Raw genomic sequence first — 57,671 nt, forward strand, 5'->3', positions numbered from 1 at the left:
GTGGATAATAAAGTGGTAAGTAGTAAAGCTAATTTAGACGACCAGGCACAATACAGTTGTTTTGTGGCTATGGTGGAAACCTTAAATAACCGTTTACAGGAAGACAAATTAGACATTTCTGATATTGGACTAGTTATTATCGATGAAGCTCATTACAATTCCTTTACAAAACTGTTTAAATACTTCGAGAAGTCCTTTATTTTAGGAGTTACAGCAACTCCTTTAAGCTCTAATATTAAACTTCCAATGAAGGATAATTACGATGAGCTTATTGTTGGAGAAACCATCGAGTCTTTAATAAAGAATGAGTTCTTATCTCAAGCGGAAATTTATTCTTACAATGTAGGTTTAACCTCTTTAATTGTTGGTGCTAACGGAGATTATACCGTAAAGTCTTCTGAAGATTTATATACCAATAACGACATGCTCACTAAGCTAATGCAGGCTTATGAAGAACGTTCAAAAGGAAAAAAGACACTTATTTTTAATAATGGTATTAACACTTCTTTACACGTATATGATACGTTTCGTGCTGCAGGTTATCCAGTAGCTCATTTAGATAATACCAATACTAAAAAAGAAAGAAAGAAAATATTAAAATGGTTTAGAGATACTCCAGATGCTATTCTTACCTCGGTAAGTATTTTAACCACTGGGTTCGATGAGCCAACTGTAGAGTCTATTATTCTTAACAGAGCTACAAAATCTTTAACCTTATACTACCAAATGATAGGGCGTGGGTCGCGTATATTAAAGAATAAATCGACTTTTAATGTTATCGATTTAGGAAACAATCTACACAGATTTGGACCATGGGGAGCAGATTTAGATTGGCAACGTATTTTTAAATCGCCTAATTATTATTTAGATAATATTTTAAGCGATGAGGAGCTAGAGGATAACTTTAGATACGAAATGCCGGACGAATTAAGAGCTGAGTTTGGAAACTCCGATGTGGTTTATTTTAATATAAAAGAAACCTATATAGATGCAGTGAGAAAAGGGGAGTCTTCTAAAGTTGTTTTGGAACGATCCATAGAACATCATGCAAAAATTTGTATAGAAAACAGTGAAGATTTGTACGATGCTTTAGACCTTGCTAAAAAGTTAGGAGATGATATAGACTATAGAATTCACCGTTATACTAAATGTATTAGCAAAAGCACTTATAATTTTGTGGAATGGTTAAAAGACGACTACAGAAAAAAGCTTAGAGCTTATTTAAGATCTAATTTTGACGAAGTTTTTGAAGAAATTCACGGGAGACCAGCAGAGAGTTAATTCTCAAATTTTAAAATAAATAGAATATAACTTACTTACAGAAGAGCCTTCTTTTATCCGGATTAATCGCTCTATGATTAACTGGTTTTTATTGTCGGAGAATCTTAATTTAAAAGTGATAAATATCACAGCACATTTTAGAAATAAATAATATCTTTAAACTAATAAATTTAATTTAGATGAATAAGATATTATTACCAACAGATTTTTCTGCAAACTCTTGGGATGCCATATGTTATGCTTTAAAACTGTTTAAAGATAAAGAGTGCATATTTTATTTAATGCATTCTTTGGAACCCTTAGTTTCTGCCCCATCTACGGCTGTTACTTCCAGAAGAGCTCAAGAAGCGATCTCTAATTCAAGACGTACTGAGTCGGAAACAGAAATGGATAAGGTTTTATCCCATATTCAAGAACTTCCAACAAATAAAAAGCATAGCTTTAAAACCCTATTGGTTCACGATTATTTTTTAAGTGCGGTACAAGGAACTGCTAAAAAATTAGAAATAGATATAGTGATAGTTGGTACAAAAGGCGCCGGGGCTATTAAAGAAGTAACTATTGGAAGTAATACAGCTAATTTAATTAACAAATTAACTTGTCCAATAATTGCTGTTCCCCAAGATACCTTAAGTAACGATATGAGAGAAATTGGTTTTGCAACAGACCTTTCTATCGATTATTACGGAGACGAACTCGATTTATTAAAGGACATTGCAATTAGTAATAAGTCTAAAATTTCTGTAGTACATGTTATTGGTAAAAATGAAAATATGACTCCAGAATTGCTTGAAAATAAGTTGGCATTAGAAATGACCTTAAAACCAATACCTATGGATTTCTATCTTATTACAGATGTTTCTGTAGACGTAGGAACCCGCATTTTTAGTGAAAGTAGAAAATTAGGAATGCTTTGTATTATTAATAAGAAACGTAGTTTTTTTGAAAAGATGTTTAGTAGAAACAATAGCAAGTCTATTAGTAGCAACCTGAATGTGCCTTTAATTATTTTTAATCATAAAAGTTCTAATTAAAGAAATAATTGAATTAGAAAGGCTGTTATCCAAAAGAAAACCGATTTAGACATAATAAAAAAGACGTTATCTGGCTGATAACGTCTTTTTTTGGACTAATTAGTATATAATATTGAGGGTATATTATTCGTTTGAAGCCATTAAGGCAAAAAACTTGTTAATGTTTGGTAGAATAATAATTCTAGTACGTCTGTTTTTAGATCTGTTCTCTTTCGTATCGTTATCAACTAAAGGTTGATAAAAGCTTCTTCCAGATGCAATTAATTTTTCTGGAGCTACATTAAAATCACTTTGTAATTTTTTAACAACAGATGTTGCACGTAATACACTTAAATCCCAGTTGTCTTTTACAGCTGCATTTGGTACCATTAATTGACTGTCTGTATGACCTTCAACCATAACGTCTAGGCTTTCTTCCGAATTGATAACATCTGCAATTTTCTGTAAAATATTGTTTGCTTTATTACTCACTCTATAACTTCCAGAGTTGAATAACATTTTATCCGAAATTGAAATCATAACTACTGTTTCGTTAATATCAATAGCAATGTCTTCGTCTTCATTCATATTAGATGTATCCATAGATTTACGTAGATTATAACCTACAGCTAAATTCATAGAATCTTTTAAAGTTTTAGCCTGAGCTAAATCTTCTGGATTTACATGTTCTAATGTAGCTTCCATTTGTTTTCTTGTATCGTTAGAGATAATCATATCTTCTCCAACAGTTACAAATTTAGCGTCATTTTCTTCGGTTAAAGTGCTAATTTTAGTGTTGTAAGTATCTATTCTAGATTGAATTTCATCGAATTTAGCTTCTAAATCCTCTTTTTCAACTTGAGTTTTTTGAAGTTGACTTCTAATTTCTCCATTCTCTTGTTCCAAAGCAACATATTTCTTTTTAGAAACACATGCGGACATTAAAATACCTGTTAGTATAAAAATTGAAATTTTTCTCATAATCTAAGTTATCGTTTTTTTTGGTTTGTTATATATGTACGAATACAGAAGGGTCGTGGACGTTTCAACTTTGATTTTATACTTTTTTTAACAGTTTTTAAGAGCGGAAAAATGGATTGTTTTTGATGTTAAATTTTCTTAAAAATTTGATTTTTAGCGCTCTGTGTTTTAATTTTAAGTAAAACAAAAAAGATGAAACGTTCTCTATTATTTACTTTATTATTAATAATTACGACAAACTTATTGGCCCAAGATCCTTATTTACAAAAGTCGGATAACTCCTTAAAAGATGAAGTTTCGACAATAACCAATGCTTATAATAAAGAGATAGCACTAGATGGTAAGCAATTGGGACTTTTTGAAATTAAAGTAGAAGAGTTTTTAATTCGAAGAAAAAAGATTGAATCTCTGCTGGAAGGCAAAGAGAAACTAAAGACTTTATATAAGCTACAAGAAGAGGAGACTTTGGAAATGCAAGATATATTAACACATAATCAGCTCCAGGTTTACAAGGAAGTAAAACCACGAATTCAGCCCATTGAAAGACTTGAGCCCTCAACAGATTTGCCAACTTCTAAAGAATAAAACATATTTTAAACAGTCAAATCAGGTGTTTAAATAGAGCTATGGTGTTTTTATAAGAACAAATTAACTTTCTCGAAATAAAATTAGCTTATTTATATTTTAACGTTAAGATTTTCCCGTCTCGATAAACAGTAACTGTAAACTGAGGATTATCGCCCATACTATTAGCAAACTCTGCCAGTTTATTTAAGTTAGAATCGCTTAAATCAATTGTAATATCATTAAAGCCTAAAATAATATCCCCACCTAAAATTAATTTCTGATTGGCAATCATTGCTTCAGTATCTCCACCTTTAATACCCATTTCCCCAAAAATAGAACTATCAACCACACGTTGCACCAAAAGAGCATTGGCTTGTGGCACATTTAAAAGTTCACACTCTTTAGTTGAAAGTGTATGCATATCTGCACCCAGCCATGGCATTTTATCATTCAATAATAATTTGGCAGCTAGGTTAGAAGTACTTGCGTATCCAATACCATCAAAACCGCCAGAACGTGTAGCAATACTGCTAACTACACCCACAACTTCTCCTTTTAGATTAAACATGGGGCCCCCGGAATTCCCTTGATTTATAGCGGCATCGGTTTGAATAAACTCCCGATTAACAAAGGGGTTTTTACCTTCAAATTGTTTTCTAATTCCACTGACATAACCAGCAGAAAGAGAAGCTCCTTGTCCGTAAGGTGCACCAATTATAAAAATTTGTTCTCCAATTTCTAAAGCATCAGAATCTCCAAGCTTTACCGTAACAGGATTGATACGAGGTCTAAAAAGTTTAATTAATGCAATATCCGCACTTTTATAAGAACTTACCACCGATGCTGGAATAATATCTCCATCGGGAAATAAAACACTTATTTTTTCGGGAACTGTTACTACATGCGCAGCCGTTAGAATTAATCTATCTGAAATCATAAAACCAGAGCCCAAACCTTCTTTTTCAACGAAACTAGCTTTAGATTCTTCAGAAGTAACAATATCTTTTTCGGAAGTAATAATAATTACAACAGCAGGACTAACTTCTTTGTAGATTTCTGAAAGATCTTGTGCGTGAACAAATAAGCTTGAAAATGTAAACAGTAATAAATAAACGTGTTTCATAAGAAATGATTGGTTTTAAGCTAGCAAATTTACTTATTTTTTTAGTGATTTTGACTGATTACCACCAAACAACAAAACATTTTTTTAGTTCGCCATTAGGAAGCTTTATCCAAATTAGAGGTGCCGTTTTATTTTCTAAAATGGGAGTTATACTTTCTAAAAACAAAGTATATGTAAGCCAAGTCACTTGTGTATGTGGCTCCTGTAACCAATTGGCTTTACTGGGAATAAGGAATTTAGACGTTTTAAATTGAGAAATCTCGCCCTGTTTTAAATAAAATCCAACCACAGAGGCCGAATTAATAAGTTTCAAATCGGGAATTGTTTTGTTAAAAGGCAGAAATAACTGAGCTTTAAATAAGACCTGTTGTTTTATTTCTTCAATATTGATATTGTGTTTCTCTAAGTATTTAGAAGTTTCTGGATGATAGAGTAGTGGTAACTGCTTGTTTTTCAGTTTGTCCAGTTTCTGAATTAAGCTGTCTTTTCTATTAGGTCCAATCCAATGCTCTAAGGAGTTTGAACCAACAGATTCATCATACACATAAAATTTATAGATAATTTCTAAATGTACAGGTTGACTATTTATAAGTATCAAACCATCCATTTCTCCTATAGTGTGTTTTTCTTTCTGAATCTGGAGGTTTTCAAAAACAATTTTAATCTGAGGCAGCTGTTTTAATTGAAAAAACACAAATTGCTCCACGCGTTTTCCTAAACGGATATTTTTAGGAAGCGTTTCGTTAAAACTAATGGACCATTTAGAAGATAGTTCTAATTGTTGTAAATTATAAACATCTTGATTACGCCATAAATTTTGAGTATTGACATATCCCTGGTATTGTAAATTCAAATCTTTGAGGTCCATAACTGCAAATTACAAATTCGATATTTTAACAAATCATTTAAATATAAGATTATTTTAATAGTTATTTTTAAAACCTATTAAACCAATTTGTTAAACACTATGAAACACTTTACACTACTATTTTTTAGCTTCAATCTGTTTTTTCTGTCCTGTTCTACAGACCCGAAGAAAGCAGAAGCAATTCCAGAGTCTGAATTTAAAATAGACTACGAAAAATTTACTTTAGATAACGGCCTAGATGTTATTTTGCATCAAGATAAAAGCGACCCTGTTGTTTCGGTTGCAATTCAATACGGGGTAGGATCTAACAGAGAAAAGACGGGACGTACTGGTTTTGCTCATCTTTTCGAACATATGTTATTCCAAGAATCAGAGAACGTACCTCAAGATCAATTTTTTAAAAATATTCAGGATGTTGGAGGTACTTTAAACGGTTTTACTCAGAAGGACAGAACAGTCTATTTTGAAATTGTTCCTAACAATGCTTTAGAAAAAGTATTATGGATGGAGAGCGACCGTATGGGGTTTTTAATAAATACGGTAACAGAAGCTGCTTTTTATAACCAACAAGAAGTGGTTCAAAATGAAAAAAGGCAACGTGTAGATAATAATCCTTACGGACATACCAGTTGGGTTATTGATAAAAACTTATATCCAGAAGGTCACCCGTACAGTTGGCAAGTTATTGGCGAGTTGGAAGATTTACAAAACGCTACAGTAGAAGATGTTAAAGAGTTTTATGATAGGTTTTACGGACCAAATAATGCGACTTTAGTGGTTGCGGGCGATTTTGAAAGCGCAGAAGCCAAAGCACTTATTGAAAAATACTTTGGAGAGATCAAAAGACGCCAAGAGGTAGAGAAAATGAAACCTATGCTGGTAACCTTGGCAGAAACGAAGCGTTTGTATCACGAAGATAACTTTGCAAAAGCCCCACAATTAAATATGGTATGGCCAACTGTAGAGAACTATACAGAAGATGCTTATGCTTTGGATTTCTTTGCAGAACTATTCTCTAAAGGAAAGAAAGCACCACTTTATAAAGTATTAACGGAACAAAAACAATTAAGTTCTAGATTATACGCATACAATGGTTCTAGTGAAATAGCAGGCGCTTTTAGAATTAATGTAACAGCAAATGATGGTGTTGATTTGGACCAGGTTGAAGCAGGTATTAACGAAGCATTTGCCATGTTTGAAAGGGATGGTGTTACCGATAAAGATGTGGAACGTATAAAGGCCGGGCTTGAAACTAAGTTTTATAATGGGATTAGTAGTGTTCTAGGAAAGTCGTTTCAATTAGCTAGTTATAATGTTTCTAAGGGAGATCCTGGGTTTATTGAGACAGATATAGAGAACATTAAGAAAGTAACTAAAGAAGATGTTATGCGCGTGTATAACACTTATATAAAAGATAAAAACTATGTGATGACTAGTTTTGTTCCTAAGGGAGAGATTGAGTTGATTGCAGAAAACTCGACGAAAGCACCTGTAGTTGAAGAGAAAATTACGGATAATATAGCTCAAGATATTACAGAAGCTAATAGTGAAGTACTAAAAACTCCTTCAAGTTTTGATCGTTCTATAGCTCCAGAAACAGGGGAGGCACCTTCCTTAAAGATTCCTGAGTCTTGGACGGCAGAGCTTAGCAATGGAATGGACGTATATGGGATTGAGCAGAATGAAATACCTACTGTAAACTTTAGTTTGGTTATGGAAGGCGGTCATTTATTAGACGACATCAATAAAAATGGGGTGGCTAATTTAATGACAGACATTATGATGGAAGGTACGGCGAACAAAACACCTGAGGATCTTGAAGAAGCCATTGAGTTGTTGGGATCCACTATTAATATGTATACAACCAAAGAATCTATTGTAATAAGTGGAAACACTTTGACAAGAAACTTTGGAAAGACCATGGATTTAGTAGAAGAGATTTTATTAGAACCACGTTTTGATGTGGAAGAGTTTGGACGTATTAAAACGAAGACTGTTAATGATATTAAGCGTTCTGCAGCCAACCCAGAAGTTGTAGCCAGCAATGTTTACAACCAATTATTATATGGGGAAAATCATATTTTTGCTTATCCAACCAGTGGAACTGTGGCATCTGTGAACGCTATTACAATGGACGATTTAAAGGCTTACTATAAGAAGAACTTTTCGCCATCTGTGAGTAAATTTCATGTGGTTGGGCAAATAGATCAAACCACGGTTATGAATCAGTTAAAGAGTTTAGAATCTAAATGGGCCGCTAAAGATGTAAACATTCCAGAATTCCCATTGGCCGATGCCCGTGATAAAGCTTCTTTATATTTTGTAGATATTCCGGATGCCAAACAGTCTGTTATTAAAATTGGTTATATTTCTATGCCAAAAACCGATCCCGATTTTTATCCAGCAGAAGTAATGAACTACAAATTAGGAGGTTCGTTTAGTGGGAATGTGAATCTTATTTTACGTGAAGAAAAAGGCTATACCTATGGAGCACGAACTGGTTTTAGTGGTTCTAAACTTCCAGGAACCTTTACGGCTTCATCTAGTGTTAGAACGAATACCACGGGAGAATCGGTTGCGATTTTTAAAGAAGAGATTGCCAAGTATAAAGACGGAATTACCCAAGAAGATTTAGATTTTACTAAAAACGCTTTAATAAAAAGTAATGCCCGTAGATTTGAAACACAAGGCTCTTTATTATGGATGTTACAAGAACGAAGCACTTATAATTTACCAGCTAATTTTATTGAAAATGAGGAAGGGATTGTAAAAGCGATGACATTAGAAACACACAAAGACTTGGCCAATAAATACCTAGACGAATCTAAAATGGCTTATGTGATTGTGGGAGATGCTGCTACACAATTTGCACAATTTAAAAAGATGGACTTTGACGAAGTCATCTTGTTAGATACTGATGGAAAGGAAGTTAAATTAAAAGATGTAAAAATGTAAAGACGTTTGGACGTTATATATTAAAATAAAGACTGCCTGAAAGGGCAGTCTTTTATATTTTTGCGTATATTGAATAAAGTAGCGGAAGGTTAATAAATATAGAGGTTTTTAAATAGTCTATTTTACATAATGTAAATTATAGTACACTTTTAATTATGGATTAGCCAGTGGCTGATTCATAATTAAAACGATGATTAACTATAAAAACATCCACCGGATGTTCTCATTTAAAAAGTATGTAAAATATCCCAAAAGTTCTGTTTTCGAAAGAAACCTTATTACTTGGGTCATTAAACTTTCGTGTTTTCATTAAGAGCATAATTTTAATATTCTCTACAATCCTTCAATATTTATTAAATACGCAATTCTCAACCAAACGTTCGATTGTTTTAACCAAAATTTTATGCGGTCGAGTTAAAATCGAGTCTCTGTTTTTTTTTGAACTCCTTCTGTTAAAACCTAAATATATTATTAACTAAATTCTCATCAGTTCTTGTTCCATAAGGATCAATAGCAATGTAATTAGGAATTTCGCTTACTATAAACTTAACTTTTGTGATTTCTTTATTGATTTGATTTGACTCATAATACAATACAGAGTTATCATCTTTCACTAACGATGGATGCACAGTAAAGGCTCCAATTTTAATAGGTTCGTTTATTCCTATTTGTACTATTTCGCCATTATCTATCGTTTCAAAACGCTTCGCTTTTACGGTTGCAGAAATCTCATAAGTACCATTTTCTAAGGCTACATAAGAACTCTTCATAATGCTTAAGTCATAAGTGATTACTTTTTTAAACCAGTCGTCAATTAAATGATGTTGCTCTTTTGGCGTGACGTTATAAACCAAATCCAAAAATTCAATAGTATTTACTTCCAAAGTAGTACTGTTACGATATGTATCGGTTAGTGCTTTTAAAACATGGTTTACTTTTTCTTCGCCGATAAGATCTCGTAATGCTAGCATAACGTTTAATGTTTTTCCATAAGAAATATAACCTTGACCAAGTACTTTATAAACTGGTGGTTCTAGCTCACTTGCAAAAGATCTTCCTGAAAAATAACGACTTCTAGCGTTCTCACTCAATTCATAAACAGCACGTTTGCCATACATTTTTTCCATGATAACGGCTTCAGTATATTTTGCAAAACCTTCTACAAAAATAGATCCACCTGCAACTGGTTTTGCAGATAACGTATGTCCCCAATATTGATGTGCCACTTCATGTATGGTCCTTTTAGCGACCAAATTGAAAGTTTCTTCGTTTCTAACATCTGCTAAATACATTCGGTCTTCAACCATACTTATCACTCCTGGATGTGCAAAGCCTCCAAATGACCAATGTGAAGGAATTTCTGCTATTCTAACATAATCAAAAGCATAGTCTCCAAAGTTTTCCTCACAATAATCTATGGTTTTTTTGGTGCTGTTTTCAATGTCTTCAATGTTAAATGAATGAGCTTCATCGAAATACTGCTCAATAGAGATTCCTTTGTAATCCACTTTTTTGGTTTTATAGTTTGCTGAAAAATAGGCAATCATTGGTAAGACTTTACTCTTGGTCTTGTAATGAAAGTAATTTCTATTATTTTCTGACCATTGTTTTACCAAGTTACCAGAACTCAATGCCGTTTGGTTGCTACTTGTAGAGACAATAGTTTCAAAGTTTATTTTTTCATTGTTAAAATCTTCAAGAGCAATATGTTCATCTGAAATGATTTCTTCTTCACGCTTTGGCAAATTTCTCTTTTTCCGCTCTACTTTGTCAGTAATTTCTAATCCAGAGCTATAGCCCAATATAGGTTCGAAATCTCTGTGTGTTATATAAGTACTATTATTTACAATGGTTTTGTCCTCTTCATAACCTTTAAGTTCGTGTTTCAATTTATAAGTATAGCGTACAGAATCATTGGGTTGTAACGGTTTTTTAAAGTGAAACAAATAGACACCATAATTACTATCGTGAGTCACTAAATCTGCGCTTTCAATAGCTATAGATTCTAACGGAAGACGTTCCGTTACAAAGACTTCATATAAGGGTTTGTCACTTCCGTTTTTCAATATATAATCTGCTTTTAGGGTATAACGTCTTTCTTCTGGGAAAATAGCAACTTCTGTTTTTCTTGACGTTGGAAATGGTCGTTCTATGCTTTCATATTTTTTGAACTTTTTTTCATACTGTTCTCTAAAATCTAAATTATCGGCTGTAGTTTTGTAATCTGAAACGATATTTGTATTGTAAAAAATCAAACATCCAAAGCCAATAAATACGACAATTAATAATGAAAAAGATACTTTTTGAATAGTTGTAAAACCATATTTAAACTGCTTGAGCTTCGTTGAAAAGTTAGTACCTACACCTCTATTCCATATTTTAAAAGAGATGAATACCAGCAACAATCCAAAGGACAACCAATACATAGCTAAATGATTGAAAAGGCTTACACCACCATAAAAACCATTCATGTTTGTATAGGATATTCTTGGCATAAACCCAAGGCTTGTTAATGGGTGTTCTAATCCTATTGTGCTGGATTTTAGGCTTACCAATACAATCAAGCCAAAAATTCCCATACCTACATACTTACTTTTTGCTAAACTGTTTATAAACAAACCTATCATACTAAATACAGCAAGTTGCAATCCGTAATGATAATATAAAGAGGCATAAAGGCTAAACTCAAAATTGCTATAGTTTAAAGATATTTGAAACAAGATGCACATGATAATTCCAGTAGTTATTAGAATGACTGGTAACAATAAAATGGCAAAGAACTTTGAGAGAAAGAAGACGCTATTCTTTGTTGGTACGGCATCAATAATTAAGTTGAAATTTAAGCTACGCTCTTTCCAGACAATTTCAGCACTATAAAAAATGATTAAAATAAGACTGAAAAGCGTTAACGGGTTTACAATTAAACTTATGAGTTGATTTGTAAATGGATATTGACTCACGCCATATTCTCCACCACTAATAACTGTGCTATATAATTCTGAAAACACAATAGCTAACCACATAATTAATACGACAATAAATGGCAAACTTTTAAACACACTTTTCAATTCTATCTTAAGCAAAGAGAAAAATGCAAGATACTGTGCTTTAAAATTATGTGTTGTCTGTAAAGGTTTATACGCTATTAATTGGGTATTTTGGATCGTCGATTTTTTGGTTTTATTTACTTTTTTAGTGATTTTTCTAAAAGAGAACAATCTGTAAGTACCAAATAAAATAGCCAAACCTACTACTATCCAAACCAATCTATTCCATAAAAACAATCCGGAAAAAGATAGTAATTGTGAGTTTTTTTGAAAAGGTGTCCAGTATTGTGTTTGTTCAAAAAAAGCAGCAATACCAAATGGATCTGCAACTGCAGCAATAGCCATACTTTCTGGTGATGCTGGAACGGCTTGTGCCAATAATGGCGAATTTAGAAAGAGTGCACTTACAAAATATAACATATAAACAAATACAGCACTTACATACGTTGCTGTACTATTTTTTGTTAAAGTGCAAACAGAAAATATGATGGCTGAACATATAAATAAGTTAGGCACTACAATATATAACCAAGGTTGTACATAAGTTAGCAATTGAAATTTACCCAAACGTTCTGTATCCAAAGCAGAAAAATAGTTTCCGAAGATATAGCCTAATATAAATGGTGTAAAAGCCAAGACACTAAAAATAAAGGCACCTATAAACCGGCTCCAGAAGTAATGTGCCTTTTGTATTGAAGAACTGTAAATGAGCGATTCCATATTGTATTGCTTATCTCTAAGCATCCCACTAATGGCAAAGAACATGATGATAAAAACACTTCCTAAAGTAAACAAACTTGTGTGGAAATACACTTGATATACAGAATTATAATTAACACCTGTTGGTGCAAACCCTTGTCTACCAACAAAAACACCCAAGCATAAAAATAGAACAGCGAACATTGGAAATGCACGTTGTTTAAATTGATAAAAAACTTCAAATTTTAATAATTTTGTAAACATAACTTATTGCATTTTTGGTGAATTATTAAAAAGTATAGTGAAATAAAAATCTTCCAAATTTGGTGTAATAGCTTCAAAACTATCTTCAGGTTTATAATCTGATAGCACTCTAATTTGTGTTTCACCTGCAACTAATTTTGTTGAGATAACATCGAATGTTTTTTTACACACTTCAATGTCTTTTTTAGGTACCATCTTTGTCCATATTTTACCTTCAATACTTGCCACTAAATCTTTCGGATTTCCTTCAGAAATAATTTCACCATTAGATAATATGGCCATTTTAGGGCATAAGTTTCTAACATCTTCAACAATGTGTGTGGATAAAATAACAATAACGTTCTCTCCTATTTCACTCAATAAATTTAAAAAGCGATTGCTTTCTTCTGGATCTAAACCTGCTGTTGGCTCATCAACAATAATTACTTGCGGATTTCCTAATAAGGCTTGTGCAATCCCAAAGCGTTGACGCATACCACCAGAAAATGTATAGACCGATTTTTTTCTGTGTTGGTACAAATTTACCTGTTGCAACAATGCTGTTACTTGCACTTTACGTTGCTTTGTATCTAATATTCCTTTTAAAACTGCTAAATGATTTAACAATTTTTCGCACGAAATCTTTGGATACACACCAAACTCTTGTGGTAAATAGCCTAAATGTTTTCTTATATTTTCTGGCTTTTTAATAATATCAGAACCATTAAAGGAAATACTTCCAGAAGAAGGCTCTTGTAAGGATGCAATGGTTCGCATTAAGGAAGACTTACCAGCTCCATTTGCTCCTAACAAACCAAACATACCATTGGTGATTTCTAAATTAATGTCGTTTAATGCCATGACACCATTAGGATAGGTCTTACTTAAATTATTGATTTGTAATGTATTCATAACTGTTGATTTTTAATTGATGTGCTGTTTTAGTTTTAATATGAAACAAACATAAATTGAAGAAAGTCTCCTTTATAATTAATATGATGAATGCTGTTTATATAAAGTCAGAAAGCATGAAAAGCAGTATCAATACTATTTCATGTTGAAAATAATAGTGTTCGTGCTGATTTTAGTAGTGTCTATCAACTTTCTTGTTAATACAGGATTACATACTTACTTTTGTTCTATGGTACAGTTATTAAATAAATACAAAGCATTTTTTATTGGAGTTCTATTAATGTTTCCCATATTTTATGTTTTAGATTATTTCGAGTTCATTCTTATTCCAAAAAACAATCCATTAGAAATCATTATGTATGCTGTTTTTTTTGGAATTTTAGCTGTATTACCTATTTATAATTACAGCTATTTTAAAACCAAAAAAAGAATTATATTAAACGTATTGGCATTAATGGCACTATTCTTTATGGCATTATTTATAGATTCTTTTATGAAAATGCCCGACAATCCAGTCACTTTTATTCTATTAATGGTGTTTTGGTTTGGTTTTGCCTATCTTTTAATTCCTGTATTTATTAAAAAATATTGGAAGTTAATTGTATTTATATATGGTCCTTTATTTTTATATTTTCTCTACTTAAGACTGTTTTCCGGTAATTTAGAGACCTACCTAGAAATCAAGGAAGACTTTCCTTTTTTTATATTCTTTTTACCAATTCCTATGTTATTTCTTATTTGGGTTTTTGAACAATGGAAATGGGTTCAAAACTTAAAAGCAGAAAAATCTAAAGCAGAATTGTCTTTATTACGAAGTCAGATAAACCCACATTTTTTCTTTAATACCTTGAATAATCTGTATGCATTAACCGTAAAACAATCTGAAAAAGCTCCAGAGGTCATTTTAAAGTTATCTGATATGATGCGATATACCATTTATGAAGGAGATAAGGAAATGGTAACCCTTGAAGATGAAATAAAGTACGTAAACAACTACATTGAATTACATAAAATACGCTATAAAAAGTCTGTAGATATTGCCTTTAACCATGATGTGGATACCAGTTTAACTATTGCACCTTTACTGTATATTATTCTTTTAGAAAATGCCTTTAAACATGGCATTGAAACTTTAACTGAAAATGCTTTTATACATATTAACTTAAAAGAAGAAACAGATTTTATTATTTTTTCAATAGAAAATAATTTCGATCCCAATGAAATAAGTTCATCAAACGGCATAGGCTTACAAAATTTAAAAAGAAGACTATCTTTATTGTATAAAAATAAACATGAATTACAAGTTGATGTGTTAAATAACCTCTATAAAACAACCTTAAAGATTGCTAAACATGCTTAAGTATATAATTGTTGATGATGAACCGTTAGCTCATGAAATTATTGAAGAGTTTTGTAGTATGTTACCACATTTACAATTAGAAAAAAATTGTTACAGCGCTATGGAAGCTATACAATATCTAAATGAACACACTGTCGATTTTATGTTTTTAGATATTAATATGCCTAAATTAAAAGGAATTGATTTTTTAAAAACATTGTCTAATCCTCCAAAAACTATAATAACAACGGCTTATAAAGAACATGCTATAGAAGGGTTTGAGCTGAACGTTGTAGATTATATTTTAAAGCCTTTTAGTTTTGATAGATTGGTAAAAGCTGTAAATAAAGTTTCCGAATCTCAAGCTTTAAAAACTGTTCTAAATGAAGTTGCTTCTGACACGTCTACACGATTCTTCATAAAAGGCAATAAAAAGCATTATCAAATAGATTTGAAAGATCTCCTTTATATAGAAGCTTACGGAAACTACACCAAATTGTTTTTAGAGAATGACATGATTATTAGCCACGAAAAAATATCGTATTATGAATCTATTTTAAATGAAAATAATTTTTTGAGAGTTCATAAATCGTTTCTTGTTGCTATAGATAAAATTAAATTTATAGAAGGTAATCGTATTTTAATAAACGAGCATAAAATTCCTATTGGACAAACTTACAAAAGTAGTGTAAATAAGCTATATAACAGTTAATTAGCATTCCACACACATTATGCTTCCCTCCTACGTAGTCGCATAAAAAGTGTTCCATTACATAGTAAAGAAACTTTTGGGATTAAATTTTTTTCAAGAAACTGTAGTAACAACTTTGCCTGCACTCCACCTCGCTGCATCTTCAAAAGGTCTACTAGACCTTTTTCATACGCACGTAACCAAAGCTCAAGTTACATAACGCAAGAACATTATAGTACAAATATATAGTAATTTCTGTATGGCCAATTTTTAGGCTATTTACACATAATTGTTGATATAGTGCCTTCAGGTCTATATCGTAAACAATTATGTTAAAAGAAATCGACTTTAGAAGATTCACGAACACTTAAAACAATAAAATTGCATGAGCTAAATTACGGCTAATTAACTTGTAGGTTTATTTGATAGCTATAATTCTATACTATGTAAAATATCCCACAGTATTTAGTTTTCATTATAATAATTAGAACTTGGGTTATTAAACATTATCGTTTATGCTTATCTTATAAATTTAATATTCCGTATAATCCTTCATTATTTTTTAAATACGCGATTCCTCACGTTGATAATATTGTATTAGATGAATTTGTTAATACTGCGTGTGTCATTCAACGAGTTAAGTATCTTCTAATGTTTCTAATATTCTGAACTCTCCCCAGGTTAATATGGCTATTATCCAAAGTAAGCCCGAAGTAACCATGGAGAAGCTACGGGTGAACCCTTAGGAAGCCCTTGTTTATAAGGGTTTAAAGCAGGGTGATACAGTGCATAACCTGCCTATTTTTTAAAAGGTGAAATTGTTTTTTTTCTTGTTTTAGAAACTGAATTCCGAACCACACTATTAGGGTTGCATGTTTGGAAACAGCTGTTTTTACTGGGGTTTTAAGTTGGATTTGAAGATTTGTATGTTCTATTTTACATAATAAAGGTTCGCTTTTTTGTGTAATGCCTAAGCCATTGTGTTTTGGCGCTACAGGTCTGTAAGACTTCTGGTTTGGTCTACATTTGTAATTTGAAACCAAAGACAGGGCTGCTATAAGTTGGAAATGTGTTGCTGTTTTTGGTTTTTTTTCCAGGTGGATTTTGGAACTTTTTGGGATGCTAAGCGTTATGATTCGTCTGTTTTTATGACTTGTAACGATTGGCTTTGCCGTATATATCTGTTCGAACGATTGCTTTTGGTTAAGTTGAAAACCTTTAAGGGCTTTTGGGTTGTTGGTTAGACTGGCCTCCCTTTTTCCTGGGGAGCCACTCCCCTCTTTGATTATTTTATAACAGACACCAGTTAAGCGACTTGCCATGGTAGAATCTTGAAACTCTTTTGCTGTTTCTAAAATTCCTGTTCTGATGGCTTTTGATAGTCTAGACGCCATACCAAACTCCAGGTTGTTTGCTCTTACTTTTGCATAGGCAGGATCTGTTTGGATACGTTCTTTGGAAGGACCAGTAGCTATACGAGAAATATATTGACCACCTAGTGGATAGTAAGAGATACCGTTTAGAGTGCCATGGATTTTTATGAGACCTTTTTGCTTAGCCACCTGACTTATAGTTATTTAGAACAACCTAAGATAAGCAAAAAAGTGACATGTACTAAAAGAAAGTAGCTTCTTCTGCTCTATTTATTGACTCGCGACTTAAAACCATCGAGCACTAATTAATCCGAAAATTCTTATATTTATTGATTTTACTCTAATAATTAATTCTAGATCTGTTAAGAGGAGGTTTTCTTTCTTCTTCCAGATAGTTTTAATCCTGAATTAATGTTCGTTGCAATTTATCGTCTAAAATCTAAAAGCAGAAGTTATTTATTATTAAATCCATCTTGTTCTTCCGTTGTGGTTTTATCTAATCTTATATTAGACAATCCAACCAAAGCTCTTAAAACACCATGTATACAGGCAATAGGCAATATAATAAGACCTGTTATTAACATCCCTAATTCAAAAAACAGGGTGCTTTCTTTATATGGGTTTCCTTTAAGTCTTGCCTGAAATGCGCTGTATGGAATACCATACATATTTCCTGAAATCATTATTTGGATTGAGGAAAGCATAATCCGTGCTTCTTTTTTGCCATATTCTTTTATAAGTGCATCATAAGCATATTTTTTAGGAAAACCTCTTGTATCTGCAAAATGTTGAGCAAACATAATCGCTTTTGCTTCTTCGGGTTTTATTAAATGATTTTCGCCACTTAAAAAGCTACTTATTTCTTCTCCGCTCATCCCTTGTCGCAAAGCCATTTTAGTGTGGGCATATGAGCAAGCAGGACAACCGTTTACTTCGGTTACTGCCAATTGCAAGCGCTTTAATAAATCGTTATCAACTAGTTTGCTTTTTGCATTTCCAATCAACTTGATTATGGCTCTTGGGATGTACATAAAAGCACGATACATCTCCCATAAACTGAATCTTTTTTTAAATTCGGTTCTTGAGTTAATGAACTCTGAGATGTTGATGTCTGTTTTCATGTCTCTTGTTAATTATTACAGTAAATGTCCTATTAATGACATTTATATGCAATGACATAAATCAGTTTATAACCTCCTAGTTCTACTTTTCTGTTATTGCACGAAGCTTTGTCTTTTACATGATTTATATGGGTTTATATACGTTTTTGCCATTAGTTATTTTTCCAGTGTTTCATTTCCTATACGCTCAATAATTATAACTTTGCATGCTCGTTTTTGGGATTTAATCCTAATAATTTTTGATAGTTTTCTTTTGAAAGTCCAAACTGATTATTTCTAAAACAACCTTCGACCAACTATCAATGGCTACGCTGTTCTACATAGTTTTTTTCCAATAAATTCAAATCATTAATTATCTCTTTAAAATACGTTTGGGTTTTTTCCGTATGCGAATTCTTTAATTTTATATCTATCATTCCAAAAGCTTTCCATATTGTATTTTAATTGTGTAGAACGGTTTTCTGTATGATTTTGTTGCGCCTGCCTGTAGGGAGACAAGGTTTTTTGTTAGCAGACTAAAACTAGCCATTAATTATCCATGGTTTTGGTTATAGTAATTTTTATTCTCTACGAATTGCGATATAAATTTCATGTTCGTACTTGGGAGTTGTAATCTTTATGTCCCTTTCTTGTCGGTTTTGGATAGTGATTTTCAATCCTTTTTCATATAAGGTTTCATTCTCACGATTGTAAATTTCTTGTTCTTCGGTTTCGCATTCTTCGAATTCTTTTTCTACTATCATTTTTCCTGTCGAGAGGTTAAAATCAACTTTTCGCCAATACTCACATATCTTTCCACCAATCTCTGTATATCCGATTAAATAGAAGTCGCCATTCTGGTAACGATATTTATCTGTAAACCCCCATTTCCAGCTACTCCCACCTAAATGGCTGATTTGAAGAATTCCATTTTCAATTTTAATTTCTGTAAATGGGTCGCCCATCATTCCACCATCTTTACTTCCGTAAATTGCTTGGTCAGATTTTTTCCATTCTGTCCATCTGTCATTTTTAAGTTTGTAGATTATTAATTCCCGAGGAACACCGTCAATCTCGTTTTCAGGTCCAATGTTATAAATTACGGCAAGTTCAGCAATAGAATCGTTATCTAGGTCGCCTGAAACAGAATCTACAACTGAGTAATTGTCATGAATTGGTAATTCCTGACTATATGAGAGTTGATTTAAAGTCAACAGAAATGTCCATATGCAGATTGCTTTTTTCATATTTTGGCTAATTGATTATATTGTTATATCCTCTCAAATATATGTAATTTTGGGTTCCTATTGGGGATGGTATGACTTTATATATAGACTAAGCCAAGTTAGGTTTTTACGATTTTTTATAGGTATTGTACTTCTCTTTTTTTGTTACAACTGATCTCTGTAATCAATCAGAATCGACTTTGTTAACAAGGCAGAATAGCTCTTATTAATAATTACTCCAGTAGAATCACTTCTTTCTCCAAAACCCATTTTCCGTTAACTTCTGCACTACGAGTAACTGTAATTTTATTGGGACCTGTTTTCTTAAAAACATCAATCAGTTTTAGATTTTTATGAACAGCCGTATTAATAAAAACAGGGTCGCACAGCTGTTTACCATTGGTTGCATTAAAAACATAAAGACTCTTGGATGTTGGTTTTATATCCCAAAAACCAATTTCATCTGCACTGTCACCATTTAGATCTTTAAGATTTTCTAATTGAGATTGGTAGGCACCTTTAATTGTGATGTCTTCTAAATCCTTATGACTAAAAACAATCACGCTATTGCAACCACCTTTGCACTCCACCTTATTGTTAGTATCAGGATCTGTATTTTGATTGGTGATTATTTCTGGAGAGATTACAGTGGCATAATCCGATAGTCCGTCGCCATTAAAGTCGCCATAGAGTTTCTTCTTATTAGCCTGGATAACACTATTTTCTTTGAAACCAGGAAATATGGGTGCGTCAAGATTTTTCGAATTTTCAGAAACGCCTTCGCGCAAAATTCTAAAATCACCATTCTTATTTACTACTGAAAGATACGATTCATATTCTGCTTTTATTCCATTATAGTTCACTTGTTTAATAAAGGTGACTAAATAATTAGCGCCTTCTTTAGTTATATCAAGTTCGTTGTTTAAAACCTGTTGGGTATAATCTGGAAATTGTTCAAAAAGCAATCTTTTATCTTGTTGCACTTGAGATCTTGTGCGTTTTTTCCCGTAATAGGTTACTACATCCATATAGTCGGCTTCTAAATAAGGCGACTTTAGCTGTGTATGAGCTTCACTCCACTTATTTACAAACTTACGAATCTCTTTTTCATCTTTTGAATCGACCTCATTACAACTATATAATAGTATAAAAAAAAGGGAGAAAATCACTGGGAAATATTTCACGGATCTAATGGGATTTTTACTTAAAAAATTAATGCTAAATATACATGATTTTCGGGAAAATGGTTATAATTTTTAAAAGGAAAACCACGCATATTACAACCATACAGACTCTTGATTTGTCTAAAATTAAATTTCCCTAAACCTAAGGGGTTATTATCTGGTATTAGAGGAAGTATATTTTATTCGTTTTCACGTTTTTTGGTTCTTTTCCAAATAAAATATAAGATAATAATTACTATAGGGAGAATAATAAAAACGATCAGATCAAATGGTTTTGTCAAATCTATAGTGCCACTATCTCCTGGGTTTTGAGTGTATGACGATTTCTGAATTACTAATGAATATAATATGTTTCGCATTGTTTTTTATTTAAATAGTATTAATTCAATCTACGGAATTATTAGCTGAAAGTATCATAAATTTTAAAAAAAGAGTCTTCAAATTATACTAAGCTTCTCTACGTAAAACTTCTAAAGGCGAACTTCGTAAAACAGTTTGAATATTAGTTAAACCGATGGCTAAAACCAACAAGGTAATTCCCGGTAAAAAGATTATAAATGGAATTACCGACGGGATAAAAGGTTCTTTAAAAACAAATATAGCCAAAGATAAACTACTAAGTAATGCCAATATTAACCCCACCAAAGAACCTAAAAGTCCTAAAAAGAGATATTCAAAAGCTGAAATTTGCAAGATCTGTTTGTTTTTAGCCCCAAGGGTTCTTAGCAAGACACTCTCTTTAATCCGTTGATATTTGCTGGTTCTTACAGAACCAATCAACACAATAATACCTGTAAAGATGCTAAAGAATGCCATAAAGTTAATAATCCAGGACACTTTATCTAAAATATCATCTACAAGGGTAAATACTTGTCGTAAATCGATAATCGAGACATTCGGGAATTTAGATACTAAATCCTGCTGCAGCGCTGCAGACCTCGATTCGTCTGGTACCATAGTAGTTAATACATTAAACTGCGGTGCTTCTTCTAACACTCCCTTTGGAAATACTATAGTAAAATTAAGTTGTATTTGCGACCAGTCCACTTTTCGAATACTTCCAACAGTGGTTTCCATTAAAACGCCTTGCACATTAAATACCACGGGATCTCCTACACTTAAATGGGCATCGGCAGCAAGGTTATCTGAGATAGAAATACTAACAGGCTCGTTTGGTGCTAATTTGGGGTACCACTCCCCTGCTATCAATTCTTCAGAAGCTGTTAGAGTATCTCTATAAGTGGTTCTAAATTCGTGATTTAAAAGCCAACCTCGTATTTGACGCGTACTATCTTGGCGTATATCATTTACCTGTCGTCCATTAATGCTTTGCATTCGCATTGTTACTAAGGGAATGTTATTTAAAACAGCTAAATCTTTTGATTTGATGGTTTTTGCTACGGCATCACGTTGTTCTGGCTGGACGTCCAGGATGATTATATTTGCATTTTGAGCTGTTTGTCCGACCTCTGTTTTTGCTAATAAAATATCCTTTGTAAAATACAAAGTACTTATTAAAAAGGTTCCTAAACCAATAGCCACTACCAATACCACTGTTTGATTATTGGGTCTGAACAGGTTGAGTAAGCTTTGTCGGGCTGTAAAGTTCCAATGTTTTGGAAAAACCCGTTTAATAATTTTTATAAAACCCAAAGCTACTAGAGCCAACATGGTGAAAGTTAGCATGGTTCCAAGAACAAAAGCTAAAGCGTAAAGTGCGTCTTTAATTAACCAGAATGAAAATAAAAACAGGAATATTAAAATGATTCCAAATACCAGGAACCGAACATATTGTGGCTCCTGAGAAGCTTTTTCGTCCACACGTAACACATCTAATGGCGATACATACCAAGTGCGGAGCAATGGTAAGAGCGCAAAGAGTACCGACATAAATAAGCCCAGGAAGATTCCAATTAATATAGGTTGAGCTGTGATAGAAATTTCTAAGGTAAAAGGCAGAAAATTTTTTAAAAGATATGGAAATACCGATTGCAACCCGACGCCAATAAGCGAACCGATAGCGCCTCCAATAATACCAATACCTGCAATTTGAATTAAGAAAATTAAAAAACTTTGCAGTCTGGAAGCACCCATGCATTTTAAAATAGCAATAGGCCTTAATTTTTCTTTTATATAAATATGTACCGAACTAGCAATTCCAATACACCCCAGTAATAAGGCAATAAAGGCTGCTAAATTCAAGAACTTGCCTACATTATCGTAGCGTCTGCCTAAACGTTTGGTTGTGCTGGTATGCGTATCTAGGTCGGCATTTTCTAAATCGAGTGCTGTCTCTAATTTATCTTCCAGTCGCTTTAAATTTAAAGTATCGGAAGCTTTATAGAAATATTGATATTCTTTTCTACTGCCAAACTGTAACAATTTAGTAGCTTCTATAAAACCGTATGGAATGACTACTGGTGGCGCTACGGAGCTAGAAACAGCGGAATTCCCAGGCATGGATTTTAAAGCTCCAGCAATAGGTAACACGATCTCTCCTATTTTTATAGAATCTCCTGGTTGCACATTAAACTGAAGCAATAAAGTAGCGTCAACTAAGGCTCCTCCAGATGTTTGATAGGTATCTGCAGCTAAACTTGGCTGGGTTTCTATTTTTCCGTAAAAAGGAAAGTCGCCTTCAAGCCCTTGCACCTTTACTAATTTGGTGCCTCCATTTTTTGGAAAGGCAATCATAGAGACAAAATTGACTTCTTTTGCTCGGGGTTTTAAGGAGTCAATGATAGCTTGAGCCCGTTCTGTAGGTTTCTGTTTGGAATCGATAATAAAATCGGCACCCATTAAAGTTTTTGATTGACTCTGGATATTATCCTTTAAATTGGTACTAAATAATTGAATGGAGACCACAGCCGCGATCCCAAGAATAATGGATGCCATAAATAAAAGCAGACGTACTTTACTAGCCTTGGCATCGCGCCATGCCATTTTAAACAACCAACTTATTTGAAGATTTTTTTTGTTATTCACAGTGCTGTTGTAGGTTGGTTTGTAGAAAGGTTTGAAACTTTTTTTCCGCCCTTAAGCTTTAATATTTGCTGCGTTCGGTTAGCCAACTCTAAGTCGTGCGTAATAATTACTAAGGTGGTGCCGTTTTCTTTGTTTAATTCAAATAACAGACGAATCACTTTTTCTCCAGTGTCATCATCTAAATTTCCTGTAGGTTCGTCTGCAAATAAAATAGTTGGTTCATTTGCAAACGCACGAGCCAAGGCAACACGTTGTTGTTCGCCACCCGACAGCTGAGACGGATAATGATGTACTCGATCTGCTAGACCCACTTTTTCTAATAAGTTTAAACTTTTGGTCCTAGCGTTTTTAGCACCTTGTAGTTCTAAGGGAACACTCACGTTTTCAAGTGCTGTTAAGGTTGGGAGTAATTGAAAATTCTGAAAAATAAAACCGACTTCCTTATTTCGTAATTGTGCTCGTTGATCTTCATTTAAAGATTTTAAATCTTGACCACATAGTTCTACCGTCCCTGCATTTGGCTGGTCGAGCCCGGCACAGAGGCCTAATAAGGTGGTTTTACCACTTCCAGAAGGTCCAACAATAGAAAAGGTTTGTCCTTGTTCAACTTCAAAAGAAATATCCTGTAAAACCGTTAATTCTTTATTCCCACTGGTATATGTCTTTTCCAACCCAGTAATCTTTAATATCTTTGACATATAAATTTTTAAATTAATTATAGAGACATGTCCGAGGCTCAAAATAATCAATTACGCGCATATCTACCAATCTTAAAGGGGTTCAAACTCATAAAGTTTTGTTATTTTATTTTAGTGATTCTTCTCTTTTCCTGTGGTGATGGAAAATCGGAGAAAGCCACGGAAATTCAGTCGGCTGAAAACCAGGCAGAAACAACTGAAACACCTCAAATTAAAAGTAAAACTATTTTGTGTTTTGGCGATAGTATTACAGCTGGTTACGGATTAGATGATACAAATGATGCTTATCCCGCTATTTTACAACAAACTATAGATTCTTTAAATTTGGATTATACCGTTATTAATTCTGGCGTTAGTGGTGAAACAAGCGCAGGTGGTAAAAGCCGAATTGATTGGGTAATTAAACAGACTCCTACCGTATTTTTATTGGAATTAGGTGCTAACGATGGGTTACGTGGCGTCCCTTTAACCCAAACGCGTGCCAACTTACAAGACATTATAGATGTGGTAAAAAATAAAAGTCCAGAAACTATAATTGTACTTGCTGGTATGGAGTTACCACCAAATATGGGACAGGAATATACCACGGAGTTTAGACAGCTGTTTTACGATTTAGCAGAAAAAAATAAGCTTGCTTTTATTCCATTTATTTTAAAAGATGTTGGTGGTATTGCCTCTTTAAATCAAAACGATGGTATTCATCCAAATATTAAAGGTCATGAAATTGTGGCTAGTAATGTATGGGAAGTTTTAGGTCCCATAGTTAAGTAACTAGTTGGCTAAAGAACGGATCCAGGCATCCACAAGCTCTACACCTTCTGTATGAACCAAGTTTTTACCAATTTCAGGCATTACAATATCGGGTTCTACATGTTTCATTCTATAGAGTAAAATAGATTCTTCTGGTTTTCCAACAACCACATCATAAGCTAAATCTCCAGATCCTTTACCTGCAGCTACTGGAGGTTTATTAACACCCAATTTGTATAAGTCTTGTTCTTGATACATGAGATGTAAGCCAGATGTTTTGGCAGAACCTCCGTCTTGATGACAATGAGCACAATTAACATCTAAATAAGCCCTAGCTCTGTTGTTTATGCTTTCTGATACATCTGAATAATTGGGGAGTTTTTCAACCTCTGAAAGTGTTGGAAGATTATGTAACATGTTGTTCTCTAAGAGATAAGCCAACTGATTCTGACTTGTTCCTTCAAGCATTTGTTCTCTATGTAATTGCCTTGGTGTTGGACCTAAAGGAACTAAATCCTTGTCCTTGACATGGCAATTCTTACACATATTAATATTAGGCACCGAATAACTAAATCTTATTTGTTTTGTTCTCTCGGTAGTGGGTTCTAAAACCAAATCCATGTCTTTTCCTAAAATATATAAATAGGCTTCCGTTTGTTCTTCATTCCAAATATATGGGAGCGTTATCCACTTTCCAGAGTTTTTAATTAATAAACGGGTTTCTAATATGATATCTGATGTGCTTGTTTTTAATTCCTTATTGGTATAATAAAAGTTCTTTATAAGGGTAGTTCCTTCTGGGAAATCCAAATAACTTTCGTCAGACACATAATTTGCAGCCGTCCCTTCCGGGAAGACTATAAAGCGTTTTTTAGAGGCGTAATCGGTAAATAAAGGTGAATTTAAATCGTAAGGCACAATTTGCTTGGAGGCAGGAATTAATTGGTTTAAAGGGTTTTTAAAAAAGTTGTAATCCGAGAGTTTTTTCAAGCCTAAATCGTCATAACTAGTTAGCGTGTCTTGACTTGTTAGCAAACCAGAAACACTTATATAGGCTTTGTTTTCAACTATAGGTTTTTTCTTCTTACAGCTAATGAACAAAGTAACAACAACTAAACTACTTACAAATATATTTCGATACATCGCTGGTTGCATTTTTAAAATCATTTAAAACATCTAATCCGAAGAAAGATACTGTTTCAGTCCCTTTTTCGAAACAAATAGTCGATTCAGAAGCTTCATCTTCCAGTCCGTCCCAAAGCACATCTACTGTTTGAAATGGTTTTTTAATCATCAGAATTTTTCCAAAATCGTTATTAATGGTTGGAAATAAATAGGAATTAGAAAAAATATTTTTTCCAATTCTTATATTCCTTGGATACGGATTATAGTTGGTGTCTGAGGTATATTTATCATTTATAACCCGCACAGAACCAACCACGTCTTCGGCTTCTTTTTGTTCTTTTTTATCGCGTTTACCTAATTCGTAAATCAACTCGTAACTAGCAATAGCTATAGAAGCTGTTTTATTATCTTTAAAGGTATTGTCATGAAAATAAACACCTTCTGTACTTAAAACCAGACTTCCCGTTCCACTTGGTACTTGACCTACAATGGCTCCTGCTTTTGCAAAGTTTTTGGTATTATTTTCATAAACCAAATTGTTATACACTTCAATATTAGATCCATATTGGGTTAAACCTGGTAAATCGAAAACCAAAATACCTCCCGTATTTTCGTAAGCTTTATTACCAAAAATCTTAACGTTTATCGAGTTCTCACTTTCTATTCCGGCCACATTGTAAAATGCTTCGTTATTACTTATTACCACATCCACTGATTGACCAACATAGATTCCTGCATCTGAGGAGGCAATTGCCTTGCAATTATCTATCAGGACATTTTTGCAAAGTACTGGATAAAAAGCATAAGCTCCATTATCTTCACTTACCTCTCCAGTCCAGGAACTTTCCACATGTTTAAAGCTAATTCCATCGGTGTCCATAACTTTTATATTATCTCCTTTAGCATTTTCTACAGTTAAATCTTGAATTGTAATATTGCTACTATTTGTAATTCGTATTCCTTCTGCACCTTTGGTTTGTCCTTTAAAGTTTAAAACCGTTTTACCCATCCCTTTTCCTCTAATAGTCACATGGTTTACTCCATCTAAAGACAACGATTGCTTCAAGGTGAAATGCCCTTCAGCCAACTCAATAACGGTACTGTCTTTAGCTAATAAAAATTGCGAGAGAATGGCATTTTCTTGCCCTTCTATATAACTTCTTGCTGGTTGATATGTTGGCGTTGGTTCGCTTTTTATAACGACATATAAGATGGCTAATCCAGCAATCAGGAAAGCTAATATGTAAAGGAGTTTTTTCATGATAGGTTAAGATTTACTATAAATAAAAATGAAAGCCTAATTTAGAAAAAATATCAGATAAAGCGGAATTTCAATAAAAGAAAAAAGAGATGTATCAAAAACTAAAGCCTCTTATTGGTCAAATTTTGAAGTACCCTTGAGGTAATTGACTTACATACTTTGGGTGTAATAATTGTAGTCTTTTAATACGGCATCAATAAATTCTTTATCGTTATTATGTGAAGATTTAATGCCAGTAACTTCTATAATTTTAGAACGTAATTTAATAAGTGTTTTATAGTCGTTAGATTTAGTAGCAGATTTAAAAGTTTCCTTTATAATTCTAGCATCATTATCAGACAAGCGAATAACTGCTGGGTAAACAGGCTTATAGGTATCTGTTATTTTTTCTAAAATAGTATCTGAAAATTTGGCTTTATCTTTTAAAGAAACCACTACGGTATTAGCCATAATATCTCCAAAACGCTGATTTTTTTTAGTAAATACAATTAATAAAAATCCAGTAAGTTTTCCTATAATAAAGATAAAAACAAGCAATGCATAATTAGAACTTAAGCCTAAAGAGGCAACATAAATAAAAATTAAGGTGAAAAAGTTAAAATCAATAACCCGTAGAAACCACCGAATTACAAAATCGGTATTAGTAGGTTTAAAACCATCCACATTTATTACCTTGATATTAAGTAGCTTCTTACCAATGGTTTGTCCGTTTAATAATATTTCAGAATATAACGAATAGAAAGTAACAGGTAAAAAGATTAAAATATCTATCGCTTTTATAGACCAATGATCATTATTAAATGTATTTTCGATAAGCTGAAAGTTTAAAAACTCAATTGCAAAATAGAGATAAGCAAATTTTATAATGTTATCTATTGCAAAAGCTAATAAACGTTGTCCAACATTAGCTAAGGTAAATTGTATGTCTACATTTTGTGCAGTTTTTATTTGGAGTCTTTTCATGCAATGTCTAAATTCGCCCTGATGAGAGAAGTCGCTTTTATTAAGCAAAATAAAGAAAAATGGCTTGAATTCGAGCAAATAAGTTCGAATAAAGAAAAAAAAAGTCCAGATGATATAGCTAACCTACATATCAAGATCATGAACGATCTGGTGTATGCGCAAACCTATTACCCTAAAAGTAAGGTGACTACCTATTTAAACAAGTTAGCTAAAAGCAGTTTTGATAATGTTTACCACACCAAAAGAAGAAAAGATAATCGTGTATTAAAATTCTTTTTAGATACCGTGCCTCTACTTTGTTATAAACATAGAAAATACATTTATATATCGTTTATATTTTTCTTTTTATGCTTTTTTATTGGTTTACTTTCTACTTTTAACGACGATACATTTGCCAGGCAAATTTTAGGAAACAGCTATGTAGATCAAACTTTAGAAAACATAGAGCAAGGAGATGCCATGGCTATCTACAAAGGTGGAAGCAATTGGGGAACCTTTATTGGGATTTACGACAATAACCAACGTGTTGGTCTAAACATGTTTTTATCGGGAATATTTTTAGGAATAGGTACCGGTTTTTATGTTGTTTATAATGCTGTGATGGTAGCCGTATTTCAAGCATTTTTTTATCAACATAACAGTTTATTTGATAGTTTAAAGGGCATCTGGATTCATGGAACTTACGAAATCTTTGGAATGATAATAGAAGCAGCAGCCGGCTATATAATTGGAGCTAGTATTTTATTTCCTGGCACTTTAAAAAGATTTCAGTCTTTTAAAATTGGGGTTCGAGAGGCATTCTATATTTTTTTAAGCACCATTCCTTTTACCATTATCGCAGCTTTTTTAGAAGGATATGTTACAAGATATTCCAATACGATGCCAGTAATTCTATCCTTTACAATTATTTTATTTAGTTTATTTTCCATTAGTTATTATTATCTAATTCTACCTTTTCAAGTAGCTAAAAAACATGATTTAAGATAATGAGAACCTGTTTGCTCCTTTTATTATTTTTAAGTTATCAGGTTGGGATTTCTCAATCTAACGATGATATTCTGATGGCAAACGGAGATGAAAATACTTATATAAAAAACACAGATATTGAAGAGAAGTTGTCTTTTAAAACAGATTTAAAAGAAAAATATAACGGCAAAGATTTTGTGTATATAGACGACTTAAAAACGAAAGAGCCTGTAAAACCGGAAATATCCTCCCCTCCTAACATGGGAATTTTGGCATTATTTGTCAATTTTATGAGCTATATTTTCCCATATCTTTTAGGAATAATTGTTGTTTTAATTATACTAAAAATCCTTTTAGGCTCGGATATGCGTTTCTGGAGTCTTAAAAATTCATCTAAAAAAACAGCAGAGCAATTAATGTATGAAGATGAAGATATCCACGAAGCAGATTTTAATAAACTTCTAAAACAAGCTATTGGTAATAAAGATTACAGATTGGCAACGAGGTATTATTATTTGTCCATACTACAAAAATTATCAGATATTAAAACCATAGAATATCATAAAGATAAAACCAATACAGAATACGTATTCGAAATTGAAGATAAAGATCTTAGAAATCAGTTTTCTGAAGTATCCTATATTTACAGTTATGTGTGGTATGGCGAGTTCCCAATAAACTCAAATAATTTTCAGACCATAGAAAAAAAATATAAAACCCTTTTTAATTCCATTTCTTGACCTTCTTTAAACACATAAACAAATATCTTTTTCTAATGGTTTTATTCAGCTTAATAAGTTGTAGTAAAACCAATTGGAACGAGAATTTTAAAGAAAAAAATAAAAGTCCATTTGGTACATACATTCTATTTCATGAAGCCGAAGCACTTTTTAATAATAACGAGGTACACTATTTAAAAGAAAACATTTACGATTACCTTTTTCACCATGTTAAAGATGACGATTTTGGCAATTATATTTGTATTAAACCTACCGCTTATAAACTAGATAAAGAAGGTTTGAGTTATCTGTTGGATTATGTAGAAAATGGTAATAATGTGTTTTTATCTCTGAATTATTTTAGCGAACATTTAAGAGATTCTTTACAGTTTACCACCAATAACTTAGACGAGCATGTGTACACTCCAGAAGACTTAAAGTTATTGAATGGAAAATTATATTTAGAGAATAAAGATTTTAAAAATCAACCCTATTTGTTTGACAGAAATATTAGAAGAAATTACTTTGATAGTTATAATGAGAATAATACGATTGTGTTAGGAACCGTTGAAGTAAACAACCAAAAACAACCCAATTTCATTAAAATATACTATGGAAAAGGAGCTGTTTTTTTACATTCTAATCCGGTAGTTTTTACTAATTATAATATGCTAAATGGCAATGAGGAATATGTAGAAAACATCTTGTCTTATTTACCTTCTAAAGATGTTCTTTGGGATCCACAAATAAAATTCAGTAAGTATAGTAATACACCTGAAGAAAAACAGGATTCTATTTTTAAATTCTTCTTGCAGCATCCTAGTTTATCGTGGTTTTTGGCTGTTTCCTCAATAGGTTTAGTGCTGTTTCTGTTATTTAATTCTAAAAGAAAGCAAAGAGCCATTCCAATAATTAAACCCTTACAAAATTCTACAGTAGAATTTGCTCAAACTATTTCTAATGTGTATTTAAAGGAAGAGGATCACAAAAATCTAGTCGATAAGAAAATTACTTACTTTTTAGAAAAAATTAGAGAAAAATATCTGATTGATACCAGTAATTTAAACAAGGAATTTATAAAGACCTTAGCTTTAAAATCTAATAACGACTTAAGTAGCACAAAATATTTAATAAATACCATCATTGCATTAAACAAAAAATCGGAGTGTACCGATGTTGAATTGATTGTTTTAAACAATATGATAGAAAAATTCTTTAAAAAATAACCCCTATGGAAGAACAAATTAACCAGGACCCTTCAGAAAATTTAGAGTTTAAAAACAGGCTTGATGTATCGGAGCTTCAAGAAGCCGTTAATGACATTAAAAACCAATTAAAGAAAGTTATTGTAGGTCAGAAAGACATGATGGATCTCCTGATTGTTTCTCTACTGGCAAACGGACATGTTTTAATTGAAGGTGTTCCAGGCGTTGCTAAAACCATTACAGCTAAATTACTTTCTAGAACCATGGATGTCGATTTTAGTCGCATTCAGTTTACTCCAGATTTAATGCCATCAGATATTTTAGGAACCTCTGTGTTTAATGCGAAGACATCGGACTTCGAATTTAAAAAAGGTCCTATTTTTTCTAGTATGATTTTAATTGATGAAATTAACAGGGCTCCAGCAAAAACCCAAGCAGCTTTATTTGAAGTTATGGAAGAAAAGCAAGTTACTATAGATGGAGAAACTTATAAAATGAAAGAACCTTTTATAGTTTTAGCTACTCAGAACCCTATAGAACAAGAAGGAACATATAGATTGCCAGAGGCACAATTAGACAGATTTCTATTTAAGATAAATGTTGAATATCCTACAGGTGAAGAAGAACTAGAGATTATTATAAGAGAACAAGCCTTACAAAACGCCACAAAATTTGAAAAAATTGAAGCTATAATTGATGGTGCGAAGATTGAAAAATACAGAGCTTTAGTAAATCAAATAAAATTAGAAGAGAATTTATTGAAATACATTGCTAATATCGTGGTGAATACTCGGTCTAATTCGTTTTTATATTTAGGTGCATCTCCAAGAGCCAGTATTGCTATTTTAAAGGCTTCTAAAGCTTTTGCTGCCATAGCAGGAAGAGATTTTGTAACTCCAGAAGATATAAAAAGAGCTTCCATTCCTGTATTACAACACAGAGTAATTGTTACACCAGAAAGAGAAATGGAAGGATTAACCAGTAAGCAGATTATTGAACAAATTATTGAATCTGTAGAGATTCCAAGATAGATTAATGACTAAACTATTCAGTACTTTATTTTTAAACAAAAGACTATTCTACATTTTAGCAGGTATAGCTGTTTTATTTGTGGTAGGCTTTTTTGCGCCAATAGTTTTTTATATATCTAAAATATTACTGTTTGTTCTAGCTCTTTTATTGTTAATAGATGTATTTATTCTCTACAACAAGAAAAATGGAATACAGGCAGAACGGTTTTTACCTGAAAGACTATCGAATGGAGATAATAATAAAATCACTCTTCAAATAAAGAATAACTATTCATTTGTAAGTCACATCTCTATTATTGAAGAACTTCCATTTCAGTTTCAAAAACGCGATTTCATTTTTGATTTAAAATTGAACTCAAATCAGGACAAAACACTTCATTATAAGGTATTGCCTATAGAAAGAGGACTTTATAGTTTCGGACAAATAAATGTTTATACTTCTTCTCCGCTACAATTAGCCACAAAAAAATATGTGTTAGGCGAAACGAAAGAGCTAAAATGTTATCCGTCGTTTTTAAAGTTAAGAGAGTTTAATTTTAAAGCATTTACAGACGCAACATTTTCTTACGGAACAAAAAAAGTAAGACGGATTGGACATTCTTTAGAGTTTGAACAAATAAAAGAATATGTTTCTGGAGATGATATTAGAACCTTAAACTGGAAGGCTACAGCCAAGAGTAATCAATTAATGATTAATCAATATGTAGAAGAAAAATCTCAACCCGTATATGCTATTATCGATAAAGGCCGTGCCATGCAAATGCACTTTAACAATATTAGTTTGTTAGATTATGCTATAAATGCCACTTTAGCTATTAGCAACGTTATTTTAAGAAAGCAGGATAAAGCTGGCATGTTATCGTTTTCTAAGACAGTTGAAGATATTATTGTTGCGGAGCAAAGAAATTCTCAAATGAACTTAATTTCTGAAGCCTTATACAATATAAAAACAGATTTTTCAGAATCGGATTTTAGTAGTTTATATGCTGTTGTAAAACGAAAAATAACCAACAGAAGTCTCTTAATTTTATATACAAATTTTGAAACTATGGATGGTTTAAATAGACAACTTGCCTATTTAAGAGCCTTGGCAAAAAACCATTTACTATTAGTTGTTTTCTTTAAAAATACAGAGTTAGACCATGTAATACAATCAAAATCTGAAAACATACAAGATGTTTATGATACCATTATTGCAGAAAAATTTATGTATGAAAAAAAGAAAATTGTCAAGGCATTAAAAAAGTATGGTATTCAATCGGTATTAACAGAGCCCGAAAATTTAACGGGAGATACTATTAATAAATATCTGGAACTAAAGTCTAGAGGTCTTTTTTAATTTATTAAAATTAAAGTAAGATGCTTTTTTTTAAATAGGTAAAATGAATAATTTTATTAAATTAGCAGACTTAACCTACAAAATACAACAACATGAATTGGTATTTAAAAGTAATTAAAGAACATTACGCAGATTTTAGCGGAAGAGCAAGGCGTACAGAATATTGGATGTTTATATTATTTCAAATTATATTTGCAATAGTTGCCTTGATATTGGATGGTGTTTTAGGAATGTCTCTTTCGTCTGACCTAGCCTATGGATGGATATATTTAATATATATATTAGCAACCTTTTTGCCATCTTTAGCGGTAACCGTGAGAAGATTACATGATATTGGTAAAAGTGGTTGGTGGTACTTTATATCTATAGTTCCGTTAATTGGATCTATATGGTTATTAGTATTATTATGTTCAGATAGCGAACCAGGACCAAATAAATGGGGAAACAACCCGAAGGAAATTGGTAATGATAGTTTAATCGATTCTATAGGAACAGAATAAGTCTTTCCAATTTAAACAACTTCTAACTCTTGTTTGTTTTATTAGCAATTATACATTGTTTAATAAAACAAACAAGGTCATATTTCAACCTCCTTGCAATGTTTGCTCATAGAATAGCAATACGTTAATATTAAACATGATTATCCCTAAACTACATTATATATCTCAAGGAGATTCACCCAAAGAACATTTGGAGAACATTCAAAAGGCTTGTTCCTCTGGTGCCGAATTAGTGCAATTACGTTTAAAAGATGTTTCTGCCAGTCCGAAAGGCTGGTCCGAAAAAAAAATATTAAAAATAGCCAAGGAAGCTCGCGACATAACGTCTCATTTTCAGACAAGATTGTATATAAACGATTATTATAAGATAGCAAAAGACGTTAAAGCAGATGGAGTACATTTAGGAAAATCCGATGCTTGTCCTACACTAGCTAGAAAGCATTTGTATACCTGGCAAATGATTGGTGGTACTGCGAATACCTTAGAAGATTGTGAAACATTAATCTCTAAAGAAGTTGATTATATTAGTTTAGGTCCGTTTAGATATACAACAACTAAAGACAGTTTACCTCCTATTTTAGGGTTAAAAGGTTATTCTGCAATTATGGATGTTTTAAAAGGAAACACCCCAATAATTGGCGTTGGCGGAATAACCACAAAAGATGTTGAAGCCATATTAGAAACAGGAATTTCTGGAGTTGCCGTCTCTGGAGAAATTACGCGCGATTTTAATAATATAAAAACATTTCACGAGTTATTAAAAGCCTCATCAACAAAAGAACAACGACATACTTTTAAATAAATCTGGATTATTAGTTAACTTAATACTGAAGGTTTTTTATAACTAAATTTAACTCTTATTTTCCTTAGCTCTCGTTTTCTGAAACAATTCTTTAAAAAGTCCACGAGCAATCAAAAGTTTCATAATTTCGTTAGTACCGGCATAAATTCTCGCTACCCGATTATCTGCATACATTCGGGCAATTGGGTAATCCCAGATATACCCGTAGCCTCCAAAAAGCTGCAAACATTCATCCACAACCTGACTGTGTAGTTCTGTGGCCGAATACTTAGCCATAGAAGCACTTTCTGCAGTTAACCTGTGTTCTTGTAGTAAATGCGAACAACGGTCTATAAAAGTTTGATGTATCTGTAATTTCGTGGCACATTCAGCCAGTTTAAATTGCGTATTTTGAAATCCAGCAATGGGTTTCTTAAAAGCAGTTCTTGTCGAGGTATATGCAATGGTTTTTTCTATAGCTCCTTCTGCTCCACCTATTGCGTTTAGGGCTACGGATAAGCGTTCTCTGGCCAATTCTGTCATCATAATTTTGAAACCTAAACCTTCTTTGCCCAATAGATTTTCTTTTGGAACCTTTACATTGTCAAAAAACAACTCGCAAGTGTCTTGAGCTTTCATCCCTATTTTCTTAAACGGAACACCCTTTTCAAAACCTTCATAAGCACTTTCCATAATTAATAGAGAGACACCTTCTTTTTCTGTGCCTATATTGGTTTTTACGGCTACAATAGACATATCAGACATATATCCATTAGTGATAAAGGTTTTCTGTCCGTTTACCAAATAATGGTCTCCGTGATCAACAGCGCTTGTAGTAATAGCTTTTAGATCGCTCCCGCAATTGGGCTCGGTCATCCCGATAGAGGTTATAATGTCTCCTAAAGCCATTTTAGGTAAATATTTTTGCTTTTGATCTTCGGTACCATATTTTAATATATACGGAGCAACAATATCTGAATGCAAGGAAAAACCTGGACCACTAATGCCTTCTTTAGCCATTTCTTCAATTAGTAAAGCATTAAAGCTGAAGTCTAGGCCACTTCCTCCATATTCTACAGGCATATCCATACAAAGCAATCCTAATTCTCCTGCGCGTTTCCAGATATCTCGACTCACCATGCCATGTTTTTCCCATTCGTCTGTATGATCGATGACTTCGTTATGGATGAAATCGCGAATCATCTCTTGCATCATTTTGTGTTCTTCCGATGCGTATATGTCGCGTTCTAATAAAACATTTTTTAACATAGTAAACAGGGTTTAAATAGGGCTTCTTTTTACAAATAATAACTTTTAGATTTTTTAAGTCACTCCAAGATACCTTTTATAATTTGATTTTCAATTAAATAAACAACTTAGAAACCGACAATATAATTTATAGTTTATTCAATTTTATGCTTAGAAACTCATCGCTACTTTCTGTTTGCAGTTCTAACCAAATGGGCAAATGATCGCTTATTTGATTTCTTTTCCAATATCTGTTAAAATAGGATGTAAATTTTAAAGCATCTGTTAAAGTACTTGGGTCATCTTTATGTTCCAGCATAAGTTGATGATACTTGGCTATTTCTACTGGATCATTAATATATACATAATCAAATAAATTGAACACGCCTCCTTTTTCTATGCCATAATCATCTTTAGCTATTTTAAAATAATCGTCGACATTTAGGAAAATCCGATCGTAAATTTGATTTAAACTGGTATTGGTAAATTTTCCGGATAAGCCATCACTTTCTACAAAGGTCTGATTGGTTATAAGCTCTACAATGTCTTCATCGTTTTTATACAGGTTTGTATCTCCCAGAATAATCATGTTTTTATATTCCACTTCGCTAAGCTGTAATTTTCTTTTAAGTATTTCCATTAATAACCGGACTTCCTCTTTTCGAATGGCTTTGTTTAACGGACCATCCCCGGGATGCAAATGCACACTAACAATGGAAAATTTTCTCCAACCACTTTCAAAGCCCGTAAAAGTTGGGGTTCGTTTTAACTGACTAATAATAGCATTGTTTTCTATGAGCTCTGGCGGAATTACAATTTCTCCGGATAAACCAGAATGTATGACACGTCTAGAATCATAAATAAAACCAAAGCGTTCATCGTTTCCGTAACTCCCTTCAGTAACATCACTGAGCGTGTATTTCCAATGACTTCCTAACAACCTTAGTACTTTTTTAAAGTCGTCTAAATCGCTATTAACTTCTTGAAGCGCAACAATATCGAAAGCATTTATTATTTCAGCTATATAATATAAGGATTCTGCTGTACGATTTTTTAAGGTGCCAAAATTCTTGATATTCCATGAACATAATAACAGATTGGTATCAACCGTCTTTCTTGGAACCTGCTCTAAAAGACCTTCTCGCAATTGGAGTAAATTAGACAAAGTTCGTTTTTTATCGGCATCAGTCAACATCCGTTTATAATAGTTTTCTGAGTCGAGCATGATTAAGGAATACCGATCGTTAAATAATTCGCTGTCTGGTCTTAAATCGTTATACCACATATTAGATGTTGTTTATTTTGTTCGTGTATACATATGAATAAATCTGTACGAATAGTTATTCATAAAGAACTATTAATATTAGAAAAGAGGAATTATATAATTGATTTATAGATGATTATATAAATATACTAAAATATATGATTGAAAATAAATTCCTAATCTCAAACTAATCAATAACTCTCCTTCTCTATGCATTATTTACAACTTTATTTTTAAGGTTTTTTACATCCATTTAAATCTTTGTTAAAAAAAAGAATGAACGTTCATTTTTGTCTATATTTGCCCTGTAATTTGAACAAAGAATGGCGAAACTTCAAAAAAGTATTGATAAACGAAATGCGCTTATAAAAGCAACTATTGAGTTAGTAAATAACAATGGTTTCCATGCAACTCCTATGAGTAAAATAGCTAAGATGGCCAAGGTTTCTCCGGCAACTATTTACTTATATTTTGAAAACAAACAAGATTTAGTAAACAAAACTTATATAGAGGTTAAAGCAAAATATACAGATTATGCTTTTGCTAATTATAATGAAAGTATGTCTGTAAAAACCGGGTTTGAAACCATTTGGAAGCGTATAGCAGAGTTTAAGTTGAACGAATATGAACATGCCATGTTTTTAGCGCAATGTGATAATACACCCATGATAGACGAGCCTAGTCTAAAAGAAGGTATTAAGCATCTGCAACCCCTACTCGACCTATGGGAGCGTGGAAAACAAGAAGGAATTATCAAGCCAGTTTCTAATTATTTACTGTATGCTTATGCGGTGAGTCCTCTATCTTTCTTAATGATTGCTCAGAAGCGTGGCGCTTTTCAATTAGATAAGGAACAAATAGAAGAAGCCTATCAATCGGCTTGGAGTAGTATAAAAAAATGTGAACAATAATTTATAACACGAGATGATACAAACAATTTTATTAAAAAATAGACCAGAAGGAAAACCAACTCTTTCAGATTTTGAATTTATAACAGAGGAACATAATTTAACTATTCATACAGGGGAGATTCTTTTAGAAACTATCCATGTTTCTGTGGATCCTTATTTAAGAGGAAGAATGAGCGATGCTAAATCTTATATTCCCCCTTTTGAGTTAAATAAACCTTTGCAATCTGGAGTAATTGCCAAAGTCATTGATTCTAAAAACGACAACTTTAAAGTAGGAGAATTTGTTTCTGGCATGTTAGATTGGAAAACCAAGCAAGTCTCAACAGGAGAAGGTCTTATAAAAGTAGATTCTAACAAAGCTCCTTTAAGCGCTTATTTAGGGATTCTAGGAATGACAGGTTTAACGGCTTATACCGGATTAACTCAAATAGGGAAACCTGTGGCGGGAGAAACATTAGTTGTTTCTGGAGCTGCCGGAGCTGTGGGCTCTGTTGTTGGTCAAATAGGAAAAATCCTTGGCTTGAGAGTAGTAGGAATTGCTGGAACTGACGAGAAGATAGATTTATTAAAATCTAAATTTGGTTTCGATGCAGGTATTAATTATAACACGAGTACAGATATTAAGACGGACATTGCCAAAGCAGCACCAAATGGCGTTGATATTTACTTTGATAATATAGGTGGCCCGATTTCGGACGCTATTTTGTTTAATATTAACAAGTTTGCTAGAATCATTAATTGTGGTGCCATTTCTGTATATAATGATACAGAACTTCCAAAAAGCATTAGTGTACAGCCATTTTTAGTTAAAAATAGCGCTTTAATGCAAGGTTTTATTGTTTCTAATTATGCCGATAAATTCCCAGAAGCTATGAATCATTTAGCTAGTTGGTTGGCAGAAGAAAAACTTACATACACAGAAACTATAGTAGAAGGATTTGATAATATTCCAAAAGCTTTTATCGATTTATTTGAAGGTAAAAACAAAGGAAAAATGATTGTCAAAATATAAATAATAAAAGAAAAGTAAAATGAACAATTTTGAATTTAAAAACCCTACCAAAATTATTTTTGGAAAGGATAGTATAGAAAAATTATCAAAGGAAATTCCTGAAAACGCAAAAGTATTAATGCTTTATGGCGGAGGTAGTATTAAAAATAACGGTATTTACAAGCAGGTAAAAACGGCTTTAGAAAATGTTACTGTCATTGAGTTTGGAGGTATTCCTGCAAATCCAGAATATGCCGTTTTAATGGAAGCACTTGAGGTTATTAAAACTGAAAACATCACTTATTTATTAGCTGTTGGTGGCGGATCTGTTATTGATGGTACTAAGTTTTTATCGGCTGCTGCCTTATACGAAGGTCATTCGCCTTGGAATATTTTAACCGATAATATTAGAACTGAAAAAGGTTTGCCATTTGGTACCGTTTTAACCCTTCCTGCAACAGGTTCTGAAATGAATTCGGGAGCTGTTATTACTAGAGAAGAAACCAAAGAAAAATTAGGAATGGGCGGTCCAGGTTTATTTCCTGAGTTCTCCATCTTAGACCCACAAGTTATCACTTCAATTCCTGAACGTCAATTAGCAAACGGGTTAACAGATGCGTTTACCCATGTTTTGGAGCAATATATGACTTATCCGATAGGAGCTTTATTGCAAGACCGTTTTGCAGAAAGTATATTACAAACTTTAATTGAAGTTGCGCCAAGAGTGCTAAAAGATCCAACAGATTATGAAGCAGCATCCAATTTTATGTGGAGCTGTACAATGGCTCTAAACGGACTTATTCAAAAAGGAGTTCCAACAGATTGGGCTGTTCATGCTATGGGACACGAATTAACAGCTTTATTTGGTATTGATCATGCACGTACCTTAGCTGTAATTGCACCTAGTCATTATAAATATCATTTTGAAGCAAAGAAAGAGAAACTAGCTCAATACGGAGAACGTGTTTGGAATATAACTGAAGGTAGCACAGACGATAAAGCCTATGCTGCTATTGAGAAGACAGAAGCTTTTTTCCATGAATTAGGAATTAATACAAAGTTATCTGAATACACGAAAGATTACGAAGGAACAGCTGAAACTATTTCACAACGTTTTACGGAACGTGGCTGGCTAGGATTGGGAGAACATAAAAACTTAACACCTGATAAGGTTGAAAAAATTGTAAAAATGGCTTACTAATTTTAAAATGAGAAGTAAGTTAGATAATCTTTAATAAGAAAAAGGAGCTCTAATTAGCTCCTTTTTCATTTTAAAAGTATTTGTTGTTTCTATTTTGTAATTTATATAAGGTTTTTAAATAGCTACAAAAGTTGTTATCACTATAATATGTTAATTAACCACCGAATTGACACCTCGTATCAAATAATATACTAGAATTGTTAAATTAATTAGAACAAACGGAATAACAAGTGTCCATTTTGCCCTAACAACAAACCAAAACGCATTGAACATCCAGGTACTTTCAGAATGGGTTAATAGATTAAGCAATAGAATGTTTTCTATAATATCAAAAACTCCAGGCGCCAAACATAAAATAATCCACAATTTACTTACTCGTGTACGCGTAGAAGATTGGAAAACACGATAAGTTGCATAGAACAATAAAGAATAGATTATGATAAATCCAAAATCGTAATAGGTGTTATTTTTAAGGTTTTTATAATGTTCTTGGATATTACTATTGAAATTACTCAATGTCTGAGAAAACTGAATTTCTCCTATATTTTTCACTTCTATAGAAGGATGCCAATAGAATAGACTAGCCATACCTGCCATAATTAAAAACATCACAAACCATTGATTTGTTGCTTTAATAAGTTGTCTATCAGATTGCATCTTTTGCGAGTTTAATTCTTAAATCCTTATAAGTTTTCCAATCAAATTTATCGAGTTGTCTAATAGCAGCTTCGGCACCTCTTATAAAAAGCAAACGCTTATCCTCTGTGGTCATCCAAAAATCCAACCAGTTAATTTGAGCATCGCTTTTTTCTGGATTTCTGCGTGTATCTACCGTTACTACTCTATCTCTTATTTCTTCATTATCAATTAGAAAATCGTTGTCATAGAAATTTCTAAAGGTTTTTACATAGCTGCCAACATAGTTTAACAGAGAATTTCTTTGACCTTCTAAAATATCTTCAGATTTTATTTCTGAGCGTTTAGAAAGCAATACTCCAAAAGTTGGAAAGCTAGGAGCTTTACTACTACTTCTATGGAATTCACGAATTGGGAAATTAGACAACATACCTCCATCCACCATTCTTGCTTTTAATTTTACCTTATTTTTTGGATCGTCAAAAGCTTCATAATGTGTTGTGCTATTAGGAATAAATGTGTTGAAAATAAACGGTAAAGACATGGAGGCTCTAACGTAAGCAGCTGGATGAACCTTTAAGTGATTTTCCCAATACTCATTAGCTCTTTTTGGAAATCTAACTATTCTATTATGTGATAAATTTGACGTAATTAATACTATTTTTGGGTTTTCTACTTTGTAGTATTTAGATGAATCAACAGCTAGTTGCTGAGACACTTTTTCTGATATAACAATAGGTTTTTCTTCTGTTTCGTCTGAACTATTCGCAGTCTTTGGAGTATTTGACTTTATCCATGTTTTTAAATCTCCCTTTAAATCGTCTGTATCTACATTTCTAATAAGTTTCGTTTCAGAAAGACAGGCGTATAAATCTTGAGTAGAATTTACATGTAATTTAGCTAAGTTTTCCCTAACCCAAAACAAGAATGGGTTTCCAGTATTGAGTCCAAAATTCTCTCCTAATACTTTCGCGAATAATATATAAATCAAAATAAAAAAGGCAAAAATATTACAGGTTCCAATAATAAAAGAAAAATACCGAACATCGGCAACGCTCATATTATAATCATTTAACAATAATCCAGCCGAAAAATACATGCCCATGATTATGATTAAAGAGGCTAATCCTAAAAAAATTGGCAAGCCTTTAGAATTAATATTTTTAAACAGCGTTTTCTGAATTTTCCCTACAATGCCACCTCTATTCATAAAGGAAGAAAAATCCATATTGGAAACAATGAGCGTCAATATTTCCGATTTCAAAGCACCTCGATTAGAATCTGTTTCTATAATAGGGGGTTCTTTATAAACATCGGCAGAGATGGAAGCTAAAAATAACGCGTTAATAGCACCAGCACTTGTACCACCATGGCTATAAAAACGGATTCCAACTTTTTCTAAAATATAACAATAGCCAAGTAATGCAATTCCCCACATACCACCTCCTTGTTGGACTAAATCGATAATTGGCCGTTGTTTTTCAATAATATTTCCAGCTTTATCTTTAGTTTTTTCAATTATAGTCGCATCAGAAATCCATTTAATATCGATTTCATCGTCTTTATTAATTTTTGTCTTAAGAGATAAATCATCGTTTTTTATAGCGTTGGCTAAAATAACATCGGCCGCATCAAAATAGGTTTTAGCTATTTTTTTTTCTTCTTTAGAAAAGTTGAAATGATTGAACATCTATTATAAATTATAAAATGACATATTGTTTTTTATTAAGTCCATAAATGACTTTAAAAATCCAAGAGCTACTAAAATTTACTTTTGAACTAATTATTAGGTCGGGAGAGTTTAATTACTAATAATTAGATGCTTAGATAAATATATAAAAAAAATTTGGATTATATTTTACACAACATACTAATCGCGATTTAAATACATGGACTTATATTTTTAAATAAACACCTTCTAATTAAAGAACTCAAAAATAAGGCAGAACTAAATAAGACCGACCATATAAAAAATAGAGAAACCGGTGAGTGAAAACTAATTTCATCCTTCAAATTCCCTATCTTTGTTAGTTCTATATTCAGAATTTCGAAGGGTGCAACAAATAAAATCTCATTTAGAACAAATAGCGACGATATCAGATGCTGACTGGGACTTTTTTACGTCCAAATTACAGCGTCGTAAGTTTGCTAAAAAAAATGTTTTTTTAAAACTACATGAGATTGAAAATCATATTTCATTTATAGAATCTGGGGTGGTGCGCTTATTTATTCCTAAGGAAAATCCGGAAAAAGAAATTACTTTTGGATTTAGTTTTAACGATCAGTTTATAAGTGCCTACGATTCTTTTTTAACGCAAACTCCTTCTGCTTATCAGCTACAAGCTTTAACAGATACAACGCTTTTAAGTATTAATTATAAAGATTTACAGGATGTTTATAAAACCACACAAATAGGGAATCTTATTGGTCGACTTACAGCAGAACGCCTGTTTTTATTAAAGTCAAGACGCGAACAGCATTTATTAAACCTCACTGCCGAAGAGCGCTATTTAAAACTATTTAAAGAACGTCCGGAATTATTAAAAGAAGTTCCTTTAAAATATATCAGTTCTTATATTGGAGTAACGCCACAAGCTTTAAGCAGAATTCGAAAACGCTTGTAAAACGCCTATAAAGGGTCATTTTCTTAATTTAGGTTCATTGTTTCTCGTTAAACGACAAATTATCTTTGCAAAAACAAAAGATATGGCTGTTGTTATTTTCGTAATCGTGCTTTGGTATGGAGGTTTATTTTTTCAATCTTTCTTTTTGCATCGCTATGCTGCACATCAAGTATTTACTATGTCTAAAACAATGGAACGTATTACCTTTGTTTTAACCTGGATTTTTCAAGGTTCCAGTTATTTAAGTGCTTATGGCTACGGCATCATGCATAGAATGCATCACGCTTATACGGATACCGAATTAGACCCACATTCTCCTTCTTACGATGACAATTTATTTGCCATGATGTGGAAAACAAAAACTATTTATCAGGATATTAATCAGCAACGTATAGAAGTAGATTCAAAATTTACTAAAAACGTTCCACAATGGAAAGCCTTTGACAACTTTGCAAGCTCTCGGTTTTCTAGATTGCTTTGGATTTCTTTATATACTCTATTTTTTGTGTTTTTTGCTACAGCTTGGTGGCAATGGCTTTTATTGCCAATTACTTTTTTAATGGCGCCTATTCATGGGGTAATTATCAATTGGTTTGGACATATTTATGGCTATGTGAATTTTAAAATGAAAAACACGAGCAAAAACCTCTTTCGCTTCGATTTTTTAATGATGGGTGAAGGTTATCATAACAACCATCATAAATTTGCAAGTCGTGCTAATTTTGGCGTAAAATGGTACGAGATTGATATGACCTATTTAATTATCAGGGTTTTGGATGCCGTTGGAGTTATTCAACTTAAGAGAATAGAAAATAGAGAATAGAGGTTAGAAAATAGAACATATAAAAAGTGTTTAGAATTTTAATACAATTTTCTAAGCACTTTTTCTTTCTATAATAATTGCTGGCAACAATTTGAAACGATTCATTTTTGATGTATATTTACACCAAAAGATAAAATTATGTCAAGACAAAGTATAACATTTACCGAACCAAACGACGAATGGCTGAAAGCACAAGTGAATAAAAATGAATATTCAAGTAAAAGCGAATTGGTAAACGATTTGATACGACAAGCCAGAAAACAACAAATCCAAATTGATTGGGTTAGAGCAAAACTCGATAAAGCTGAAAAAAGCGGATTTACGAAAGATAATAAAAACGAAATTTTAGCTCAATCAAAGTCCTTATTGAATGGCTAAGTACAGGTTAAGCAACGAAGCTAAAAACGATTTAATACGAATTCATCAATATGGAGTTGAAAAATTCGGAATGACTCAAGCGGATAAATATTTTGAATCGTTTTTTAAATATTTCGACATTATTGCCCAAACTCCTTTTTCATTTGAATCGGTTGACTATATAAAAAATAACTACAGACGCTGTGTTTGTGGAATTGATAGCATTTATTTTAAAGTAAATGAAGATATTGTAGAAATAATGGCAATTGTTGGGAGGCAAGATTTGAATGAGAAACTGTAGCCTGAATAAGTACAAACTATTGGCTACACTATAAAAAAACACCTAGTTTAGTGTTTAATTGAAACAAAAGTGCGTGTTTGCTTTTATCCGATTTTCGTACTGAAAATCCGCTGACACAAACACGCACTTTTCACTTACAATACCGAATTGTCCTAAATACTATCAACAAAATCTAAAAAGACTTCTTTATGACATTCTAAATCTATTTTTGGAGATAGAGAAGCACGAATAATATAATCCTTATCGCCTTCTTTAGTCGTTCCTTGGGTAGATGTTGCAGGAATGGTCCAATAACAACCTTTTAATTGTCCGTAACTCACGCAATACTTGGATTCATCAGGAATTTCAGAAATCATTAAATTGATTAACTTTAAATTTAAAGCCCTTTTATAGGCTTCTTTTTCTTCAGGAGTATTCCCTTTGGTTGGAAGATCCAGTGAAAAAACCGATGGTGTAAAACCTTCTTGTGCTAATGACTCCGACACGAAATTAATTTTTGCTTCTGGTAAAGCCTTATGGATAAAGTTTACAAAATTGCGGGTATTAACGTAAGCATCTGCAATTCTTTGATTCATAGAAGGCAATTGTTTGGCTAAAATTTCATACTGAAGAGCCGTTGCTTCGTTATCGCAAAGATTTAAATGACTTTCTATTGTCTGCATCAAGTCTTCCGTTCTTTTGTTTCCTACGCAATACCCAGCCGTACAAAGTCCGCCACTTGGGAATTTAGAACCCGAAGCAAAGGAAATAGTTCTAACCGATGATAGAATATCATTCTCACCCAAAAAGTGCACATTCGGACAAAACGTTTGATCTAAAATAAACACGGGATCAATGGCCGTTTTACCACTTGTTGTTTGACGTTTCTTACTTAAAACATTTTTTAAATGGTCCAAATTAGGAACTTCAACTCTTGGGTTGGTTGGGATTTCTGCAATGATGTATGGAATGGCATCCTCTTTAGCAATTTTGTCTAAAACGCTATCAATACTTGCAACCATTTCGTTATCGCCATCCACCAATAAATCTTCAATTTCCACATGCTTTAGGCAAGCAGCTACTCTCCTAGCCTGATCGTTTGTTCCACCATAACAATTTGGAGGAACAATAAACTTAATAGGCTTTCCAGGATGATTCTCTTGGGCATCGTGAATCAACCCCATCATAATGGCATATTGAATCGAAAGTCCGCTTGAAGCCACTAAGGGTTTTGTATCTGCGTTAGTAATGTCTTTTATAGAAGTTAAAACGGCTGTTTTGTTTATTTCCTTATCTCCTGATTCAGCCTTAATTGTTGTTTTATTTAATAACAAGTTTAAAGCTATCAGTGAATTAGCCGGGGTCATGGCAATAGTTTCTCTACGTCTTACATGTTGAATATCGGAAATATAAGATTCGTTTTTCTTCCCATTTGCAATTAAAACACTTCCTAAGTCATTATATAAACTGATATAAAAATCAACTTTAGAGTTTAATTCACTAGTAGAAATAACATCATCTTGGGAGATATAAACAGTACTTCCATCGAATTCAGAAATCTGGTTCACATTTTCAACTTTCTTTAATTCGAACTTATAGCCATACACGTTCTTTAAAACTTCTGAATCAAAAAAATCTGGTAAACTGCTTGAATAAACAATCTGTGTGTTTTTATTTTCTAATAAGTTTGTTCTTAAAATGGCTAAAACAGGAATACTCTTCGATTGAAAACTGATGACATTCTCTGGATTTATATTATTCAATTTAGCAATGCTCCATTCTAAAACACAGGATAAAGGATGGCCTAAACGGATATAATCGTATGCCGTAGGTAGCTGATTGAGTGCTTCAGTTTCATAATTATTATTTTCGTACAGCCTTTCAAACTGATCTAAGAATTGGGTTTTAGCTAATTCCTCCTCATAAATATCTAATCGATGGGTTGTTGTACTTAACCAACCAGCAGGCATATTTTTTAATATGTTTTCAATATAATTAAGCATCGTGCTTTCTTTCATAATTCTTTCTTTTTAATAGTCTTGCAAGGTACAATAATTAGAATTTTTCTGAAAGCGTTCCGGGGAAGGTTTTGCGGGATTGTGTTTAATTATATCTGGGAAGAAAACGGGTTATTCTAGTAGTTATAAAGATCGTTTTAGAAACCGTACTTTGATAGCATATTTACTTTTTCCGAATGGGAGGTTTGACGTTTCTTTTAGTTGTTAACACTTTAAAGCTCAGGTATGAAAGTTCTATAGTTTCAATTAATATTTTAGTGTCTTGGGCGTGTAGTTCGTCAACGCCCCAAGCAACTGGAACTGCTTTTTCTATATTCCACGCACTCAGAATCTCATGATTTGCGTTTAAGAGTTTTACAGTTAAATTAACGGGTTTAATTTTAGAATTATTGATGGCATCCATACACCATTTTACAAGATGAGATTCCGGTTGATACGCTCGTTTTAAAACAATATTATCAAATTTGACATAAGTACCTTTTTTATTCTCGTTTTCACAAACTCTAACTTTTAGGCCTTGAACAGATTGAAAGTTTTTATCATCCCTAAGTTCCTTATAATCAAATTCAACAGCAAAATGCATATTAAGTGGTGGATATGTGGATCTTGGCAAATTCATGAATTTATACATCGTTGACATTAAACCCTTCATGAGTTATCTCCAATCTTTCAATCAGTATTTCACTTTTCATGGCATTAAGTTCTGTATACTTTAAAGAAATAGGCCAAGAATTTTTAACTTTCCAAACCATTACCGGTTCGTGTTCTTCGTTCAGCAAGGCAATAGTGATATCGCGTCTTTCAATATGCCCCAGTGAAAAGGAGTTCATCCAACTAAAAAAGTCATTATCACGTCTAAATGTACCTCGTTTAAATATGATATTCGAATACTTACGCATTCCAGGCATCTTAATGGTATTGTAATCTGTCGAAATTCCATCTCTATACTCAATAATTTCGTGTTCTACTGAAAGTCCAGATACTTCAGAAAAACCAATTCTAGTTCCACCCCAATCTACTCGAAAATGAAAATTAACTAAAGGATAATTACTCATAACGTTTATTTTATTGATTATAAACTACTTAGAAGTAAATATACTAAAAATAATCTTGAAGACAGAATGCTTTATTTAATCAAGTTATATGTTACTATGAGTAAGTCTGATTCTGTTGAAAATATATTTTAAATTTCATCAGAAGTAATAACTTGAATTCCCAAATATGTCATCTTCTTTTTTAATTCTATAAAACCTTCAGAATTTAAAGGTTGTGAGGCGTCTTCTATAAAAAAACATGCAAAACCTTCTTTAAAGGCATCATAAGTAGAAAAATACACGCAGATATCTGCCGCAAGCCCACATAGAAAAAGTTGTGTCGTTCCTTTTTCTTTTAAATACCCTATTAATCCAGTGGATTTTAAATGGCCATTATCATAAAAAGCGCTATAGCTGTCTATTTCTTTGTCGGTTCCTTTTCTAAAAATGGCTTCCCATTTTTTGGTGTCAAGATTTGGATGAAACTTAGCACCTTCCGTACCTTGGACACAATGATCTGGCCATAAGGTTTGTGGTTTTCCATGAAGCTCTATCTCATCAAACGTAGACTTTCCTTGATGATTTGAGGCAAAACTAATATGGTCTTTTGGATGCCAATCTTGAGAAGCTATTACCAAGTCGAATTTATGTTGCATTTTATTGATAATAGGAACAATTTTATCTCCTTCAGGAACAGCTAATGAACCACCAGGCATAAAGTCGTTTTGAACATCAATTATAAGAAGTGTTTTCATATTAATAACTTTAGAATCTATGTTTTTGGACTAACTTGTCTCGTTCTAGCTTTAGTTGTGTACTCAGACCAATTTTGTATATATGTGGGTTTTGAAAACGCTTATATTCTTCAGGAAGTTTTTCTAAACGAGATTTCGAGTAGGCAGCAATTTCCGATACCGTTCGTGGAGAATTTATTCGCTTTCCATTTTCCATAACCTTTTCCAACAAAGGTTCATGTGTAAAACGATCGAGATTTAGACTTTTTCTAGAGTCGAATGGATGCTCCATATTCGTCACGTTTTCTTCAGTAAAACCTGCTATGGCATCTGCACCATAAAACATTCCGTTTTTATCTAACATTCTATACACTTGTTTTTTAAAAGGAAGAGAAACTTTGATAATGTTTTCGGAAAGTTTGATTCTTGGTTCGCCATTAAATTCCGATAATTTATAAACCCCATCCAAGGCTGCATCTGGTTTTCCTGTGACTAAATTTGTTCCAACACCAAAAATATCAATAGATGCTCCTTGTTCTTTCAAACTTTTTATCACATATTCATCCAATTGATTAGAAGCTACAATTTTTACATATTCCAAATTGGCTTCGTCTAATATTTTTCGTGTTTTTTTGGATAAATAGGATAAATCTCCACTGTCTAATCTAACTCCCAATAACTGTTCCCCTCTACTTTCCATCTCTTTAGCTACTGTTATAGCATTTGGAAGTCCGCTTCTAAGCGTATTATAGGTATCTACTAAAAGCACACAGTTTTTAGGACGCCATCTTGCAAAATCGCGAAATGCTTCTAATTCATCTTCATAACTTTGTATAAAAGAATGCGCCATAGTTCCGGAGGAAGGCATATTATAATCTTCTGCAGCCTTTACATTACTGGTGCTATCGAAGCCGCCTATTGCAGCAGCTCTCGATGCATAATATCCGCCAGTGGCATGAGCACGACGTAAGCCCATATCTAATAGAATAGCGTTTTTTGCACTGTATCTTATTCGACTAGCTTTTGTAGCAATTAAGGTTTGGAAATTAAGAATATTTAATAGAAGAGTCTCTATTATCTGCGCTTCGATAATATTAGCTTCTACTTGCAAAATAGGACGATTAGGAAAAACAACATCTCCTTCTTTACATGAATAAATAGTTCCTTGAAAACGAAAGTTTTTTAAATAATCTAAGAAGTCTTTTTTAAAACCATGCTGTTCCAAGTATGCCATATCTGAAGCCGTAAACTCCAGAGTTTCCAGAAAATCTAAAATATCCTCCAATCCAGCAAAAATTGAATAGCCACTATTAAAAGGATTGTTTCTAAAATAATAATCAAAAACTGCTTTCCCATCGGGTTTTGTCCCAAAATAGACTTGAGACATAGTTAGTTGATAGAGGTCTGTATATGCAGCTGTAATATTCATGCAATTTTGCTTTTAATAGATTCATATAGTTTAGTCAAGGTATCTAAACTTGATCGTTAATTAATTTACTATTATCTCTCAAATAGAAAATATATAAAACCATAAAATTAATAGAAATAAATATTCTACTCACTAAGTTAAGAGAGTTTTTTGCTACAGACCGTTCTTTATCTCCGTTTTTAGAACAATTGCATGGTTTTAGCATCAAAAAACACAAAACAAGTATTTTAGAACGATTCCAAACTATTATAAATCAACAATTATTAGTTGTTATTCATAGTTTTTATTTCGCATAAAACTCTAATCATCAATGTATTGCGTTTAAAATAAATTGAATTTAAACAAATTATGCTAGACTTTATTTACTGCTAATCTATATTAAAATTTTGATTTTTTTCTAAAGTATGACTTTTCTCACCTTTAGTTAAAGTTCTATTCTATATTTTTATAGTATAATTCATTGGTTTATGAAGTTTAACTTAAAAATACTTCCAGAAAAAGGTTCTTCTTGGCGCACCTTTGCAGTTTTTGCAATTGCCTGTGTCATGGGTATCGGTTTCTTCTTAATGAGAGAAGCTGAAGTGGTGTCTTATTTGTCAGACAACCCTCAAGCCTGTGTTAACTGTCATGTTATGACTCCTGTTTACAATAGTTGGATGCACAGCTCTCATAGAGAATGGGTTTCTTGTAATGGATGTCACGTACCTCAAGACAATATTTTTAATTCTTATTATTTTAAAGCAAAAGACGGTTTGTATCACTCAGCAGTCTTTACGGCTAGAGCCGAACCAGATGTTATTTCTATGCGTGAGGCTTCCGAGGAAGTAGTTCAAAACAATTGTATTAGATGTCATATACAGCAAGTAACAGAAGTCAAATATGATGGATGGCTTGATAATCATAAAGAAAATCGCACAGAAAGAGCTTGTTGGTCTTGTCATCAAGAAGTACCTCATGGACGTATACATGGCTTATCGACAGTAAAATATAATATCGCTCCCCTACCAACAGATCAAGATGAAATGGTAGTACCAGAGTGGTTAGCAAAAGAAATGGAAGCACAATAAACCTCAATAAATATGAAAAATAAAGTTCTCTTCGTCGTAACAATTGTAGTTGTCTTTTTATTAGGACTTCTTGCATCTAGTATTATTAATAGGAAAAGTGAGGCCAAATATAAATATGTGCCTAATGTAGAAATTGGTGAAAATGAGCCAAGAAATGAAGAATGGGGGAAAAACTACCCAAGAGAATATCAATCTTATATGCAAACGGCAGATACAACCTTCCGTTCTTATCAAGGCGGATCGGCAACTGTTGATATGCTTGAAGAGGACCCAAGAATGGTAGTGCTTTGGGCAGGATATGCGTTTTCTAAAGATTACAATCAAGGTCGTGGTCACTATTATGCTATAGAAGATCTACATAACACTCTTCGTTCTGCTGCTCCTGAAAATAAAGAGGATGGTCCCATGCCAGCAACTTGTTGGACGTGTAAAGGTCCAGATGTACCACGATTGATGGACGAGCATGGTGTTGGAGAATTCTATGCCGGTACGTGGGCAGAAAATGTTTCTGAGGTTGTAAACCCTATTGGTTGTGCAGATTGTCACGATCCAAATACTATGAAATTACGTGTTACAAGACCAGCCTTAGTTGAGGCATTTCAAGCTATGGGGAAAGATATCAATCAGTCTACCCACCAAGAAATGCGCTCTTTAGTATGTGCTCAGTGTCACGTTGAATATTATTTTAATAAAAACAAACCTGGTCATGAAGGTACCAACTACCTAACCTTTCCGTGGGAAAATGGATTTGCTTTTGAGGACATGGAAAAATATTATGATGATATTGAATTTTCAGACTGGACGCATGCCATTAGTAAAGCACCCATGTTAAAAGCACAACATCCAGATTATGAGATTTTCTTAACAGGAGTTCATGCAGATCGCGGGGTTTCTTGTGCAGATTGCCACATGCCATATAAAAGTGAAGGGGGACAAAAATTTACCGATCACCATTTACAATCACCTTTAAATAATGTTGCTAATTCTTGTCAGGTATGTCATAGAGAAGAAACCGATAAACTCATTACTAATGTATACGACAGACAGAAGAAAGCTAACGAAAACAGAATCAAATTAGAAGATGTTTTGGTAAAAGCACATATTGAGGCAGGAAAAGCATGGGAATTGGGTGCAACTGAAGAGCAAATGAAAGATATTCTTATGAGTATTCGTCATGCACAATGGCGATGGGATTATTCTGCAGCTTCTCACGGTGCGTCATTTCACTCTCCCGTAGAAATAGGTCGTGTACTTGGTAGCGGACTTGCAGAAGCGCAAGAAGCACGCGTTATGTTAGCAAGACTTTTAGCTACTTTAGGACATAACGAACCTGTAACTATGCCAGATATTTCGACCAAAGCAAAAGCACAAAAATACATTGGACTTGATATGGAAAAACTTGAGCAAGAAAAAGAACAGTTTAAAGCCAATGTTTTGCCAAAATGGTTAGAAGAGGCAAAAGCCCGGGAAGCAAAAATGGGTTCTAAAAAAGTGGTAAACGCCAATTAACCTAGTGTCGAACAAACTGTAAAATTCTTTTAACGCCTTATTTAAGTCAGATTCCTCTCTATGAAATTTATATATCGCTTCTTTTCATCTTCAATTTTAGCCTTACTTTTACTCTTAATATTTGCGGTGGCCATGGCTACCGCAACTTTTATGGAAAATGATTATGGTACAGATACTGCCTGGATAAAAATTTATGATGCCCTATGGTTCGAGCTGGTTATGGTTGGGCTTGCTCTTTGTTTCTTGGCCAACACATTTAAATATAACTTATGGCGAAAAGAAAAATGGGCCGTACTACTTTTCCACCTTGCTTTTATTATTGTTATTATTGGAGCGGGAATTACACGGTATGATTCTTATGGAGGAATTATGCGTATTAGAGAAGGACAAAGTTCTAATACAATAATTTCAGATAAAAACTATTTACAAGTCCATATATCTAATGGAAATAAAACAAGACATCTTCAAAAAAAGAAAGAGTTTTCACCTCTAAACGATAATAGTTTTACACTTAATACAGATATAGAAGATCTTCCTATTGAAATATCTTTAAAAGAATTTGTAGCAGATGCCCTCCCTGAAATTGTTGAAGATTTAGAAAAAGGCTCTCCATTACTACAAATGGTTGTTACTTCTGGAAATGGAAGAGAAACTCTTTTTTTATATAAAGGTGAAGTCGAAATTATAGGTCCACAAAAACACAAAGTTGGTTTTGAAGCTAAAGAGGAAGGCATAATCAACATTACAGAAGAACATGGAGAATTCAAAATTTGGGCACCTCACCCACTCGATTTCTTTGTTATGGCAGATCAAAAAGCAGGCGTATTGAAAGCAGACTCTCTTCAAACCATGTCGCTTAGAACTTTATACAGACATGGCGATTTATCTTTTGTTCCTTTATCCTATCATGAACGTGCTAGTATGGAAATAGTTAGTACTTCGGAAAAACCAAAAGACAACGATCCAACTAAGGATGATGCTGTGGTCTTAAATGTGAAGGTTGGCGATAAAACTGAAGAAGTCATGCTTCTATATAGAAAAGGTTTTTTACCAACCACCCACGAAACTACCATTGACAATATTCATCTGAGTTTTTCTTACGGTGCTAAACCCATTGAAATTCCGTTTTCTGTAAAGTTAAACGATTTTCAATTAGAGCGCTATCCTGGCTCAGAAAGTCCGTCGTCATACGCAAGTGAAGTAATGGTAATAGATGGTGAAACTCAAATGCCTTTCCGTATTTATATGAATAATGTTTTGGATTACGGTGGGTTTCGTTTTTATCAAGCTAGTTACGACACAGATGAAAAAGGGACTTTATTGGCTGTAAATCATGATGTATTAGGGACAGTAACAACTTATATTGGTTATCTTTTAATGGCAATTGGAATGTTCTTTACTCTTTTTGGAAAAAGAACCAGATTTACAACAATTACTAAAAAGCTTAAGAAAATAAAACAGCAAGCTCCTATTATAATCATTGCATTTTTGAGCTCTGTGGGTGTATTTGCTCAATCTCCAATGCAAAAGGACTCTGTACCTTCTGTAACAGATTTAGTTTTAAACGAAGTTATTGATAAGCAGCATTCAGATTTATTTGGGCGCATCTTAGTTCAGGATATGGATGGGAGAATTAAACCCATTAACACCTTAGCTTCAGAGTTTCTTAGAAAAATATATGGAAAAACAACCTTCAAGTATAAAACCGAAGATGGAAAAATAATAACCTTAAATGCTGATCAGGTATTTTTAGCAATGCATGTTTCTCCAGGCGCTTGGCAGAAAATACCAGTTATAAAAATAGAAGCCATCAAAGGAGGTGATTATTTTAAACCTCTTAAAATTACGGAAGATGGTTATATCTCCTTCGATCATTTAATTAATCCAGAAGGAGATTATGTGTTAGCTAAAATGGCCGAAGAAGCTCACGCAAAGAAACCTGCTGAACAGAATGAGTTTGATAAAGAAGTTATTAAAGTTGATGAACGCTTCAATATCTTATTCAATATTTTCTCTGGAAACTATTTAACTATTTTTCCAAATAGCTTAGCCGAAAACAATAAGTGGTTTAGTTATAATCATCATTTTAAAGACTTTCCATTAGAAGACGGCCAATTTGTACAAAATATAACTAGAACCTATTTTAAAGATATTGCAGAAAAAAACTGGGCAGGTGCTACAGATAAACTCTCTTATATAGACACATACCAAAGCACATTAGGAGCAGAAATAATTCCAAGCAACCAAAGAATTGAAGCTGAGATATGGTATAACCAAATGAACCTTAATTTCTGGTTATTCCAAGTGTTTTTTACTGTGGGCTTAATCATGTTAATATTAGCACTTTCAAAAATATTTGTAAACAACCGATTTGTAAATGTCTTTTGGAATATTCTTGTGATAGTTACTTTAATAAGTTTTTTGTTTTTTACAGGAAATATTCTTCTACGTTGGTATATAGGTCAACACCCACCATGGAGTAACGGTTATGAAATGATGGTTTTTGTGGCTTGGGTATTAATGCTCTGTGGATTGCTAACTTTTAGAAAATCTGATTTCTCTTTGCCTTTAGCCACCTTATTTTCAGGATCCTTACTCTTTGTTAGTTATTTAGATTGGTTAAATCCTGAAATTACTAATTTAATGCCAGTACTAAAATCATCCTTTTGGTTAAAAGTCCATGTAGCTACCATTGTTAGTAGTTATGCACCTCTAGCTTTATCGGCTGTTTTAGGATTTATGGCATTAATTTTAATGATTATAAAAACAGAAAGTAACGCGAGTAAAATTGATATTAGAGTAAAAGAACTTACTTATATTAATGAGATTTCTATGACTATTGGACTATTTGTTTTAACCATAGGAACCTTTTTAGGAGGTGTTTGGGCCAATGAGTCTTGGGGGCGTTATTGGGCTTGGGACCCGAAAGAAACCTGGGCTCTGATTTCAATAATTATTTATGCCATTGTACTGCATTTACGATTTGTTCCAGCACTTAAAAGTCGTTATACACTCAATATAGCAAGTGTTTTGGCATTTGGATCTATTATAATGACTTCTTTTGGGGTGAATTACTATCTAACCGGTTTGCACAGTTATGCTGCTGGAGATCCAATTCCTGTGCCTAAATTTATTTATATTCTAACAGCCGTTGTAATTATTGTGGGAATTATAGCTTTTTTCAGAGTTAGAAAACCGAAGAAAAATTAAAAAAATAAGTTATTGAGTTAAACGCCAATTTTTGGGCAGCTAACTCAATAACTTTTAAATATATATGAAATTTGTAGTTGCAAAACTATAATTCTTTAGCTTAGGCTTCCTCTACTACTCTTTTTGTTTTTCTATATGTATAATTAGAATAGATATTACGTTTAGCAAAGCGGTTTACCTTATCGCTATTAATCATTTTAATATAGATTGGTTTTGTTACCCCAAAATATTCGTATGTAGAACCATCGACAAAGGTAATCTCTAATAATAAGCCTTTATGAGTATAATCTGCAATCCCCGAGTTGGTAATTGTTTCAGTATAAGCTTCTAAATTTGCTTCAATAGTTTCAGGCGCAATACTTACTAAAAAATGGTAACCATCAATAATCTTACGACTATTAATTTCGGCTTCCTCTTGCCGTGCATCTCCATTTTGGAATTTATCCGGATGCCATTCTTTAACCAAATTACGGTAACTCTTTTTTAAAGTCTTAAGTTCAACCTCGTTTTCTACTCCAAAGAGTTTCTTGTATTCATTAATGCGCTTCATATCATTTTTTTTGAGGGCGCAAAAGTACATGTAAAAATGACACGAATTACATAAATATAAAATTAAATATATACTGGCTTAAAGAACAGATACACGAACCTTTTTCTTTTTCAATCTACTGTTATTCAATTTATCGGATAAAGCACTAGCAATACTAAGTGGGACAGCTACAAAAGCACAGTCCTGTTTTAATTCAATAATTCCTAATTGGTCTTTAGTTAAACCTCCTTCTTTAAAAAATAAACCAGCAATATCTCCTTTAGAGATTTTATCTTTTCTTCCACCAGATATAAATAAAGTCTCCCAATATTGTGGTTCAACCGGAGCTTTTTTATTAATGTTTACAATTTTAGGAGAACCAATAAAATCAGGTAGAGTTTCTTTTTCCCATTTTATAACATAAGCGGTTCCTTTAGCGTTTACTCTAGCTGTTCTTCCATTTCTATGTGTAAATTCTTCATAAGCATAAGGAAGCTCATAATGAATTATAAAGTTCATTTCAGGGATATCTATGCCTCTGGCGGCTAAATCTGTAGCTAATAAAATCTGACTAGTTCCATTTCTAAATTTAATTAAAGAGCGTTCTCTATCTTTTTGCTCCATTCCTCCTGAAAAACAACTATGACTTATATGATTTTTTTCTAAATATCTACTAACTAAATTTATATTGTCTCTAACATTACAGAACACAATTCCCTGTTGATTTCCAAGGTGCTGAAGTAATTTTAATAAGGTTTGAAACTTACTATTGGTGGGAGACACAACCTGTTTTATAGTTAGTTTCGACTTTACTTGTTTGTCTAAATAATTAATAATTGTTGGCTTGTTCAATCTTACAAAGCCGGGAACTTCAACTCCTT

Annotated in this window: 50 protein-coding genes (2 of these 50 running past the window's edge); 24 read left to right on the forward strand and 26 right to left on the reverse strand. The window is 32.8% G+C overall.

The window, feature by feature from the left end; all coding sequences use genetic code 11:
- A protein-coding gene (locus tag OS188_RS09015; protein WP_267148502.1) for a DEAD/DEAH box helicase crosses the window boundary here: on the forward strand, positions 1–1,281 show its 3' portion. 279 nt of this gene lie to the left of the window's left edge; the window shows 1,281 of its 1,560 coding nt (coding positions 280–1,560); its start codon lies beyond the left edge, outside the window; its stop codon occupies positions 1,279–1,281.
- Between the two features lie 179 nt (positions 1,282–1,460).
- Entirely contained in the window at positions 1,461–2,315 is an 855-nt protein-coding gene (locus OS188_RS09020) for a universal stress protein (RefSeq protein ID WP_267148503.1), read from the forward strand.
- 123 nt (positions 2,316–2,438) lie between these two features.
- On the opposite strand, the gene OS188_RS09025 is transcribed toward OS188_RS09020, so the two are convergent.
- Positions 2,439–3,275 carry an OmpA/MotB family protein gene (locus tag OS188_RS09025; RefSeq protein WP_267148504.1) on the reverse strand — a complete coding sequence of 279 codons (837 nt, stop codon included), beginning with the start codon at positions 3,273–3,275 and terminating at the stop codon, positions 2,439–2,441.
- Positions 3,276–3,467: 192 nt separating this feature from the next.
- Here OS188_RS09025 and OS188_RS09030 point away from each other — a divergent pair, with 192 nt between their 5' ends.
- Positions 3,468–3,860 (forward strand): hypothetical protein, encoded by a 393-nt coding sequence (locus tag OS188_RS09030; RefSeq protein WP_267148505.1) that lies wholly within the window; start codon positions 3,468–3,470, stop codon positions 3,858–3,860.
- 88 nt (positions 3,861–3,948) lie between these two features.
- On the opposite strand, the gene OS188_RS09035 is transcribed toward OS188_RS09030, so the two are convergent.
- Both OS188_RS09035 and OS188_RS09040 read right to left on the reverse strand, forming a co-directional pair.
- A complete protein-coding gene (locus OS188_RS09035; protein ID WP_267148506.1) occupies positions 3,949–4,965 on the reverse strand; it encodes a S1C family serine protease in 1,017 nt (338 codons plus the stop codon).
- A gap of 58 nt (positions 4,966–5,023) precedes the next feature.
- Positions 5,024–5,833, reverse strand: coding sequence for a DUF1853 family protein (locus OS188_RS09040; protein ID WP_267148507.1), 810 nt, complete (start codon positions 5,831–5,833; stop codon positions 5,024–5,026).
- A gap of 99 nt (positions 5,834–5,932) precedes the next feature.
- On the opposite strand from OS188_RS09040, the gene OS188_RS09045 reads away from it, so the two are divergent.
- Positions 5,933–8,788 (forward strand): M16 family metallopeptidase, encoded by a 2,856-nt coding sequence (locus OS188_RS09045; protein ID WP_267148508.1) that lies wholly within the window; start codon positions 5,933–5,935, stop codon positions 8,786–8,788.
- 452 nt (positions 8,789–9,240) lie between these two features.
- Here OS188_RS09045 and OS188_RS09050 read toward each other — a convergent pair whose 3' ends face one another.
- Both OS188_RS09050 and OS188_RS09055 read right to left on the reverse strand, forming a co-directional pair.
- Entirely contained in the window at positions 9,241–12,798 is a 3,558-nt protein-coding gene (locus OS188_RS09050; protein ID WP_267148509.1) for an ABC transporter permease/M1 family aminopeptidase, read from the reverse strand.
- A 3-nt stretch (positions 12,799–12,801) separates the two neighbouring features.
- Positions 12,802–13,689 (reverse strand): ABC transporter ATP-binding protein, encoded by an 888-nt coding sequence (locus OS188_RS09055; protein ID WP_267148510.1) that lies wholly within the window; start codon positions 13,687–13,689, stop codon positions 12,802–12,804.
- A gap of 229 nt (positions 13,690–13,918) precedes the next feature.
- Here OS188_RS09055 and OS188_RS09060 point away from each other — a divergent pair, with 229 nt between their 5' ends.
- Both OS188_RS09060 and OS188_RS09065 read left to right on the forward strand, forming a co-directional pair.
- The gene (locus tag OS188_RS09060) at positions 13,919–15,049 is read left to right on the forward strand and encodes a sensor histidine kinase (RefSeq protein WP_267148511.1); all 1,131 of its coding nucleotides are present in this window, start codon (positions 13,919–13,921) and stop codon (positions 15,047–15,049) included.
- Positions 15,042–15,740, forward strand: coding sequence for a LytR/AlgR family response regulator transcription factor (locus tag OS188_RS09065; RefSeq protein WP_267148512.1), 699 nt, complete (start codon positions 15,042–15,044; stop codon positions 15,738–15,740). The genes OS188_RS09060 and OS188_RS09065 overlap by 8 nt, the downstream gene beginning before the upstream one ends.
- Before the next feature lie 746 nt (positions 15,741–16,486).
- Here the strand turns inward: OS188_RS09065 and OS188_RS09070 are convergent.
- From OS188_RS09070 to OS188_RS09100, 7 genes are all read right to left on the reverse strand, one after another.
- Positions 16,487–17,281: a hypothetical protein gene (locus OS188_RS09070; protein ID WP_267148513.1), complete on the reverse strand. Its 795-nt coding sequence runs from the start codon at positions 17,279–17,281 to the stop codon at positions 16,487–16,489.
- Positions 17,282–17,544: 263 nt separating this feature from the next.
- Positions 17,545–18,213: a carboxymuconolactone decarboxylase family protein gene (locus OS188_RS09075; RefSeq protein WP_267148514.1), complete on the reverse strand. Its 669-nt coding sequence runs from the start codon at positions 18,211–18,213 to the stop codon at positions 17,545–17,547.
- Between the two features lie 360 nt (positions 18,214–18,573).
- Positions 18,574–18,711 (reverse strand): hypothetical protein, encoded by a 138-nt coding sequence (locus OS188_RS09080; RefSeq protein ID WP_267148515.1) that lies wholly within the window; start codon positions 18,709–18,711, stop codon positions 18,574–18,576.
- Between the two features lie 62 nt (positions 18,712–18,773).
- Entirely contained in the window at positions 18,774–19,406 is a 633-nt protein-coding gene (locus OS188_RS09085; protein ID WP_267148516.1) for a hypothetical protein, read from the reverse strand.
- Between the two features lie 245 nt (positions 19,407–19,651).
- Complete coding sequence (locus OS188_RS09090) at positions 19,652–20,587, reverse strand: hypothetical protein (protein WP_267148517.1); 936 nt, start codon at positions 20,585–20,587, stop codon at positions 19,652–19,654.
- Between the two features lie 462 nt (positions 20,588–21,049).
- On the reverse strand, positions 21,050–23,545 hold the full coding sequence (locus tag OS188_RS09095) for an ABC transporter permease (protein WP_267148564.1): 2,496 nt from the start codon (positions 23,543–23,545) through the stop codon (positions 21,050–21,052).
- A 38-nt stretch (positions 23,546–23,583) separates the two neighbouring features.
- On the reverse strand, positions 23,584–24,285 hold the full coding sequence (locus OS188_RS09100; RefSeq protein ID WP_267148518.1) for an ABC transporter ATP-binding protein: 702 nt from the start codon (positions 24,283–24,285) through the stop codon (positions 23,584–23,586).
- A 27-nt stretch (positions 24,286–24,312) separates the two neighbouring features.
- Between OS188_RS09100 and OS188_RS09105 the strand changes: the two genes are divergently transcribed.
- Positions 24,313–25,056 (forward strand): arylesterase, encoded by a 744-nt coding sequence (locus tag OS188_RS09105; protein ID WP_267148519.1) that lies wholly within the window; start codon positions 24,313–24,315, stop codon positions 25,054–25,056.
- Here OS188_RS09105 and OS188_RS09110 read toward each other — a convergent pair whose 3' ends face one another.
- The 3 genes from OS188_RS09110 to OS188_RS09120 all read right to left on the reverse strand — a co-directional run bounded on the left by OS188_RS09110 (position 25,057) and on the right by OS188_RS09120 (position 28,384).
- Complete coding sequence (locus tag OS188_RS09110) at positions 25,057–26,178, reverse strand: SO2930 family diheme c-type cytochrome (RefSeq protein WP_267148520.1); 1,122 nt, start codon at positions 26,176–26,178, stop codon at positions 25,057–25,059.
- Positions 26,153–27,421: a parallel beta-helix domain-containing protein gene (locus OS188_RS09115; protein ID WP_267148521.1), complete on the reverse strand. Its 1,269-nt coding sequence runs from the start codon at positions 27,419–27,421 to the stop codon at positions 26,153–26,155. Before OS188_RS09115 ends, OS188_RS09110 begins: the two co-directional genes overlap by 26 nt.
- A gap of 150 nt (positions 27,422–27,571) precedes the next feature.
- Complete coding sequence (locus tag OS188_RS09120) at positions 27,572–28,384, reverse strand: RDD family protein (protein WP_267148522.1); 813 nt, start codon at positions 28,382–28,384, stop codon at positions 27,572–27,574.
- A 21-nt stretch (positions 28,385–28,405) separates the two neighbouring features.
- Between OS188_RS09120 and OS188_RS09125 the strand changes: the two genes are divergently transcribed.
- The 7 genes from OS188_RS09125 to OS188_RS09155 all read left to right on the forward strand — a co-directional run bounded on the left by OS188_RS09125 (position 28,406) and on the right by OS188_RS09155 (position 34,946).
- Positions 28,406–29,371, forward strand: a complete 966-nt coding sequence (locus OS188_RS09125) for a stage II sporulation protein M (protein ID WP_267148523.1) — start codon at positions 28,406–28,408, stop codon at positions 29,369–29,371.
- Complete coding sequence (locus OS188_RS09130) at positions 29,371–30,090, forward strand: hypothetical protein (protein WP_267148524.1); 720 nt, start codon at positions 29,371–29,373, stop codon at positions 30,088–30,090. The genes OS188_RS09125 and OS188_RS09130 overlap by 1 nt, the downstream gene beginning before the upstream one ends.
- A 35-nt stretch (positions 30,091–30,125) precedes the next feature.
- On the forward strand, positions 30,126–31,295 hold the full coding sequence (locus tag OS188_RS09135) for a DUF4350 domain-containing protein (RefSeq protein WP_267148525.1): 1,170 nt from the start codon (positions 30,126–30,128) through the stop codon (positions 31,293–31,295).
- Between the two features lie 5 nt (positions 31,296–31,300).
- Positions 31,301–32,305, forward strand: coding sequence for an AAA family ATPase (locus tag OS188_RS09140; protein ID WP_267148526.1), 1,005 nt, complete (start codon positions 31,301–31,303; stop codon positions 32,303–32,305).
- Between the two features lie 4 nt (positions 32,306–32,309).
- Positions 32,310–33,644 (forward strand): DUF58 domain-containing protein, encoded by a 1,335-nt coding sequence (locus tag OS188_RS09145; protein WP_267148527.1) that lies wholly within the window; start codon positions 32,310–32,312, stop codon positions 33,642–33,644.
- Positions 33,645–33,736: 92 nt separating this feature from the next.
- The gene (locus tag OS188_RS09150) at positions 33,737–34,144 is read left to right on the forward strand and encodes a DUF805 domain-containing protein (protein WP_267148528.1); all 408 of its coding nucleotides are present in this window, start codon (positions 33,737–33,739) and stop codon (positions 34,142–34,144) included.
- 136 nt (positions 34,145–34,280) lie between these two features.
- Positions 34,281–34,946: a thiamine phosphate synthase gene (locus OS188_RS09155; RefSeq protein ID WP_267148529.1), complete on the forward strand. Its 666-nt coding sequence runs from the start codon at positions 34,281–34,283 to the stop codon at positions 34,944–34,946.
- 48 nt (positions 34,947–34,994) lie between these two features.
- Here the strand turns inward: OS188_RS09155 and OS188_RS09160 are convergent, their stop codons facing one another.
- Together OS188_RS09160 and OS188_RS09165 are read right to left on the reverse strand one after the other, a co-directional pair.
- Positions 34,995–36,194, reverse strand: coding sequence for an acyl-CoA dehydrogenase family protein (locus OS188_RS09160; protein WP_267148530.1), 1,200 nt, complete (start codon positions 36,192–36,194; stop codon positions 34,995–34,997).
- 127 nt (positions 36,195–36,321) lie between these two features.
- The gene (locus OS188_RS09165) at positions 36,322–37,458 is read right to left on the reverse strand and encodes an endonuclease/exonuclease/phosphatase family protein (RefSeq protein ID WP_267148531.1); all 1,137 of its coding nucleotides are present in this window, start codon (positions 37,456–37,458) and stop codon (positions 36,322–36,324) included.
- A gap of 302 nt (positions 37,459–37,760) precedes the next feature.
- On the opposite strand from OS188_RS09165, the gene OS188_RS09170 reads away from it, so the two are divergent.
- The 3 genes from OS188_RS09170 to OS188_RS09180 are packed head-to-tail and all read left to right on the forward strand — an operon-like array spanning position 37,761 to position 40,540.
- On the forward strand, positions 37,761–38,348 hold the full coding sequence (locus OS188_RS09170; RefSeq protein ID WP_267148532.1) for a TetR/AcrR family transcriptional regulator: 588 nt from the start codon (positions 37,761–37,763) through the stop codon (positions 38,346–38,348).
- Between the two features lie 13 nt (positions 38,349–38,361).
- A complete protein-coding gene (locus tag OS188_RS09175; protein ID WP_267148533.1) occupies positions 38,362–39,360 on the forward strand; it encodes an NADP-dependent oxidoreductase in 999 nt (332 codons plus the stop codon).
- A gap of 19 nt (positions 39,361–39,379) precedes the next feature.
- Positions 39,380–40,540, forward strand: coding sequence for an iron-containing alcohol dehydrogenase (locus tag OS188_RS09180; protein ID WP_267148534.1), 1,161 nt, complete (start codon positions 39,380–39,382; stop codon positions 40,538–40,540).
- A gap of 150 nt (positions 40,541–40,690) precedes the next feature.
- Here the strand turns inward: OS188_RS09180 and OS188_RS09185 are convergent, their stop codons facing one another.
- Both OS188_RS09185 and OS188_RS09190 read right to left on the reverse strand, forming a co-directional pair.
- Positions 40,691–41,197: a hypothetical protein gene (locus tag OS188_RS09185; protein WP_267148535.1), complete on the reverse strand. Its 507-nt coding sequence runs from the start codon at positions 41,195–41,197 to the stop codon at positions 40,691–40,693.
- The gene (locus OS188_RS09190) at positions 41,187–42,866 is read right to left on the reverse strand and encodes a patatin-like phospholipase family protein (protein ID WP_267148536.1); all 1,680 of its coding nucleotides are present in this window, start codon (positions 42,864–42,866) and stop codon (positions 41,187–41,189) included. Before OS188_RS09190 ends, OS188_RS09185 begins: the two co-directional genes overlap by 11 nt.
- Before the next feature lie 364 nt (positions 42,867–43,230).
- Between OS188_RS09190 and OS188_RS09195 the strand changes: the two genes are divergently transcribed.
- The 4 genes from OS188_RS09195 (at position 43,231) to OS188_RS09210 (ending at position 45,281) form a co-directional block, all read left to right on the forward strand.
- On the forward strand, positions 43,231–43,800 hold the full coding sequence (locus OS188_RS09195; RefSeq protein WP_267148537.1) for a Crp/Fnr family transcriptional regulator: 570 nt from the start codon (positions 43,231–43,233) through the stop codon (positions 43,798–43,800).
- A gap of 82 nt (positions 43,801–43,882) precedes the next feature.
- On the forward strand, positions 43,883–44,623 hold the full coding sequence (locus OS188_RS09200) for an acyl-CoA desaturase (RefSeq protein ID WP_267148538.1): 741 nt from the start codon (positions 43,883–43,885) through the stop codon (positions 44,621–44,623).
- 138 nt (positions 44,624–44,761) lie between these two features.
- Entirely contained in the window at positions 44,762–45,001 is a 240-nt protein-coding gene (locus OS188_RS09205) for a ribbon-helix-helix domain-containing protein (RefSeq protein ID WP_267148539.1), read from the forward strand.
- Positions 44,994–45,281: a type II toxin-antitoxin system RelE/ParE family toxin gene (locus OS188_RS09210; protein ID WP_267148540.1), complete on the forward strand. Its 288-nt coding sequence runs from the start codon at positions 44,994–44,996 to the stop codon at positions 45,279–45,281. The genes OS188_RS09205 and OS188_RS09210 overlap by 8 nt, the downstream gene beginning before the upstream one ends.
- 152 nt (positions 45,282–45,433) lie before the next feature.
- On the opposite strand, the gene OS188_RS09215 is transcribed toward OS188_RS09210, so the two are convergent.
- The 5 genes from OS188_RS09215 to OS188_RS09235 form a co-directional block, all read right to left on the reverse strand.
- Positions 45,434–47,278: a PLP-dependent aminotransferase family protein gene (locus OS188_RS09215; protein WP_267148541.1), complete on the reverse strand. Its 1,845-nt coding sequence runs from the start codon at positions 47,276–47,278 to the stop codon at positions 45,434–45,436.
- A gap of 163 nt (positions 47,279–47,441) precedes the next feature.
- Positions 47,442–47,897, reverse strand: coding sequence for a phage tail protein (locus tag OS188_RS09220; RefSeq protein WP_267148542.1), 456 nt, complete (start codon positions 47,895–47,897; stop codon positions 47,442–47,444).
- 4 nt (positions 47,898–47,901) lie between these two features.
- Positions 47,902–48,333: a phage tail protein gene (locus tag OS188_RS09225; protein WP_267148543.1), complete on the reverse strand. Its 432-nt coding sequence runs from the start codon at positions 48,331–48,333 to the stop codon at positions 47,902–47,904.
- Positions 48,334–48,461: 128 nt separating this feature from the next.
- On the reverse strand, positions 48,462–49,067 hold the full coding sequence (gene pncA / locus OS188_RS09230; protein WP_267148544.1) for a bifunctional nicotinamidase/pyrazinamidase: 606 nt from the start codon (positions 49,065–49,067) through the stop codon (positions 48,462–48,464).
- Positions 49,068–49,077: 10 nt separating this feature from the next.
- Positions 49,078–50,475, reverse strand: coding sequence for a nicotinate phosphoribosyltransferase (locus OS188_RS09235; RefSeq protein WP_267148545.1), 1,398 nt, complete (start codon positions 50,473–50,475; stop codon positions 49,078–49,080).
- A gap of 467 nt (positions 50,476–50,942) precedes the next feature.
- Here OS188_RS09235 and nrfH point away from each other — a divergent pair, with 467 nt between their 5' ends.
- The 3 genes from nrfH to OS188_RS09250 are packed head-to-tail and all read left to right on the forward strand — an operon-like array spanning position 50,943 to position 56,261.
- Entirely contained in the window at positions 50,943–51,542 is a 600-nt protein-coding gene (gene nrfH, locus OS188_RS09240) for a cytochrome c nitrite reductase small subunit (protein ID WP_267148546.1), read from the forward strand.
- Between the two features lie 12 nt (positions 51,543–51,554).
- Positions 51,555–53,051 carry an ammonia-forming cytochrome c nitrite reductase gene (nrfA, locus tag OS188_RS09245; RefSeq protein WP_267148547.1) on the forward strand — a complete coding sequence of 499 codons (1,497 nt, stop codon included), beginning with the start codon at positions 51,555–51,557 and terminating at the stop codon, positions 53,049–53,051.
- A 60-nt stretch (positions 53,052–53,111) separates the two neighbouring features.
- A complete protein-coding gene (locus tag OS188_RS09250) occupies positions 53,112–56,261 on the forward strand; it encodes a cytochrome c biogenesis protein (protein ID WP_267148548.1) in 3,150 nt (1,049 codons plus the stop codon).
- Between the two features lie 100 nt (positions 56,262–56,361).
- Here the strand turns inward: OS188_RS09250 and OS188_RS09255 are convergent, their stop codons facing one another.
- Positions 56,362–56,811, reverse strand: coding sequence for a KTSC domain-containing protein (locus OS188_RS09255; RefSeq protein ID WP_267148549.1), 450 nt, complete (start codon positions 56,809–56,811; stop codon positions 56,362–56,364).
- Positions 56,812–56,889: 78 nt separating this feature from the next.
- Positions 56,890–57,671 carry the 3' portion of a DEAD/DEAH box helicase gene (locus tag OS188_RS09260; protein WP_267148550.1) on the reverse strand. The gene runs 532 nt beyond the window's last position, so the window shows 782 of its 1,314 coding nt (coding positions 533–1,314); the start codon falls outside the window, past its right edge; the stop codon is at positions 56,890–56,892.

The sequence above is a fragment of the Xanthomarina sp. F1114 genome, assembly GCF_026410255.1.
Taxonomy (GTDB): domain Bacteria; phylum Bacteroidota; class Bacteroidia; order Flavobacteriales; family Flavobacteriaceae; genus Xanthomarina.

Coding starts and splice junctions, on each gene's coding strand:
- OS188_RS09045 (WP_267148508.1), top strand. CDS start 5,933: ATGAAACACTTTACACTACTATTTTTTAGCTTCAATCTGTTTTTTCTG.
- OS188_RS09145 (WP_267148527.1), top strand. CDS start 32,310: ATGACTAAACTATTCAGTACTTTATTTTTAAACAAAAGACTATTCTAC.
- OS188_RS09130 (WP_267148524.1), top strand. CDS start 29,371: ATGAGAACCTGTTTGCTCCTTTTATTATTTTTAAGTTATCAGGTTGGG.
- OS188_RS09205 (WP_267148539.1), top strand. CDS start 44,762: ATGTCAAGACAAAGTATAACATTTACCGAACCAAACGACGAATGGCTG.
- OS188_RS09105 (WP_267148519.1), top strand. CDS start 24,313: ATGTCCGAGGCTCAAAATAATCAATTACGCGCATATCTACCAATCTTA.
- OS188_RS09125 (WP_267148523.1), top strand. CDS start 28,406: ATGAGAGAAGTCGCTTTTATTAAGCAAAATAAAGAAAAATGGCTTGAA.
- OS188_RS09160 (WP_267148530.1), bottom strand. CDS start 36,194: ATGTTAAAAAATGTTTTATTAGAACGCGACATATACGCATCGGAAGAA.
- OS188_RS09185 (WP_267148535.1), bottom strand. CDS start 41,197: ATGCAATCTGATAGACAACTTATTAAAGCAACAAATCAATGGTTTGTG.
- OS188_RS09110 (WP_267148520.1), bottom strand. CDS start 26,178: ATGTATCGAAATATATTTGTAAGTAGTTTAGTTGTTGTTACTTTGTTC.
- OS188_RS09210 (WP_267148540.1), top strand. CDS start 44,994: ATGGCTAAGTACAGGTTAAGCAACGAAGCTAAAAACGATTTAATACGA.
- OS188_RS09075 (WP_267148514.1), bottom strand. CDS start 18,213: ATGAAAACAGACATCAACATCTCAGAGTTCATTAACTCAAGAACCGAA.
- OS188_RS09250 (WP_267148548.1), top strand. CDS start 53,112: ATGAAATTTATATATCGCTTCTTTTCATCTTCAATTTTAGCCTTACTT.
- OS188_RS09150 (WP_267148528.1), top strand. CDS start 33,737: ATGAATTGGTATTTAAAAGTAATTAAAGAACATTACGCAGATTTTAGC.
- OS188_RS09165 (WP_267148531.1), bottom strand. CDS start 37,458: ATGTGGTATAACGATTTAAGACCAGACAGCGAATTATTTAACGATCGG.
- nrfH (WP_267148546.1), top strand. CDS start 50,943: ATGAAGTTTAACTTAAAAATACTTCCAGAAAAAGGTTCTTCTTGGCGC.
- OS188_RS09030 (WP_267148505.1), top strand. CDS start 3,468: ATGAAACGTTCTCTATTATTTACTTTATTATTAATAATTACGACAAAC.
- OS188_RS09255 (WP_267148549.1), bottom strand. CDS start 56,811: ATGAAGCGCATTAATGAATACAAGAAACTCTTTGGAGTAGAAAACGAG.
- OS188_RS09180 (WP_267148534.1), top strand. CDS start 39,380: ATGAACAATTTTGAATTTAAAAACCCTACCAAAATTATTTTTGGAAAG.
- OS188_RS09135 (WP_267148525.1), top strand. CDS start 30,126: ATGGTTTTATTCAGCTTAATAAGTTGTAGTAAAACCAATTGGAACGAG.
- OS188_RS09235 (WP_267148545.1), bottom strand. CDS start 50,475: ATGAATATTACAGCTGCATATACAGACCTCTATCAACTAACTATGTCT.
- OS188_RS09100 (WP_267148518.1), bottom strand. CDS start 24,285: ATGTCAAAGATATTAAAGATTACTGGGTTGGAAAAGACATATACCAGT.
- OS188_RS09050 (WP_267148509.1), bottom strand. CDS start 12,798: ATGTTTACAAAATTATTAAAATTTGAAGTTTTTTATCAATTTAAACAA.
- OS188_RS09200 (WP_267148538.1), top strand. CDS start 43,883: ATGGCTGTTGTTATTTTCGTAATCGTGCTTTGGTATGGAGGTTTATTT.
- OS188_RS09020 (WP_267148503.1), top strand. CDS start 1,461: ATGAATAAGATATTATTACCAACAGATTTTTCTGCAAACTCTTGGGAT.
- OS188_RS09140 (WP_267148526.1), top strand. CDS start 31,301: ATGGAAGAACAAATTAACCAGGACCCTTCAGAAAATTTAGAGTTTAAA.
- OS188_RS09065 (WP_267148512.1), top strand. CDS start 15,042: ATGCTTAAGTATATAATTGTTGATGATGAACCGTTAGCTCATGAAATT.
- OS188_RS09035 (WP_267148506.1), bottom strand. CDS start 4,965: ATGAAACACGTTTATTTATTACTGTTTACATTTTCAAGCTTATTTGTT.
- OS188_RS09190 (WP_267148536.1), bottom strand. CDS start 42,866: ATGTTCAATCATTTCAACTTTTCTAAAGAAGAAAAAAAAATAGCTAAA.
- OS188_RS09155 (WP_267148529.1), top strand. CDS start 34,281: ATGATTATCCCTAAACTACATTATATATCTCAAGGAGATTCACCCAAA.
- OS188_RS09095 (WP_267148564.1), bottom strand. CDS start 23,545: ATGGCATGGCGCGATGCCAAGGCTAGTAAAGTACGTCTGCTTTTATTT.
- OS188_RS09025 (WP_267148504.1), bottom strand. CDS start 3,275: ATGAGAAAAATTTCAATTTTTATACTAACAGGTATTTTAATGTCCGCA.
- OS188_RS09215 (WP_267148541.1), bottom strand. CDS start 47,278: ATGAAAGAAAGCACGATGCTTAATTATATTGAAAACATATTAAAAAAT.
- OS188_RS09120 (WP_267148522.1), bottom strand. CDS start 28,384: ATGAAAAGACTCCAAATAAAAACTGCACAAAATGTAGACATACAATTT.
- OS188_RS09060 (WP_267148511.1), top strand. CDS start 13,919: ATGGTACAGTTATTAAATAAATACAAAGCATTTTTTATTGGAGTTCTA.
- OS188_RS09225 (WP_267148543.1), bottom strand. CDS start 48,333: ATGAGTAATTATCCTTTAGTTAATTTTCATTTTCGAGTAGATTGGGGT.
- OS188_RS09175 (WP_267148533.1), top strand. CDS start 38,362: ATGATACAAACAATTTTATTAAAAAATAGACCAGAAGGAAAACCAACT.
- OS188_RS09055 (WP_267148510.1), bottom strand. CDS start 13,689: ATGAATACATTACAAATCAATAATTTAAGTAAGACCTATCCTAATGGT.
- OS188_RS09220 (WP_267148542.1), bottom strand. CDS start 47,897: ATGAATTTGCCAAGATCCACATATCCACCACTTAATATGCATTTTGCT.
- OS188_RS09115 (WP_267148521.1), bottom strand. CDS start 27,421: ATGAAAAAACTCCTTTACATATTAGCTTTCCTGATTGCTGGATTAGCC.
- nrfA (WP_267148547.1), top strand. CDS start 51,555: ATGAAAAATAAAGTTCTCTTCGTCGTAACAATTGTAGTTGTCTTTTTA.
- OS188_RS09040 (WP_267148507.1), bottom strand. CDS start 5,833: ATGGACCTCAAAGATTTGAATTTACAATACCAGGGATATGTCAATACT.
- OS188_RS09170 (WP_267148532.1), top strand. CDS start 37,761: ATGGCGAAACTTCAAAAAAGTATTGATAAACGAAATGCGCTTATAAAA.
- pncA (WP_267148544.1), bottom strand. CDS start 49,067: ATGAAAACACTTCTTATAATTGATGTTCAAAACGACTTTATGCCTGGT.